At 74.9% G+C, this 57104-nt stretch carries 54 protein-coding genes and 1 tRNA gene (2 of these 55 running past the window's edge); 21 read left to right on the plus strand and 34 right to left on the minus strand.

Annotated elements, in window-relative coordinates:
* Positions 1–412 carry the 5' portion of a redox-regulated ATPase YchF gene (ychF, locus tag WCD58_RS27540; RefSeq protein ID WP_337706305.1) on the minus strand. It extends 662 nt beyond the left edge of the window, so 412 of the gene's 1074 nt are visible here — the first part of the coding sequence; the start codon lies at positions 410–412; its stop codon lies off the left edge, out of view.
* 85 nt (positions 413–497) lie between these two features.
* Between ychF and WCD58_RS27545 the strand changes: the two genes are divergently transcribed.
* The 3 genes from WCD58_RS27545 to WCD58_RS27555 all read left to right on the plus strand — a co-directional run bounded on the left by WCD58_RS27545 (position 498) and on the right by WCD58_RS27555 (position 3241).
* Positions 498–1034, plus strand: coding sequence for a methylated-DNA--[protein]-cysteine S-methyltransferase (locus tag WCD58_RS27545; RefSeq protein WP_337706306.1), 537 nt, complete (start codon positions 498–500; stop codon positions 1032–1034).
* Between the two features lie 15 nt (positions 1035–1049).
* Complete coding sequence (locus tag WCD58_RS27550; RefSeq protein WP_337706307.1) at positions 1050–2231, plus strand: DNA recombination protein RmuC; 1182 nt, start codon at positions 1050–1052, stop codon at positions 2229–2231.
* 86 nt (positions 2232–2317) lie between these two features.
* Positions 2318–3241 carry a DUF6542 domain-containing protein gene (locus WCD58_RS27555; RefSeq protein ID WP_337706308.1) on the plus strand — a complete coding sequence of 308 codons (924 nt, stop codon included), beginning with the start codon at positions 2318–2320 and terminating at the stop codon, positions 3239–3241.
* Between the two features lie 104 nt (positions 3242–3345).
* Here the strand turns inward: WCD58_RS27555 and WCD58_RS27560 are convergent, their stop codons facing one another.
* The 4 genes from WCD58_RS27560 to WCD58_RS27575 form a co-directional block, all read right to left on the minus strand.
* Complete coding sequence (locus tag WCD58_RS27560; protein WP_337706309.1) at positions 3346–3738, minus strand: hypothetical protein; 393 nt, start codon at positions 3736–3738, stop codon at positions 3346–3348.
* 97 nt (positions 3739–3835) lie between these two features.
* Positions 3836–4525, minus strand: a complete 690-nt coding sequence (locus tag WCD58_RS27565) for a response regulator (RefSeq protein ID WP_337706310.1) — start codon at positions 4523–4525, stop codon at positions 3836–3838.
* On the minus strand, positions 4522–5607 hold the full coding sequence (locus WCD58_RS27570) for a sensor histidine kinase (protein ID WP_337706311.1): 1086 nt from the start codon (positions 5605–5607) through the stop codon (positions 4522–4524). The genes WCD58_RS27565 and WCD58_RS27570 overlap by 4 nt, the downstream gene beginning before the upstream one ends.
* 42 nt (positions 5608–5649) lie before the next feature.
* Positions 5650–6630 carry a 4-hydroxy-3-methylbut-2-enyl diphosphate reductase gene (locus WCD58_RS27575; RefSeq protein ID WP_337706312.1) on the minus strand — a complete coding sequence of 327 codons (981 nt, stop codon included), beginning with the start codon at positions 6628–6630 and terminating at the stop codon, positions 5650–5652.
* A gap of 98 nt (positions 6631–6728) precedes the next feature.
* On the opposite strand from WCD58_RS27575, the gene WCD58_RS27580 reads away from it, so the two are divergent.
* The 4 genes from WCD58_RS27580 to WCD58_RS27595 all read left to right on the plus strand — a co-directional run bounded on the left by WCD58_RS27580 (position 6729) and on the right by WCD58_RS27595 (position 9936).
* Positions 6729–7280, plus strand: a complete 552-nt coding sequence (locus tag WCD58_RS27580; protein ID WP_337706313.1) for a lipid droplet-associated protein — start codon at positions 6729–6731, stop codon at positions 7278–7280.
* Positions 7281–8522, plus strand: coding sequence for an exodeoxyribonuclease VII large subunit (gene xseA / locus WCD58_RS27585; RefSeq protein ID WP_337706314.1), 1242 nt, complete (start codon positions 7281–7283; stop codon positions 8520–8522).
* 82 nt (positions 8523–8604) lie between these two features.
* Positions 8605–8829, plus strand: a complete 225-nt coding sequence (locus tag WCD58_RS27590; protein WP_337706315.1) for an exodeoxyribonuclease VII small subunit — start codon at positions 8605–8607, stop codon at positions 8827–8829.
* Between the two features lie 54 nt (positions 8830–8883).
* The gene (locus tag WCD58_RS27595; RefSeq protein ID WP_337706316.1) at positions 8884–9936 is read left to right on the plus strand and encodes a chromosomal replication initiator protein DnaA; all 1053 of its coding nucleotides are present in this window, start codon (positions 8884–8886) and stop codon (positions 9934–9936) included.
* Positions 9937–9946: 10 nt separating this feature from the next.
* On the opposite strand, the gene WCD58_RS27600 is transcribed toward WCD58_RS27595, so the two are convergent.
* Entirely contained in the window at positions 9947–10537 is a 591-nt protein-coding gene (locus tag WCD58_RS27600) for a DUF4245 domain-containing protein (protein WP_337706317.1), read from the minus strand.
* Positions 10538–10680: 143 nt separating this feature from the next.
* Between WCD58_RS27600 and glpX the strand changes: the two genes are divergently transcribed.
* The 4 genes from glpX to WCD58_RS27620 all read left to right on the plus strand — a co-directional run bounded on the left by glpX (position 10681) and on the right by WCD58_RS27620 (position 15406).
* Complete coding sequence (gene glpX / locus WCD58_RS27605; protein WP_337706318.1) at positions 10681–11760, plus strand: class II fructose-bisphosphatase; 1080 nt, start codon at positions 10681–10683, stop codon at positions 11758–11760.
* A gap of 142 nt (positions 11761–11902) precedes the next feature.
* Positions 11903–12415 carry a L,D-transpeptidase family protein gene (locus tag WCD58_RS33840; protein WP_337706319.1) on the plus strand — a complete coding sequence of 171 codons (513 nt, stop codon included), beginning with the start codon at positions 11903–11905 and terminating at the stop codon, positions 12413–12415.
* A 5-nt stretch (positions 12416–12420) separates the two neighbouring features.
* A complete protein-coding gene (locus tag WCD58_RS27615; RefSeq protein ID WP_337706320.1) occupies positions 12421–13824 on the plus strand; it encodes a class II fumarate hydratase in 1404 nt (467 codons plus the stop codon).
* Positions 13825–13864: 40 nt separating this feature from the next.
* Entirely contained in the window at positions 13865–15406 is a 1542-nt protein-coding gene (locus WCD58_RS27620; RefSeq protein WP_337706321.1) for an ATP-dependent DNA ligase, read from the plus strand.
* Positions 15407–15428: 22 nt separating this feature from the next.
* Here WCD58_RS27620 and WCD58_RS27625 read toward each other — a convergent pair whose 3' ends face one another.
* A complete protein-coding gene (locus WCD58_RS27625) occupies positions 15429–15752 on the minus strand; it encodes a DUF3817 domain-containing protein (protein WP_337706322.1) in 324 nt (107 codons plus the stop codon).
* 72 nt (positions 15753–15824) lie between these two features.
* On the opposite strand from WCD58_RS27625, the gene guaB1 reads away from it, so the two are divergent.
* A complete protein-coding gene (guaB1, locus tag WCD58_RS27630; RefSeq protein ID WP_337706323.1) occupies positions 15825–17285 on the plus strand; it encodes a GMP reductase in 1461 nt (486 codons plus the stop codon).
* Between the two features lie 310 nt (positions 17286–17595).
* On the opposite strand, the gene phoH2 is transcribed toward guaB1, so the two are convergent.
* Both phoH2 and WCD58_RS27640 read right to left on the minus strand, forming a co-directional pair.
* Complete coding sequence (gene phoH2 / locus WCD58_RS27635) at positions 17596–18930, minus strand: RNA 5'-3' helicase PhoH2 (protein ID WP_337706379.1); 1335 nt, start codon at positions 18928–18930, stop codon at positions 17596–17598.
* A 399-nt stretch (positions 18931–19329) separates the two neighbouring features.
* Positions 19330–20658, minus strand: coding sequence for a DUF885 domain-containing protein (locus WCD58_RS27640; protein WP_337706324.1), 1329 nt, complete (start codon positions 20656–20658; stop codon positions 19330–19332).
* 331 nt (positions 20659–20989) lie between these two features.
* On the opposite strand from WCD58_RS27640, the gene WCD58_RS27645 reads away from it, so the two are divergent.
* Entirely contained in the window at positions 20990–21448 is a 459-nt protein-coding gene (locus WCD58_RS27645) for a hypothetical protein (RefSeq protein WP_337706325.1), read from the plus strand.
* A gap of 120 nt (positions 21449–21568) precedes the next feature.
* Here the strand turns inward: WCD58_RS27645 and WCD58_RS27650 are convergent, their stop codons facing one another.
* Entirely contained in the window at positions 21569–22348 is a 780-nt protein-coding gene (locus tag WCD58_RS27650) for an isoprenyl transferase (protein WP_373696297.1), read from the minus strand.
* A 179-nt stretch (positions 22349–22527) separates the two neighbouring features.
* Between WCD58_RS27650 and trhA the strand changes: the two genes are divergently transcribed.
* Complete coding sequence (trhA, locus tag WCD58_RS27655) at positions 22528–23157, plus strand: PAQR family membrane homeostasis protein TrhA (protein ID WP_337706381.1); 630 nt, start codon at positions 22528–22530, stop codon at positions 23155–23157.
* A gap of 77 nt (positions 23158–23234) precedes the next feature.
* Here trhA and abmR read toward each other — a convergent pair whose 3' ends face one another.
* The 4 genes from abmR to mca form a co-directional block, all read right to left on the minus strand.
* A complete protein-coding gene (gene abmR, locus WCD58_RS27660; protein WP_337706382.1) occupies positions 23235–23924 on the minus strand; it encodes an ATP-binding transcription factor AbmR in 690 nt (229 codons plus the stop codon).
* A 156-nt stretch (positions 23925–24080) separates the two neighbouring features.
* A complete protein-coding gene (locus WCD58_RS27665) occupies positions 24081–26108 on the minus strand; it encodes a thioredoxin domain-containing protein (protein ID WP_337706326.1) in 2028 nt (675 codons plus the stop codon).
* A gap of 29 nt (positions 26109–26137) precedes the next feature.
* Complete coding sequence (locus WCD58_RS27670; RefSeq protein ID WP_337706327.1) at positions 26138–26491, minus strand: hypothetical protein; 354 nt, start codon at positions 26489–26491, stop codon at positions 26138–26140.
* Positions 26488–27396, minus strand: coding sequence for a mycothiol conjugate amidase Mca (gene mca / locus WCD58_RS27675; protein ID WP_337706328.1), 909 nt, complete (start codon positions 27394–27396; stop codon positions 26488–26490). The genes WCD58_RS27670 and mca overlap by 4 nt, the downstream gene beginning before the upstream one ends.
* A 425-nt stretch (positions 27397–27821) precedes the next feature.
* Between mca and greA the strand changes: the two genes are divergently transcribed.
* Entirely contained in the window at positions 27822–28316 is a 495-nt protein-coding gene (gene greA / locus WCD58_RS27680) for a transcription elongation factor GreA (protein ID WP_337706329.1), read from the plus strand.
* Between the two features lie 6 nt (positions 28317–28322).
* On the opposite strand, the gene ilvA is transcribed toward greA, so the two are convergent.
* The gene (ilvA, locus tag WCD58_RS27685; protein ID WP_337706330.1) at positions 28323–29534 is read right to left on the minus strand and encodes a threonine ammonia-lyase; all 1212 of its coding nucleotides are present in this window, start codon (positions 29532–29534) and stop codon (positions 28323–28325) included.
* 269 nt (positions 29535–29803) lie between these two features.
* On the opposite strand from ilvA, the gene WCD58_RS27690 reads away from it, so the two are divergent.
* Together WCD58_RS27690 and WCD58_RS27695 are read left to right on the plus strand one after the other, a co-directional pair.
* Positions 29804–30049, plus strand: coding sequence for a hypothetical protein (locus WCD58_RS27690; RefSeq protein WP_337706331.1), 246 nt, complete (start codon positions 29804–29806; stop codon positions 30047–30049).
* A gap of 15 nt (positions 30050–30064) precedes the next feature.
* The gene (locus WCD58_RS27695; RefSeq protein WP_337706332.1) at positions 30065–30499 is read left to right on the plus strand and encodes a PPOX class F420-dependent oxidoreductase; all 435 of its coding nucleotides are present in this window, start codon (positions 30065–30067) and stop codon (positions 30497–30499) included.
* Positions 30500–30508: 9 nt separating this feature from the next.
* On the opposite strand, the gene WCD58_RS27700 is transcribed toward WCD58_RS27695, so the two are convergent.
* A complete protein-coding gene (locus tag WCD58_RS27700) occupies positions 30509–31672 on the minus strand; it encodes a cystathionine gamma-synthase (protein ID WP_337706333.1) in 1164 nt (387 codons plus the stop codon).
* A gap of 7 nt (positions 31673–31679) precedes the next feature.
* A complete protein-coding gene (locus WCD58_RS27705) occupies positions 31680–33083 on the minus strand; it encodes a cystathionine beta-synthase (protein ID WP_337706334.1) in 1404 nt (467 codons plus the stop codon).
* Positions 33084–33229: 146 nt separating this feature from the next.
* Here WCD58_RS27705 and WCD58_RS27710 point away from each other — a divergent pair, with 146 nt between their 5' ends.
* On the plus strand, positions 33230–34474 hold the full coding sequence (locus tag WCD58_RS27710) for an acetyl-CoA C-acetyltransferase (protein ID WP_337706335.1): 1245 nt from the start codon (positions 33230–33232) through the stop codon (positions 34472–34474).
* A gap of 124 nt (positions 34475–34598) precedes the next feature.
* Here WCD58_RS27710 and WCD58_RS27715 read toward each other — a convergent pair whose 3' ends face one another.
* The gene (locus WCD58_RS27715; RefSeq protein WP_337706336.1) at positions 34599–35420 is read right to left on the minus strand and encodes a Bax inhibitor-1/YccA family protein; all 822 of its coding nucleotides are present in this window, start codon (positions 35418–35420) and stop codon (positions 34599–34601) included.
* A 301-nt stretch (positions 35421–35721) separates the two neighbouring features.
* Between WCD58_RS27715 and WCD58_RS27720 the strand changes: the two genes are divergently transcribed.
* The gene (locus tag WCD58_RS27720; protein ID WP_337706337.1) at positions 35722–35952 is read left to right on the plus strand and encodes an antitoxin; all 231 of its coding nucleotides are present in this window, start codon (positions 35722–35724) and stop codon (positions 35950–35952) included.
* Between the two features lie 82 nt (positions 35953–36034).
* On the opposite strand, the gene WCD58_RS27725 is transcribed toward WCD58_RS27720, so the two are convergent.
* From WCD58_RS27725 to eno, 9 genes are all read right to left on the minus strand, one after another.
* Positions 36035–38311 (minus strand): SpoIIE family protein phosphatase, encoded by a 2277-nt coding sequence (locus WCD58_RS27725; RefSeq protein WP_337706338.1) that lies wholly within the window; start codon positions 38309–38311, stop codon positions 36035–36037.
* Positions 38312–38447: 136 nt separating this feature from the next.
* Positions 38448–39308: a PIG-L deacetylase family protein gene (locus WCD58_RS27730; RefSeq protein ID WP_337706339.1), complete on the minus strand. Its 861-nt coding sequence runs from the start codon at positions 39306–39308 to the stop codon at positions 38448–38450.
* Positions 39309–39586: 278 nt separating this feature from the next.
* Positions 39587–39660, minus strand: a tRNA-Leu gene (locus tag WCD58_RS27735).
* A 14-nt stretch (positions 39661–39674) separates the two neighbouring features.
* The gene (locus tag WCD58_RS27740) at positions 39675–40430 is read right to left on the minus strand and encodes a uracil-DNA glycosylase (protein WP_337706340.1); all 756 of its coding nucleotides are present in this window, start codon (positions 40428–40430) and stop codon (positions 39675–39677) included.
* Positions 40431–40434: 4 nt separating this feature from the next.
* Entirely contained in the window at positions 40435–41073 is a 639-nt protein-coding gene (locus WCD58_RS27745) for a hypothetical protein (RefSeq protein WP_337706341.1), read from the minus strand.
* Between the two features lie 17 nt (positions 41074–41090).
* On the minus strand, positions 41091–42065 hold the full coding sequence (locus WCD58_RS27750; protein WP_337706342.1) for a Ppx/GppA phosphatase family protein: 975 nt from the start codon (positions 42063–42065) through the stop codon (positions 41091–41093).
* 409 nt (positions 42066–42474) lie between these two features.
* Positions 42475–42984: a DUF501 domain-containing protein gene (locus WCD58_RS27755; RefSeq protein WP_337706343.1), complete on the minus strand. Its 510-nt coding sequence runs from the start codon at positions 42982–42984 to the stop codon at positions 42475–42477.
* Between the two features lie 24 nt (positions 42985–43008).
* On the minus strand, positions 43009–43668 hold the full coding sequence (locus tag WCD58_RS27760) for an FtsB family cell division protein (RefSeq protein WP_337706344.1): 660 nt from the start codon (positions 43666–43668) through the stop codon (positions 43009–43011).
* A 5-nt stretch (positions 43669–43673) separates the two neighbouring features.
* Positions 43674–44960: a phosphopyruvate hydratase gene (gene eno / locus WCD58_RS27765; protein ID WP_337706345.1), complete on the minus strand. Its 1287-nt coding sequence runs from the start codon at positions 44958–44960 to the stop codon at positions 43674–43676.
* 164 nt (positions 44961–45124) lie between these two features.
* On the opposite strand from eno, the gene WCD58_RS27770 reads away from it, so the two are divergent.
* A complete protein-coding gene (locus tag WCD58_RS27770; protein WP_337706346.1) occupies positions 45125–45550 on the plus strand; it encodes a tetratricopeptide repeat protein in 426 nt (141 codons plus the stop codon).
* Positions 45551–45625: 75 nt separating this feature from the next.
* Here WCD58_RS27770 and WCD58_RS27775 read toward each other — a convergent pair whose 3' ends face one another.
* The 7 genes from WCD58_RS27775 to mfd form a co-directional block, all read right to left on the minus strand.
* The gene (locus tag WCD58_RS27775; protein WP_337706347.1) at positions 45626–46543 is read right to left on the minus strand and encodes a lytic transglycosylase domain-containing protein; all 918 of its coding nucleotides are present in this window, start codon (positions 46541–46543) and stop codon (positions 45626–45628) included.
* A gap of 52 nt (positions 46544–46595) precedes the next feature.
* Positions 46596–47849, minus strand: a complete 1254-nt coding sequence (gene efeB, locus WCD58_RS27780; RefSeq protein WP_337706348.1) for an iron uptake transporter deferrochelatase/peroxidase subunit — start codon at positions 47847–47849, stop codon at positions 46596–46598.
* 13 nt (positions 47850–47862) lie between these two features.
* Entirely contained in the window at positions 47863–48987 is a 1125-nt protein-coding gene (gene efeO / locus WCD58_RS27785) for an iron uptake system protein EfeO (RefSeq protein WP_337706350.1), read from the minus strand.
* 110 nt (positions 48988–49097) lie between these two features.
* Positions 49098–49967, minus strand: a complete 870-nt coding sequence (gene efeU / locus WCD58_RS27790) for an iron uptake transporter permease EfeU (protein WP_337706351.1) — start codon at positions 49965–49967, stop codon at positions 49098–49100.
* 135 nt (positions 49968–50102) lie between these two features.
* Entirely contained in the window at positions 50103–51002 is a 900-nt protein-coding gene (locus WCD58_RS27795; protein WP_337706352.1) for a nucleoside triphosphate pyrophosphohydrolase, read from the minus strand.
* Positions 50999–51988: a hypothetical protein gene (locus tag WCD58_RS27800; RefSeq protein ID WP_337706353.1), complete on the minus strand. Its 990-nt coding sequence runs from the start codon at positions 51986–51988 to the stop codon at positions 50999–51001. Before WCD58_RS27800 ends, WCD58_RS27795 begins: the two co-directional genes overlap by 4 nt.
* A 227-nt stretch (positions 51989–52215) precedes the next feature.
* A complete protein-coding gene (mfd, locus tag WCD58_RS27805; protein WP_337706354.1) occupies positions 52216–55845 on the minus strand; it encodes a transcription-repair coupling factor in 3630 nt (1209 codons plus the stop codon).
* 484 nt (positions 55846–56329) lie between these two features.
* Between mfd and WCD58_RS27810 the strand changes: the two genes are divergently transcribed.
* A protein-coding gene (locus WCD58_RS27810) for a PQQ-dependent sugar dehydrogenase (RefSeq protein ID WP_337706355.1) crosses the window boundary here: on the plus strand, positions 56330–57104 show its 5' portion. 503 nt of this gene lie beyond the right edge of the window; the window shows 775 of its 1278 coding nt (coding positions 1–775); its start codon is at positions 56330–56332; its stop codon lies off the right edge, out of view.

Raw genomic sequence — 57104 nt, forward strand, 5'->3', positions numbered from 1 at the left:
GGAGATCGGCGAGGACGAGCTCGGTCGCGATCGTCTCGATGTCCGCGGCCGGGTCGACACGGCCGTCGACGTGCACGACGTCGTCGTCGGCGAACACCCGCACGACCTGGCAGATCGCGTCGGCCTCGCGGATGTTGGCGAGGAACTTGTTGCCCAGCCCCGCGCCCTCGCTGGCGCCCGCGACGATGCCGGCGATGTCGACGAACGACACCGTCGCCGGGACGATCTTCTCGGAGGAGAACATCTCGGCGAGCCGGTCGAGCCGGGGGTCGCGCAGCGGCACGACACCGACGTTGGGCTCGATGGTGGCGAACGGGTAGTTCGCGGCCAGGACGTCGTTGCGGGTCAGGGCGTTGAACATCGTCGACTTGCCCACGTTGGGCAGGCCGACGATGCCGAGGGTCAAGCTCACGGGATCCCAGTCTGCCAGCGATGGATCCGGACGGGCTCCGGCGGCGTCCAACCAGGGTGACGACCGTTCTCACCCGGAGGCCCCCGTGTCCGCTCTCGCCACGATCCCCACCTCGCTCGGCCCGTTCACCACCCTCGTCGACGACGAGGGCGTGGTGCTCGCGTCGGGGTGGACCGACGACCTCGACGGCCTCATCGCGCTCGTGCACCCCGACGCGCGGCCGGCCGAGCCCACGGTCCGGCGCGACCTGGGTGCCGTGACGGCCGCGGTCGTCGCGTTCCACGACGGCGACCCGGCGCCGGCCGCCGCGGTCCCGGTGCGCCAGATCAGCGGGCCGGCGACGACGGCGATCTGGGACAAGCTGCGCGAGGTGCCCGCCGGGCACCCGACGACGTACGGCGAGCTGGCGACGGCCGCGGGGCACCCGCGCGGCCACCGGCTGGCCGCCCGGGCGTGCGTGCGCAACGCCGCGACGCTGTTCGTGCCGTGCCACCGCGTGCTGCGCCGCGGCGGCGGGCTGGGCGGCTACCGGTGGGGGCTGGAGCTCAAGGACCGGCTGCTGATGATGGAGGCCTCGTGGTTGCCGGAGCGGCCTGCCGAAGGATCACTGTCGGGGGTGTGATCCATCCTCTCGGCCATGACCGTCGACGGGGTGCTGGCCGGGCTGCTCCTGGGGCTCGTGCTGGGCGCGGGCGCCGGGGCGTGGGTCGCGCTGCACCTGGCGGCCGCGCGGCGCGAGGCGGCGGTCGCCGAGGCCGTCCGGCGGGCCGGTGCCGAGGTGGCGGCCGCCCGCGCCGAGCTCCACGCCGAACGCCGCGGGGCGAGCGACCGGGAACGCGCGCTGGTCCCGGCCGCGGCGGCCGCCTCCACCGACGCGCTCGACCGCGTGCTCGAGCCGGTGTCCTCGGCGCTCGGGCGCATGGAGCGGCAGATGGCGGGGGCGGAGCGCGAGCGGGAGGCCGCGTTCGCCTCGCTGCGCGAGCAGGTCGGGGCGGTGGCCGCGAGCGCGCAGGGCGTGGCCGGCGAGACGCGCGCGCTCGTCGGCGCCCTGCGCGCCCCGCACGTGCGCGGGCGATGGGGGGAGCTGCAGCTCGAGCGGGTCGTCGACCTCGCGGGCATGGTCGAGCACTGCGACTTCACCCGCCAGGCCCACGCCCGCGGCGGGGACGACGACGGCGCCCAGCGTCCCGACCTGGTGGTCCACCTCGCGGGCGGCAAGCAGGTCGTCGTCGACGCCAAGGTCCCGTTCACCGCGTACCTCGAGTCCACCGAGGCGCGGGACGACACCGCGCGGCGCGAACGGGTCGCGGCGCACGCCAAGCAGGTCCGCGCGCACGTCGACACCCTGGGCGCGAAGGCCTACTGGCGCCGCTTCGACCCGACGCCGGAGTTCGTCGTGCTGTTCGTGCCGGGCGAGGTGTTCCTCTCCGCCGCGCTCGAGGCCGACCCCACGCTGCTGGAGCACGCGTTCGGCAGCGACGTCGTCATCGCCACCCCGACGACGCTGATGGCGCTGCTGCGCACCGTCGCGTACGCGTGGCGGCAGGAGGCGCTCGCGCGGAACGCGGCGGAGGTCCACGCGCTCGGGCGGGAGCTGCACGGGCGGATCGCGACGCTCTCGGGCCACCTCGCCCGCCTCGGCCGCTCCCTGGACGGCAGCGTGCGCTCGTTCAACGAGACGGTCAGCTCGCTGGAGTCCCGGGTGCTGGTCAGCGCACGCCGGTTCACCGACCTGTCGGTCACCACCGCGGACCTCGAGACCCCGGACCAGGTGGAGCGCCGGCCCCGGGCGCCCGCTCCCGAGAACGGGGACGCCTAGGTCGATCGGGTGGTGCACGTCACGGAGATCGCCGGGGCCGGTGGAGGCTGAACGGCCGACGATCAGCCGACCGCTAGCGTTGAGGGGTGACCAGTACACGGGAGGACGCCGCAGGTGTCGGGGCCGTCGGCCCCGGCGAGCGCTCCGTCGTGCGGTCACTGCGCGGGCTTCGGTGGTGGGGGGCGCTGCTGCTCGCGGCGGCCCTGACCGGCGCCGGCCTCGCCATCGACATGCTGGCCTCCGGCGAGCTGGGCGTCGTGTTCACCGCCTGCTTCGCGGGCGGCTGCATCCTCGCGACCGCCTGGGCCCGGCGTGACTCGCTGTTCGTCCCACTCGTCCAGCCGCCGCTGCTGCTGGCGATCGGCGTGCCCGTGGTCGTCGCGGCCACCGGGTCGCTGCCCCGCAACGGCGGTCTCGCGTCGACGCTGCTCGCCGTCGGCGGCCCGCTGGTCAACGCGTTCCCCACCCTCGCGGTCACCACGGCGATCTGCCTCGCGCTCGGGTTCATCCGCTCGCGCGTCGAGCCCTGGCGCAAGCCGGGCGACGACCTCGACCCCGATGGCCGCGCCGACCCGCGCGACCGGCCCGCGCGCCCACCCAAGGACCGGCCCGCGAAGGACCGGCCGCCGAAGGAGCGGGCGCCGAAGGACCGCCCGCCCAAGGACCGCGACCCCCGCGACCGGCCGGCGCGCGATCCCCGCGACCGCGACCCGCGCGACCGGGATCCCCGCGATCGTCCGCCGCGCGAGCGGGATCCGCGGGACCGTGACCCCCGCGATCGCGACCCTCGTGACCGCGACCTCCGTGACCGCGACCCCCGCGACCGCGACCCCCGGGAGAAGGAGCGGCCCCGTCGCGTCCCGGTCGAGGCCCGGCCCGCGCGGGACGAGCGTCGCCGCCCCGCCGACGACCGCCGCCGGCCCGTGCGTCCCGACGACCCCGACGACGAGTTCGGGCCCGGCGTCCGCCGCGTCCCCCGTCGCGTCGACGGTCCCGACGGCCCCCGCTGACCCCGCCCCGCCTCCCAGAGCGGTGATCAGGGGCGTCGTCATTCACCTCGCCGGCGGCGCGACGTGGATGGCGTCGCCCGTGATCTCCGCCCCTCCGCCGCGCCTCAGTGCGCGTACTCGTCGCGGCGCAGGAGCATCGCGGCGAGCATGGTCACGAACATCAGCACGTGGGCGCCGATCATGAGCGTCTCGCCGGAGATCACGCCGAGCCAGTAGGGCACGAGGCCGAGGACGAACGGCGCGCACATGGCCGCCGACATCTCCGTGATCTGCCGCGCCAAGTGCCGGCGAATCGCCATCCACAGGGCCATGCCGACGGTCATGTCCGCCGCCATGACGAGCGCGCCGACGTCCGGGCGGGCGGTCCAGGCGTCGGGCCACAGCGGGGCGAGCAGCATCATGCCGATGACCATCGCCGCGACCATCTCGAGGTAGTGGCCGACGAAGCGCAGCACACGGCGGCGCAGGGGACGGGGCTGGACGGTCAGGGCGGTCATGGCGGGTCCTCTCCGGGAACGGCTGGCGACGCGGACGAGCATCGCGAGCCCCGGCCCCGCGGAGAGGTGCCGAACGTCATGACCCCGGGTCATGACCTCACAGGAGGTCGAGCGCGCGGGCCCGCAGGGCGGCCTGCGTGCGGTCGCGGGCGCCGAGCTTGCCGAGCACGTTCGTGACGTGGTTCTTCACCGTGCCCTCGGCGAGGTGCAGAGTCCCGGCGATCTCGCGGTTGCTGCGCCCGTCGGCGAGCAGGCGCAGCACGTCGACCTCGCGCTCGGACAGCGGCACGACCAAGGGCTGGGCGCGCGGCGTCGGCGACTCGGCGGGCAGACGCGCCACGCGCGCGACCACCTTCGCCGCCACCGACGGATCGAGCACCGAGCCCCCGGCGGCCGCGGTGAGCACGGCCTCGACGAGCCGGGCCGACGGGACGTCCTTGAGCAGGTAGCCGACGGCGCCGGCGCGCAGGGCGGCGAAGACGTCCTCGTCGTCGTCGAAGGTGGTCAGCGCGATGACGCGCACCTCCGGGTGCTCGACGTGCAGCCGGCGGGTCGCCCCCACGCCGTCGAGCACGGGCATGCGCAGGTCCATGAGCACGACCTCGGGCGCGAGCTCGGCGACCCGCCGCAGCGCCTCCTCGCCGTCGCCGGCCTCGCCGACCACGACGACGTCGTCGCGCACCCCGAGCAGCGTCGCGAGCGCCTCGCGGAACAGGGCCTGGTCGTCGACGAGCAGGACCCGGACGGGAGACGCGGCGGAGCGGAGCTCGACGCGGGACGACGTCACGCCGGCACCTCCACGCGCAACGCGCAGCCGCCGTCGGCACCCGGACCGAGCGAGAGGCTCCCGCCCAGCTCCTCGGCACGCTCGCGCAGGCCGATCAGGCCCACACCGCTGCCGACCCCGGTGCCGTCGCCGTCCGGTCGTTGCCCCCGCCCGTCGTCCCGGACCTCCACCCGCACCGCCCCCGCCGCGTAGTCGAGGACGACCTCGGCGCGGCTGGCCCCGGCGTGCTTGCGTACGTTGGTCAGCCCCTCCTGGGCGGTGCGGAACAGCGCCTCGCGGGCGGCCGCGGACAGCGGGCGCTCGTCGCCGTCGACGGTCAGGCGGGTCGGCACCCCGGCCGCCGAGCTCTCCGCGGCGAGGTCCTGCAGCGCCGTGGCCAGCGGCGGGGCCTCGCGCGGCGCGCGCAGCGTGCGCACCGAGCGCCGCACCTCGGCGAGCGCCTCCTGCGACTGGTGCTGGGCCTTGGCGAGCACCTCGTCCGTGCCGCCGGACCCGTTCGCCAGCAGCGCCCGCGCCGCCCGGACCTGCATCGCGACGACGGTGAGCGAGTGCCCGAGCCCGTCGTGGATGTCGCGCGCGACGCGCAGGCGCTCCTCCTGGGCCGCCTGGTCGCGCAGCCGCGCGTGGGCCGCCGCGAGCTCGGTGCGCATCGCCTTCTCGCGGCGCAGCAGCTCGGTGACGACGGCCGCGAACACCACCGCCACCAGCGTCCCGAGGCCCTCGCGCAGGCCGTCGACCAGCGGCATGCCGGCGTGCACCATCGGCACCATCGCGATGACGACGATCGTGGCGGGCAGCGGCAGCAGCAGCACGCACTGGCTGACCAGCACGACGAGGAACAGCGTGCCGCCGACGCCGGGCGCGAACGCGAAGATCACCGACGCGAGCACGAGGCCGGCGACCACGTAGCCCGCCGACCACCAGCGTCGTCCCCGGCGCTCGACCCACCGGAACGCGAGCGTCGCGAGCAGCGCGAACGCGAGGCCGAGCGGCAGGACGACCACCGGGTCGCCGCCGCCCACCACCCCGAGCACCAGGGTGAGCAGCGCACCCCCGGTGAGCAGGGTCAGGGCCAGGAGCACGGGAACACTGTGCGGCCCCGGCGCCCCGAGGACAACGTCCCGCTAGCGCACGGCCTGCGGCTTCATGTCCCGCTTGAGCTCGCGGGGCAGCGAGAAGGTCAGCTTCTCGTTGGCGGTGGTGATCTCCTCGACGTCGGCCCAGCCGCGGTCGGCGAGCCAGTGCAGGACGTCGCCGACGAGGATCTCGGGCACCGACGCGCCGCTGGTGACGCCGACCGTCGTGACGCCCTCGAGCCACGCCTCGTCGATCTCGCCGCAGTGGTCCACGAGGTGCGCGTCGCGCGCCCCGGCCTGCAGCGCGACCTCGACGAGGCGCACCGAGTTCGAGGAGTTGCGCGAGCCGACGACCAGCACGAGGTCGCACTCGGGCGCCATCTGCTTCACCGCGACCTGGCGGTTCTGGGTGGCGTAGCAGATGTCGTCGGAGGGCGGGTCCGCGATCGCCGGGAACCGCTCGCGCAGCGCGGCGACCGTCTGCATCGTCTCGTCGACCGACAACGTCGTCTGGGAGAGCCAGATGACCTTCTCGGGATCGCGGACGGTGACGTGCTCCACGGCGGCGGGCCCGTCGACGAGCTGGACGTGCTCGGGGGCCTCGCCGGCGGTGCCCTCGACCTCCTCGTGGCCCTCGTGGCCGATGAGCAGGATGTCGTAGTCGTCGCGGGCGAAGCGCTTGGCCTCCTGGTGCACCTTCGTGACCAGCGGGCAGGTGGCGTCGACGGTGCGCAGCTCGCGCGCGGCGGCCTCGGCGTGCACCGCCGGGGAGACGCCGTGGGCGGAGAAGACGACGGTGGCGCCCTCGGGCACCTGGTCGGTCTCCTCGACGAACACCGCTCCGCGCTCGGCGAGGGTGTTCACGACGTGCCGGTTGTGCACGATCTCCTTGCGGACGTACACGGGTGCGCCGTACGTCTCGAGCGCCTTCTCGACGGCCACGACCGCACGGTCGACGCCGGCGCAGTAGCCACGGGGCTTCGCGAGCAGGACACGGGGGGCCTGCTCGCCGGAGTGCTCGGTGGACATACCGCCAGCCTACGGGCGACGAGCGTCACGGTCCGGGCGTGAGCCACCCGGCCGTGGCCGTCCACACATCACCCGCGTCCGGCTGGCACCCTGTCGCTATGAGTTCGCTCCCGTTCCCGGTGCGTGTCGCCGCCGGTCTGGTCGTCACCGCCGTGGAGGAGGCCCGGGACCTCCCCCGCACCGTCGCCGGTCTCCCCATCACCGCCGTCAGCCGTGTGCTGCAGCTCTCGATGCGGGCCCAACAGGTGGTCACCGAGCTGGCGATCAAGGGCGACAGCGCGCTCGACGGGGTGCGCCCGGTCGAGGAGGCGCCGTCGTGGGCGCGCTTCGACGACGACCTGCCCGAGGCGCTGCCGGGCACGTGGCCGCGACCCGACCTCGACGACACGTCGCTCGAGCACACCGACCTGGCGCCGACGCCGACGACGCCGCGTGTCAACGGTCACGCGCCGAAGCTCGGGGTGGTCGCGCAGACCCCCGACGCGCTGCCCGGGTACGAGTCGATGTCAATCGCCCAGCTCCGCGGCAAGCTGCGCTCGCTGTCGGTGGACGAGGTCGCCGAGCTCCTCGCCTTCGAGGAGTCCCACGCGAACCGCCCGCCGTTCGTCACGATGCTGTCCAACCGGATCGCGACGCTCAACGCCCAGTAGGTGAGCACCCCGCCGGCGGCCACCAGCGCCGAGGAGCCCTGGCCGGTCCGCACGGTCGCGCGCAAGATCCAGGCCTGGATCGACCGGCTCGGCGCGGTGTGGGTGGAGGGCCAGCTCACGCAGGTCACCGCCCGTCCCGGGTCGCAGACCGCGTTCCTCGTGCTGCGCGACCCCGCCGCCGACGTCTCGCTGCAGCTCACCGCGCCGACGTCGATGGTGCGCGGCACGGTCCCGCCGCTGGCCGAGGGCGCGCGGGTGGTCGTGCACGGCAAGCCGTCGTACTTCTTCGGGCGCGGGACGCTGTCGCTGCGCGTCGACGAGATCCGGCCGGTCGGGGTCGGCGAGCTGCTCGCGCGCATCGAGCGGCTGCGCCAGCTGCTGGGCGCCGAGGGCCTGTTCGACCCGGGGCGCAAGCGCCGCCCGCCCCGGCTGCCGCGCTGCGTCGGACTCATCACGTCGCGGGCCAGCGCCGCCGAGCACGACGTCATCACCGTCGCCACGTCCCGCTGGCCCGCGGTGCGGTTCCGGACCGTCAACACCCCGACGCAGGGCACCCAGGCCGTCCCGGAGATCCTCGACGCGCTCGGCGTGCTCGACCGCGACCCGGACGTCGACGTGATCGTGCTGGCGCGCGGCGGCGGCAGCGTCGAGGACCTGCTGCCGTTCTCCGACGAGACGCTGTGCCGGGGCGTGGCGGCGTGCCGGACGCCGGTCGTCTCCGCGATCGGGCACGAGCCCGACACCCCGCTGGTCGACCACGTCGCCGACGTCCGCGCGGCCACGCCCACCGACGCCGCCAAGCGGATCGTCCCCGACCTCGCCGAGGAGACCGCCCACCTCGCCCAGCTGCGCCGCCGCGCGCACCGCGCCCTGCACGCGTGGGTGGAGCGCGAGGACGCCCGGCTCGCGGCGCTGCGCCGGCGGCCGGTGCTCGCCGACCCGCTGGGGCCGGTCAGCGCGGGCGAGGACGCCGTCGCCCGGCTGCGCGCCCGGTCCCGCCAGGTGCTCGAGGCCGGGCTCGTCGCCCGCGAGGCCGACGTCCGCCACCTGCGCGCGTCCCTCACGGCCCTGGGACCGGCCGCGACGCTGGCCCGGGGCTACGCGATCGTGCAGCACGGCGACGCTGTCGACGCGCCGGTGCTCCGCTCGGCGGGGACGCCCTCGCCCGGCGACGCCCTGCGCGTGCGCCTCGCCGACGGTGCCGTGCACGCCGCCGTCACGGACCGCGACGACCCCGCCTGAGCGCCCGATCGAGCGCGTGGCGTTACGGACACTGGGTGTCAGCGACGCCACGTCGCTGACACGAGGGGGGAGGATGCGCGGCATGACGGAGAGCGACGAGCCGGGCTACGAGGAGGCGCGCGAGGAGCTCGAGAAGGTCGTCGGGCGTCTCGAGGCCGGCGGGCTGAGCCTCGAGGACTCGCTCGCGCTGTGGGAGCGGGGCGAGGCGCTCGCGCGGCTGTGCGAGCGCCACCTGGCCGGGGCACGCGAACGGGTCGAGACCGTCCTGCAGGAAGCGGAGGGTGGCGACGACCCGGCGCGCGGGTGACACCCCGGCGAGGGAGACCCGACGCCGGGACGTCATGCACCACACTCGGCGGGCATGAGCAGCCCGCACGGCGCAGGGGACGTCGACCGCGCGGTGACCGGCGCCCACGCCGACTACCACCGCGAGATCCAGCAGCACGTCGAGCCGGACGGGCTGGTCGACGACGTCGTCACCTACCGCATGCTGGCGCCGCACCTCATGCGCACGCTGCTGTTCCTCGTCACGCCGACCGTGCTGCTCCTGCTGAAGTTCGTCCTCGACTACCTCGCGTCGATGTCCACCCCGGACGACCTCACCGACATCGTCTCCACGCTGCTCGGGCTGCTCGTCGTCGTGCTCTACCTCGCCGGGATCGCGTCGTTCTTCGCGCCGGCCAAGGAGCCGATCGCCGAGCACTCCCGGCTCCTCGAGAACCGCGGCGACGTCGCGACGGCCGCGTTCGAGTACGTCCGCGCCGCCGCCGAGTCCCGGCAGAGCCCCGCCGAGGTGCAGCCGTCGACCGTGGCGGGCGTGCCGGTGCTGCTGTTCCGCCAGTACAGCGAGCGGGCGATGCTGCTCGTCCAGCCCTACGGCCGCGACCTCTACGTCGGCTGGACGATGTGGCGCTCGCGCTCCACCGCGACGCTGCTGGTGCACTTCCTGCGCGACACCTTCGGCCGCTTCGCCCCGGCCCCGCGCTTCTCCGCCGAGCTGCGCGCCGCCGCCACCCGCGCGCTGCGCGAGAGCGTGCACTCGCTCTCCCGCGAGGGGGTCGCCGCCGCGACGCACCTCCCCGCCGGGCCGCACACCGCCCCGCCACCGCGGGACGAGGCCCCGTTCGACGCTCCGTACACCCCGCACGACCGCGACGCCCACCGCCCGTCCCCGCCCGCCGACCCGCCCCGCACGTGGCACCCCGAGCCGCACCCCGACCAGCACGACCAGCACGACCAGCACGAGCGCCCGCCCCACCCGCCCGGCGCGCTCCCCACCTCGGGGCCCCCGCGCGGCACCGACACGGGCGGCTGGAGCACCCGCGGCGAGGAGCAGGAGCGGGTGAGCGTGCGCCGGGACCGTCCCCGCGAGACCGACGACGGCTGGGGCCCGCCGCCCCGCGACCGCTGGTGACCCCGGCGGCTCAGCGCACGAACGGCGCCGCCAGCGCGGCGCCGGCGAGCTGACCGAGGCGTTCCCCCGACGCGCTGCCCGTCACCAGCAGGCGCACGCCGTCGACGTCGGTCACCCAGATCGCCTCGCCGCGGCGGCCCGTGTGCGTCACCCAGGTCCGGCCGCCGGCCTCGACGGTGCCGGTGGCCGTGGGGTCGCCCGCCTCGGAGACGACGACGGCGGCCTCGTCGGCGTTCGTCTGCACGAGGCGCGCGAACTCGTCGTCCGGCGTCACCCACCCGACACGGACCGCGCGCAGCCCCGGCGTCCCGCCGAGCACGACGACGTCGGACGACTGCGCGATCCACTCCGGCGACAGCGACGGCCCGCGCAGCGGGAACGTCACGGTCGGCGCCACCCGCCGCAGCTCGGCAGCCGGGTCGACGCGGGGGATGGCCTCGCGGTCGACCTCCGGCGCGCCGGGCGCGAACGAGCAGGTCCGCAGCAGGCCCGCCAGCAGCAGGACGCCGACCCCGATCACCACGAAGGCGCGCAGGAGGGCCGCGGGGCCGCGCTGGGGCTCGGGGTCACGGGCGCCGGGACCGGGTGAGGGGGTGGCCACGGCGTCATCCTCGCAACGAACGCGGCGCCCGGCCCGCGAGGAGGTCGTGTGAGGCGGATCGGACCGGCGGCCCGGAGAGCCGGATTCTGCGAGGATGGGCGACCCGCCCGACAGGTCCGTCCTGCCCCATGGAGGTGCACCCGGTGAGCTCGCAGCCAACCGCGTCGACCAGCCGGAGCCCCGAGCGGCCCGACCGCAACCTCGCGCTCGAGCTCGTCCGGGTCACCGAAGCGGCCGCCATGGCCGCGGGCCGCTTCGTGGGACGCGGCGACAAGAACGGCGGGGACGGCGCCGCGGTCGACGCGATGCGCAAGCTCATCGGCTCGGTGTCGATGCGGGGCACGGTCGTCATCGGGGAGGGCGAGAAGGACGAGGCCCCGATGCTCTACAACGGCGAGGAGGTCGGCAACGGCGACGGCCCCGAGGTCGACGTCGCCGTCGACCCGGTGGACGGCACCACGCTGATGAGCAAGGGCATGCCCAACGCGCTCGCGGTGCTCGCCGTCGCCGAGCGCGGGGCGATGTTCGACCCGTCCGCCGTGTTCTACATGTCGAAGCTCGCCGTCGGCCCCGAGTGCGCCGACGTGGTCGACATCGACGCGCCCGTCCGCGACAACCTGCGCGCGGTCGCCCGCGCCAAGGGCATCAACGTCGCCGACGTGTCGGTGGTCGTCCTCGACCGCCCGCGCCACGACCAGCTCGTCCAGGACATCCGCGACGCCGGGGCGCGCATCCGCTTCATCTCCGACGGCGACGTCGCCGGCGCGATCGCCGCGGCCCGCCCGGAGAGCGGCGTCGACATCCTCCTGGGCGTCGGCGGCACCCCCGAGGGCATCATCACCGCCGCCGCGCTGGCCTGCATGGGCGGCGAGCTGCAGGCCAAGCTCTGGCCGAAGGACGACGCGGAGCGCGAGAAGGCGCTCGCGGCGGGCCACGACCTCGACCGCGTGCTGCGCACCGGCGACCTCGTGCGCGGCGAGAACATCTTCTTCTGCGCCACGGGCGTCACCAACGGCGATCTGCTGCGCGGCGTGCACTACCGCGCCGGCGGCGCGTCGACGCAGTCGCTCGTGATGCGCTCGAAGTCCGGCACCGTGCGCATGATCGACGCCTGGCACCGGCTGCGGAAGCTGCGCGAGTACTCCGCCATCGACCTCGGCGCGGACGACGACCACCTCGACCCCGACGGCCCGGCCTGGGTGCCCGACCACTCGGTGCTCTGAGCGGCGTGTCGCTCGGTCGGGCTAGCACACGCCTGGGATGATCCCGCGCCACTCGGGGTAATCCGATGTGACCAGATCTTCCTCGGAGGTTCTCGTGTCGTCGACCCACGCGCGTCGGTCCACCCCGTCGGCCCTCGTCACCGTGATCATCAGCGCGCTCGCCGCGCTGCTCGTCGGCGCCGGGAGCGCCGGCGCCGCCCCGGCCGCGGCGCCCGCTCCGGCACCCGCGGTCCCGGCACCCGCCGTCCCGGTCGCGGCCCCCGCCCCCGCCGTGGCGATGACGGCCGGGACGCCCTGCAAGGCGAGCGCCGACGCCTGCGTCGACCTCTCCTCGCAGCGTGCCTGGCTCACCGACGGCCAGGGCAACGTCACCTACGGGCCGGTCGGCGCGCTCGGCGGCACGCGGAAGTACCCGACGCCGACCGGCACGTTCTCGGTCGACTACAAGGACGCCGACCACGTCAGCAACCTCTACGACGCCGACATGCCGTTCTCGGGTGTTCTTCGCGCCGGCGATCGCGTTCCACACCGGCAGCCTCTCCGAGCGCTCGCACGGCTGCATCCACCTCGGCAAGACCGCGTCGAAGCGCTTCTTCGCCAACCTCTCGCCGGGCGACACCGTGCAGGTGGTCAGCTGAGTCCGGTGAAAGACTGAGCGGCATGACCGAGGAGCAGGAGTACCGGACCGAGCACGACACCATGGGCGAGGTCCGGGTGCCGGCCGCCGCGCTGTGGGCCGCGCAGACCCAGCGCGCCGTCGAGAACTTCCCGATCTCCGGCCGCCCGATCGAGCCCGCGCAGATCCGGGCCCTCGGTCTGGTCAAGGGCGCCTGCGCGCGGGTGAACAAGGACCTGGGTGTCCTCGACGCCGCGAACGCCGACGCGATCGCCGCCGCGGCCGACGAGGTCGCCTCCGGGGCGCACGACGCCGAGTTCCCCATCGACGTCTTCCAGACCGGCTCGGGCACCAGCTCGAACATGAACGCCAACGAGGTCATCGCGACCCTCGCCTCGCGCGCCTCGGGACAGAAGATCCACCCGAATGACCACGTCAACGCGTCGCAGAGCTCGAACGACGTCTTCCCGACGACCATCCACGTCGCGGCCGCCGAGGCCGTCGTGCGCGACACCGTGCCGGCGCTCGACCACCTCGGCGCGGTCCTGAACCGCAAGGCCCAGGAGTGGCGCCACGTCGTCAAGGCGGGCCGCACCCACCTCATGGACGCCGTGCCGATCACGCTCGGGCAGGAGGCCGGCGGCTGGGCGAGCCAGTGCGCGCACAGCACCGAGCGGCTGCGCGCGGTCCTCCCCCGCCTCGCCGAGCTGCCCATCGGCGGCACCGCGGTCGGCACCGGCATCAACACCCCGGAGGGCTTCGGCGGCAAGGTCGTCGAGCAGCTGCGCCAGGCCACCGGCATCCCCGAGCTCTCCGAGGCCCGCGACCACATCGAGGCCCAGGGCGCCCGCGACGGGCTCGTCGAGGCGTCGGGCGCGCTGCGCACGGTCGCCGTGAGCCTCTACAAGATCGCCAACGACGTCCGTTGGCTGTCGTCCGGCCCGTCGACCGGCCTCGCCGAGATCCGCATCCCGGACCTCCAGCCCGGCTCGTCGATCATGCCCGGCAAGGTCAACCCGGTGATCTGCGAGGCGACGATGATGGTCGCCGCCCAGGTCATGGGCAACGACGCGACCGTCGCGTTCTCCGGCAGCCAGGGCAACCTCGAGCTCAACGTCATGATGCCGGTCATGGGCTACAACGTCCTCGAGTCCTGCCGCCTGCTGGCCGCCGCGGCGCGCCTGCTGGCCGACCGCGTCCTCGAGAACACCGAGCCCGACGAGGAGGCCTGCCGCCGCTACGCCGAGTCGTCCTCGGCGATCGTCACCCCGCTCAACCGCCTCATCGGCTACGAGGAGGCGGCGAAGATCGCCAAGCAGGCGATGAAGGAGCGCAAGACGATCCGCGAGGTCATCGAGGCCGAGGGCTACGTGCAGGACGGGCGCCTCACCCAGGAGCAGCTCGACACCGCCCTCGACGTGCTCGCCATGACGCGCGTCGACAAGTAGGGAGACGAAGCGGAGCGAGAGCTCGACCCATGGACACCGCGTGACGCTGCTCGGGCAGGTCGTCGCCGCCTCCGGCGAGGTGGCGGCGACCCGCTCGCGCAAGGCCAAGACGGCGGCGCTCGCGACACTGCTGGCCGGCCTCGAGCCCGGCGAGATCCGGCCCGCCACGGCCTGGTTGGCCGGCGAGATGCTCCAGGGCCGCACCGGCATCGGCTGGCAGACGCTGCGGTCGGTGACGCCCACGCCCGCAGAGGCGTCGACCCTGACCGTCGGCGACGTCGACGCGTCCCTCGACCGGCTCGCCGCCATGGCCGGGTCGGGCACCGGGGTCGGCGCGCGCCGGGCCGCGGAGCTCGGCGCGCTGCTGGACGCCGCGACCGAGGACGAGGGCCGCTTCCTCGTGCGCCTGCTCGGCGGCGAGCTCCGCCAGGGCGCGCTCGAAGGGATCATGATCGAGGCGGTGGCGGCCGCCGCGACCCTGGCGAGCGAAGCGACGGGCAGTCGGGTGGAGGTGCCGGCCGACGCCGTGCGCCGGGCGTTCATGCTCTCGGGCCGCCTGCCGACCACCGCCGAGGTGGCCCTGACCGGCGGCGACCTGGGCGCGATCGGCCTCGAGGTCATGCGGCCCGTGCGCCCGATGCTCGCCTCCCCCGGCGACTCGCTCGAGGCGGCGCTCGCCGAGCTCGGTCCGCCCGACGGCGACCCGGGTGTCGTCGTGGAGCACAAGCTGGACGGCGCGCGGATCCAGGTGCACCGCCGCGGCGACGAGGTGCGCGTGTGGTCGCGGACGCTGAAGGAGATCACCGACGCCGTCCCCGAGATCCTCGCGCTGACGCGGTCGCTGCCCGTCGAGACCGTCGTGCTCGACGGCGAGACCCTCGCCGTCGCCGAGGACGGGCGGCCCCGCCCGTTCCAGGAGTCGATGCAGGGCCTGGGGTCCGGCGCGATGCAGCCGTGGTTCTTCGACTGCCTGCACCGCGACGGCGTCGACCTCGTCGACGAGCCCCTCAGCGTGCGGCGGGAGGTGCTCGCGGAGGTCGTCGGCGAGCGCCTGATCCCCGGCGTCGTGCGCCCCACCGCCGAGGAGGCGGAGACGGCCGTCGCCGACGCACTCGCCGCCGGGCAGGAGGGCTCGATGGTCAAGGCGCTCGACTCGACCTACTCCGCGGGGCGCCGGGGCCGCGCGTGGCAGAAGGTCAAGCCGTCGCACACGCTCGACCTCGTCGTCCTGGCCTGCGAGTGGGGCTCCGGGCGCCGGCGGGGGTGGCTGTCGAACATCCACCTCGGCGCGCGCGGCGAGGACGGCGACTTCGTCATGATCGGCAAGACCTTCAAGGGCATGACCGACGCGACGCTGACCTGGCAGACCGAGACGTTCCCGCGGTACGAGACCCACCGGGACCCCTACACGGTGTACCTGCGCCCGGAGATCGTCGTGGAGATCGAGCTCGACGGCGTCCAGACCTCCACGCGCTACCCGGGCGGCGTGGCCCTGCGCTTCGCCCGCGTCGTGCGCTACCGCGACGACAAGACCGCCGCCGAGGCCGACACCATCGACACGGTGCGGGCGCTCCGCCTCTGACCGAGGGCTCTGACCGAGGGCTCTAGCCGAGCTCGCCGCGGCGCACGGCGCGGCGCTCGAACCAGATCGTCGCGGCCGGCGGGATGCTGGCGAGCAGCGCGAGGACCGTCGTCACCGCGCTCCAGCGGAACACCCGCGCCGTGACGAGCGCGACCACGACGTAGGCGACGAACAGCGCCCCGTGGATCGGCCCGAACACGCGGACCCCGACGTCGTCGAACACGACGAGATACTTGAACGCCATCCCGATCAGCAGCCCGATCCAGGAGCACGCCTCGGCGATCGCGACGACGCGGAACACGCGGGCGAGGGCGGCGGCGCGGGGGCTCGTCAGGGCGGTCGACACGCCTCCACTCTGCCGGGGCGATCACGGGTCGAGGCGGCAGTGCGGCGATCGCCACGCGTAGTCTCGTGACACGTGCAGTTCCTCGCCGGCGAGCGCCCGCCCCACGACCTGACCTACGACGACGTCTTCCTCGTCCCGAGCCGGTCCGACGTGGCCTCCCGCTTCGACGTCGACCTCGGCGTCGCCGACCCGTCCGGCGCCACCATCCCGATCGTCGCGGCCAACATGACCGCGGTCAGCGGGCGCCGGATGGCCGAGACGCTCGCGCGGCGCGGCGGGCTCGCCGTGATCCCGCAGGACGTCGACGCCGACGCGGTCGCCGACATCGTCGCCGGCGTGAAGTCGCGGCACACCGTGTGGGACACGCCGGTCGTGCTGCACCCCGGCGATGCGGTGGCCGACGCGCTGAACCTGGTGAACAAGCGGGCGCACGGCGCGGTGGTGGTCGTCGACGAGGCCGGGCGCCCGATCGGCGTCGTCAACGAGTCGGCGTGCACCGGCGTCGACCGCTTCACCCGCCTCGCCGACGTCCTCTCCCCCGCCGTGGCGCTGCCGGTGACGACGGCACCCCGCGACGTGTTCGACGCGCTTGCCAGATCAGGGTCGGGCACCGCCCCGGCGCACACGGGTGACCCGGCGCTCGGGGTCGACGGCGACGGCCGGCTCGCGGGCGTGCTCACCCGCACCGGCGCCCTGCGCGCCGAGGTCTACCGGCCCGCCGTCGACGCCGACGGCCGGTTCCGGATCGCCGCCGCGCTGGGCGTCAACGGCGACGTGGCGACGCGGGTCAAGGAGCTGGGCGCCGCCGGGGTCGACGTGCTCGTCGTCGACACCGCCCACGGCCACCAGGAGAAGATGCTGACCGCGCTGGCCGCCGCCCGCGAGGCCGCGCCCGAGGCCGTGATCGTCGCCGGCAACGTGGTGACCGCGGAGGGGACGCGCGACCTCGTGGCGGCCGGCGCGGACGTCGTCAAGGTCGGCGTCGGGCCGGGCGCGATGTGCACGACGCGGATGGCGACCGGCGTCGGGCGCCCGCAGTTCTCGGCGGTCGCCGAGTGCGCGGCCGCGGCCCGCGCGGTCGGCGCGCACGTCTGGGCCGACGGCGGGGTGCGCCACCCGCGCGACGTCGCCCTCGCGCTCGCCGCCGGCGCGTCGGCGGTGATGGTCGGGTCGTGGTTCGCGGGCACCTACGAGTCGCCGGGCGACCTGCTGCGCGACGAGCACGGCGCGCCCTACAAGGAGTCGTTCGGCATGGCGTCCAAGCGCGCGGTCAGCGCTCGCACCCGCGGCGACGGCGCCTTCGACCGCGCACGCAAGGGCCTGTTCGAGGAGGGCATCTCCTCCTCGCGCATGCGCCTGGACCCGCAGCGGCCGGGCGTCGAGGACCTCCTCGACAGCATCTGCGCGGGCGTGCGGTCCGCCTGCACCTACGCCGGCGCCGCGACCCTCGAGGAGTTCCACGCCCGCGCCGTGCTGGGCGTGCAGTCGGCGTCGGGCTTCGCCGAGGGCCGCCCCCTGCCCGCCGGCTGGTGACGCCGGTGGGCCCGCGGTTTCCGACCGAAGGTCCCCTTCGCTCGCGTAGACCGGCGAGGGGTGCCCTCGGCCGGAACAGGGTTCGGCGCCGCCGCGGGCGAGAGGTCCGCCGCGCAGGCCCGCGATCCTGTTGATCATGGGTGACGTGCCGCTCGCCTCGCCGTGCCGGTGATCAGGAGCGCGCTGTCCACCTCTGGGAGCCGGTTCCGGTGCGTGACGACGCCCGTGATCTCTCCCCGGCGAGAAGCGAACGGCGCTCTCGCTGCTCCCGTAGCAGCGAGAGCGCCGTTCGTTCGTCACCAGGCGGGCGTCAGAGCCGCTCGCCCTCCAGCATCTCGGTGACCAGCGCGGCGATCGGCGAGCGCTCCGAGCGGGTCAGCGTGACGTGCGCGAACAGCGGGTGGCCCTTGAGCTTCTCGATCACGGCGGCGACGCCGTCGTGGCGCCCGACGCGCAGGTTGTCGCGCTGGGCCACGTCGTGGGTGAGCACGACGCGCGAGTTGGTGCCGAGGCGCGAGAGCACCGTGAGCAGCACGTTGCGCTCCAGCGACTGGGCCTCGTCGACGATGACGAACGCGTCGTGCAGCGAGCGCCCGCGGATGTGGGTCAGCGGCAGGACCTCGAGCATCCCGCGCTCGATGACCTCCTCGACCACGTTGGACGAGACCAGCGCGCCGAGGGTGTCGAACACCGCCTGCGCCCAGGGCGCCATCTTCTCGTTCTCGCCGCCGGGCAGGTAGCCGAGATCCTGCCCGCCGACCGCGTAGACGGGGCGGAACACGACGACCTTGCGGTGCTGCTGGCGCTCGAGCACCGCCTCGAGGCCGGCGCAGAGCGCGAGGGCCGACTTGCCCGTGCCGGCGCGCCCGCCGAGGGACACGATGCCGACGTCGGGGTCGGAGAGCAGGTCGATCGCGATGCGCTGCTCGGCGGAGCGGCCGTGCAGCCCGAAGACGTCGCGGTCGCCGCGCACGAGGCGGACCTGCTTGTCGGGCGTGACGCGCCCGAGCGCCGAGGAGCCCCCGCCGAGCAGGCGCAGCCCGGTGTGGCAGGGCAGCTCGCGGGCCTCCTCGACGTCGGCGAGCCCGTCGGCGAACAGCGCGGACACCTCGTCCGGGGTGGCGGCGACCTCCGCGGTACCCGTCCAGCCCGTGGTCGTGACGTCCTGGCCGTGGTACTCGTCGGCGGGCAGGCCGACCGACGCCGCCTTGACGCGCAGCGGCATGTCCTTGGTGACGAGGGTGACGAGATGGCCCTCGGCGGCCAGGTTCAGCGCGCACGCGAGGATGCGGCTGTCGTTCTCCGCCGTGCGGAAGCCCGCGGGCAGCACCGACGGGTCGGAGTGGTTCAGCTCGACGCGCAGCGTCCCGCCCTCGGGGGTCATCGGGAGCGGCGCGTCGAGGCGGCCGTGGCGGATACGGAGGTCGTCGAGCAGACGCAGCGCCTCACGCGCGAACCACCCCAGCTCGGAGTGGTGGCGCTTGCCCTCGAGCTCGGAGATCACGACGAGCGGGAGGACGACCTCGTGCTCGGCGAACCGCGTGGGGGCCCACGGGTCCGACAGGAGCACGGAGGTGTCGAGGACATAACACCGCGCGCCGTCGGCGGCCCCGGAGGGACCGGCGGCGGCCGGGGTGCTGTCGATGCTCACGGAAGCGGGACGCTCGGCTGGTGCTGCGCTCACGACTACTCCCTCGAGCGGCCACGGCACCCGCGACCACCTTGTTCCTCGGAGGAACGGGTCGGCTAGTCCGGCGGCTCGACGGCGCGGTGGCGCGGCCCGGGGGCCGTCCTGCGCCATCGCGGGGCAGAACCGGGTGCCGGCCCTCCCCCGGGACCGGACCAGGGCGGTCGCGTCGCGCCGGCCGCGGTGCGCGGCGCCGTGGCGCCTGCTCCGCGAGCGGTGGACGTCCCCGTCCCGCTCCGATCTGCCACTACCGGCCTCCCCGGACGCCCCGCATCCGGTGCGGGTCCGTCGGCGCGGACGCTACCGCCGGTAGCCGGTCGTTGTCGCGCGCCGAGCGTGACGACTTGGTGACGTGGCTCACCGATTTCCGGGAGACGCCCGGTCGACACCGACCGTTCGTCGCAGCCACGGCGTCCGGACGGCTCGGGCGGGTACCGGGCGCGGCGTCGCGGTGGGCGGACCGACGCCGAGCGCGGCGGGCGTCGGCGGGTCGTCGAGCACGCGGCGGAGACGCGCCGTGACCACCTCGCGCGGCGGCGCGTCGTCCTCGGCGCCCAGCAGCCACGGCCGCAGCAGGCGGGCGCCCTCCACGTAGGTCGTGGTGTGCGTGCGCCAGCGCGGGTGGGCCAGGAACTCCAGCATCCGCCGGGCCCGGGCCTCGTCGACCAGCAGCCACCGCCGCAGGTGCGCGACGACCTCGTCGGCGTCGCGGTGCTCGTCGTGCAGCATCAGCGCCGCGTCCTGGCGCACCGGGGCGAGGCGGGCCATCACCGTCTCGACGGCCTCGCCCAGGGCGCCCCGCTCCGGGTCGGCGGGGACGCCGGCGGCGGCGAGCACCTCGGCGTTCCACCGCCCCCAGCCCGGCCCCACGACGGCCTCGAGCCCGAGCTCGGCGGCGCCCTCGGCGACCAGGCTCTGCGGTGTGCGCGCCAGGAACACCCGGCGCTCGGGCCGGGCGCGCAGCCCGTCGGGGTCGGCGGCGAGGCGGCAGTGCTCGGTGTGGTGGCCCGGGTAGGCCTCGTGGGCCACCAGCAGCGGCAGGTGGGTCACGCGGTGCCCGATGCCGGCGTTGACGGTCACCGCCGAGTGCCGCGGCCCGATCCAGCGACTGAACCCGCTCCACGGCGCGGCGTCGACGACCTCGAGCGACACGTCCTCCCCGGGCGGCAGGCCGACCGTCGCGGCGGTGCGCTCCCGCAGCGCCGCGACCGCCGCACGCAGGCCGGGAGCGAGGTGCTCGGGCGCGAGGCGGTCGCCGTCACGGAAGGCGGCGAGGCGGCCGGGCAGGTCGCCGCCTCCCCCGAGCAGCCCGTCGAGCGCGCGGTGGGCCTCGCGGTAGCGGTCGGGGTCGTCGCGGGTGATGCGCACGCCGAAGCACCGCTCCACCTCGTCGACGAACCCCACCTGGCGGCCCGCGGCGCGCTCCGCGAGGACCCGGCAGGCCCGCAGCTGGGCGTCGAGGAACGCGACGCGGGCGGTGTCGCCCTCCCCCGGGAGCCCGGCCCGCAGCCGGTCGGCCTCGCGCGCGAGGTCGCCGGGGTCCGGGGTCGGCTCGTCCGCGATGCGCGCGACCTCGGCCGCGTCGCCGAGGTGGGCGTCGAGCACCCCGGGCAGCACGCGGTCGAGGCGCAGCGCGAGCCCGACGTAGGCCCGCGCGAGCCCGTCGAGGCCCGGGTCCGCAAGCACCGGCCGAGGCTACGCCGAGTGGCCCCGGACGGCCTCGTCCCGCGGCGACCGACCCTGAATACGACACCCGGGTGTCGAGGTCCGCGACGGACGGCCACTGAATACGCCGCCGGTCGTGCGATCCGGGCTCCGAACGCCCCGTGGATCACCCGGATATCCCACTACAGTTGCAGTCGGAATTGTCAATCACTCGATGGGGGTTCCGAGCTGGAAATGCCTGCTCGGCGGCGGCTAGCTTTTAGCCCATCAGCCGCACCGTCCGTGGGGCTGGAGCCGATCGGCGGGAACCCCGAATTCCCTCCGAGACCACGAACGAAACTGGAGTTTCTGGATGCTGAAGAAGGCGGGAATGGTCGTCCTCGGGGCGACGGCGGGCATGCTCTCCCTCGCGCCGCTGGCCAGCGCCGGCGAGGCCCCCCAGCACGGCGGGGGCGACCACCACGGTCACCACGCGGGCCACGACCACGACGGCCACCGCGGTCACGGCGGCGACTGCAGCAAGTTCGCCGGCTCGAACGGGGACCGGCTCATCAGCCTCGACAACGTGGCGTCCAACGCCACGATCTCCGACGTCGACGTCCTCTCGCGTGACCGCGACCGCGGCGGCGACTGCGACGGCGACCGTGGCAACGGCCGTCACGGCCACGGTCACGACCGCGGCGACCGCGACGACCGCGACGGCGGCGACCGCAAGGTCGCGTTCTCCAACGGCGACCGGCTGATCAGCGCCGACAACCTGCTGGCGAACGCCGACATCCGCGACATCAACGTCCTCAGCTCGGACGACTGAGACCCGGCCCGACCGGGCGTCCGTGTTTATCGGGGGATAGCACGGCCGCCCGGTGGTGCCGGGCGCAACACGGGTGAGCAACGGCCCCGGGAGCATGCGCTCCCGGGGCCGTTCGCGCGCCTATTGCCCGAGGCGTCGATTTCGTCGCGAATAGTCGCGCAGGGCACGCAGGAAATCGATGTGCCGGAATTGCGGCCACAATGCCTCGGTGAAATAGAACTCCGAGTACACGGACTGCCACATGAGGAAGCCCGACAGCCGCTGCTCGCCCGACGTGCGGATCACGAGGTCCGGGTCGGGCTGCCCGGACGTGTAGAGGTGCTCGGCGATGTGGTCGACGTCGAGCACCTCGGCGAGCTCCTCGATCGACGTGCCCGCCTCGGCGTGACGCAGCAGCAGCTTGCGCACCGCGTCGGCGATCTCCTGGCGCCCGCCGTAGCCGATCGCGACGTTGACCTGCATACCGTCCCGGCCGGCCGTGCTCCCCGCGGCGGCCTCGATCCGCTCGGCGATCGGGCGCGGGAGGGCGTCCGGGTTGCCGACGACCCGCAGCCGCCAGCGCCGGTCCGGGGCCGCGAGCCCCTCCACCGCCGCGGCGATGATCTCGAGGAGCTGGTCGAGCTCCGCGGCCGGCCGGTCGAGGTTGTCGGTCGAGAGCAGGAACAGCGTGACCAGCTCGACGCCGGCGTCCTGGCTCCAGTCGAGCAGGTCGACGATCTTCGCCGCGCCGGCCCGGTGCCCCTCGCTGGGATCGGCGAGCCCGGCCTCCCGCGCCCAGCGCCGGTTGCCGTCGAGGATGACCCCGATGTGCCGGGGCGGCTCGACCGTCGCTCCACGACGCTGGAGCCGCCGCTCGTAGAGCGAGTAGGCGACCCGGCGCAGATCGTCCCGGAGTGTCACGGGCCACCACGCTAGCCGGTGCCTCTCGGGGCCGGGATCCCCGTGACGGGGCAGTGACGGGCCCGGGTCGGGGCCGGGAACCTCGCCACAGGGGACGGGGTACGCACAGGTCGGCCACCTACCCTGGCACCGTGACCCTCATCGACCCCCTCGCCGAACCGGCGGCGGTCAAGCCGCGGATGCGGGGCTGGTTGCACCTGTGGTCGTTCGTGGTCGCCGTGGCGGCCGGGATCACGCTGGTGTCGCTGGCCGGTGCGACCGTCTCGGCGGAGGCGGCGTTCGCGGTCGCCGTGTACTCGGTGACGGTCTGCGGCGTCTTCGGCATCAGCGCGCTATACCACCGGCGGACGTGGGTCACCCCGCGCGGCCGGACGCTGATGAAGCGCCTCGACCACGCGATGATCTTCGTCTTCATCGCCGGCACCTACACGCCGTTCGCGGTGCTCGCGCTGCCGGAACGGACCGGCCTGATCGTGCTCGCGATCGTCTGGGCGGGCGCGCTCGGCGGCGTGGCGCTGAAGATGGCGTGGCCGCACGCGCCCCGGTGGGTCGGCGTGCCGTTCTACCTGGCCCTCGGGTGGGTCGCGGTGTTCGTCATCCCCGACCTGCTCCACCGCGGCGGGGTCGCGGCCCTGGTCCTGCTCATCGTGGGCGGGGTGTTCTACAGCATCGGCGCCGCGTTCTACGCGCTGCGCCGGCCGGTCGGCTGGCCCGCCACCTTCGGCTACCACGAGTTCTTCCACGCCGCGACGGTCGTGGCCGCCGCCTGCCACCACGTCGCGATCTGGCTGGTGCTCTACGCCGGCTGACCGGCCCCGGCCCACGCAGCGAGGGACGCCCCCGCTGCGTCGTGCGCAGCGAGGGCGTCCCTCGGTCACCGGTGTCGTCAGCCCTGGGGCGGGACCGGGTCGCCGCCGCCCCCGTCACCGGGATCGGGGCGGTCGTCCACGCCGCCGGCGTCGCCCGGGCCGTCCGGGTCGTCGTCGAGGATCGGGCCCTTCGACCGCAGCTCGTCGACCGCGCTCATCGCGCCGCGCAGGTCCTCGAGCCACGTGCCCGCGTGCTCGCCGACGAGCGCCACGGCCCACGCCAGCGCGTCGGACCGCGACCGCGCGACGCCCGCGTCCACGAGCGTGTCGAGCACGAGGCGCTCGTTCTGGCGCAGCCGCGTCATCACCGGCACCGACAGGGTCGTGAACAGCTCCTCGACCTCGCCGATGCGCGCGCCCCAGGCGACCTTGCGCCCGTAGCGGTGCTCGGCCTGGCGCGCGACCTCCATCCGCTCGCCGCGGGTCTCCTCGCGGAAGCGCTCGATCCGGCCCCGCGCGGCCGCGCTCCGGGCGGCCTCGTCGGCGCCCTCCTCGAGCGTCGGGGCCGGCAGGTCGCCGACCACGAGGATCTCCTCCCGGTCGACGGTCACCGCCGGCGCGCCCGTGAACCATCCGTCGGGCAGCCGGCCCGCGAGCCAGCCGGTGAGGTCGTCGGTGCCGGGCAGGTCGGTCGGGACCCGTCCGCCGCCCCGGCGCCCCGGACCGCCTCGCCCGGGCCGACCCCGGTGTCCACCGCGTCCCACCATCATCGCGCTCTCCCTCCGTACTGTGCTTACAGCATTACACAGCAACGGGGTCATCGGTGTTCGCTGCCCGCGAAGGGCCGCACCGAGTGACCAACGGGCAGCGAGCGACCTGCTGAGCACGCCGATGGGGCGTTCGATGCAACGGACCGCGACGGGTCAGCGGGCCAGAGCGGCGGCGAGGTCGTCGGTGGCGGTGCGGGGGCGGTCGCAGACGAACCCCCGGCACACGTACGCCGCGGGGGCGCCGTCGACGAGCGGGCGGTCGGCGAGCAACGGCACGCCGGCGGCGTCGGGCTCCCCGGCGACGACGACCGAGCCGCCGGGGGCGTGGCGGCGGGCGGTGTCGGCGAGGCGGTCGCGCCCGGTCGTGTCGTCCACGGCCACCACGGCGACCTGCAGCGGGCCCTGCGCGGCGGCCTCGGCGACGCCCAGCCAGCCGCCGGCGAAGCGGGCGTGCCGGGCGAGCAGCCCGCCGACCGCGGCGACCGCGGCGTCGGCGAGCTCGCGGTAGCGCGACGACGCCTCGGGCTCGACGAGCACCGACGCGGTGAGCAGGGCCCCGGCCAGCAGCGACGACCCGCAGGGCGAGGCGCCGTCGGTGACCTCGCGGGGCCGGGTCACCAGCGACTCGGCGTCGTCGGCGGTGTCCCAGAACCGGCCGGTGAACGCCCCGTCCTCGCCGATCTCGGCGAAGTGGTCGAGCGTGGTGTCGAGCAGCGTGCGGGCCTCGGCGAGCCAGCGGGCCTCGCCGGTGGCCTGGTGCAGGGCGAGCAGGCCGTCGACGAGCGCGGCGTGGTCCTCGAGCACCGCGGGGGCGTCGCCGACCTCGCCGTCGCGCGACGTGCGGCGCAGGCGGCCGTCGACGACGTGCACGCGCAGCAGCAGCGCCACCGCGCGCCGGGCCGCCGCCAGCCACTCGCTGCGCCCCAGCGCGGCGGAGGCCTCGACCAGCGCCGTGGCCGCGAGCCCGTTCCACGCGGCCACGACCTTGTCGTCGCGCTCGGGCTGCGGGCGCCGCGCCCGGGCGGCGAGCAGCGCCTTGCGCACGGCCTGCCAGCGGCCCGGATCGTCCGGGTCGGCCTGCATCTGGAGGGTCGAGCGGCCGTGCTCGAAGGTGCCCTCCGCGGTCACCCCGAGCAGCCCGGCGGCCCAGGCACCGTCGTCGGCACCCAGCACCTCGACGAGCTCGGCCGGGCTCCACACGTACGTCGAGCCCTCCTCGCCCGCGGCGTCGGCGTCGAGCGCGGACGCGAACCCGCCCTCGGGGGTGCGCAGGTCGCGCAGGAGGAACGAGGCGGTCATGTCGGTGATGCGCGCCGCGGTCTCGGAGCCGGTGAGCCGGGCGAGGTGGGCGTAGACCCGCAGCAGCTGCGCGTTGTCGTAGAGCATCTTCTCGAAGTGCGGGACGGTCCACGCCGCGTCGACGGAGTACCGCGCGAACCCGCCCGCGAGCTGGTCGAACAGCCCGCCGCGGGCCATCGCCTCGGCGGTGATCTCGGTCATCGCCAGCGCGTCGGAGCTGCCGGTGCGCTCGTGGTGGCGCAGCAGGAACTCCAGCACCGCCGACGGCGGGAACTTCGGCGCGCCCCCGAAGCCGCCGCGGTGCTCGTCGAAGTCCTCGGTGAGCGCGGCGACGGCCCCCGCGAGCGTCTCCTGGTCCACGGAGTCGGCCGGCAGCGACCGCGACACCGACGCGAGCCGCTCGGTGATCGAGCGGGCGGCCGAGCGCACCCGCTCGCCGTCCTCGGTCCACGCCGTCACGACCGCGCCGAGCAGCTGGGTGAACGACGGCATCCCGCCGTACGGGCGCGCGGGGTAGTACGTCCCGCAGTGGAACGGGTCGCCGTCGGCGGTGAGGAAGCAGGTCATCGGCCAGCCGCCCTGGCCGGTCATGGCCTGCGTGGCCTCCATGTAGACCGCGTCGACGTCCGGGCGCTCCTCGCGGTCGACCTTGATCGCCACGAAGTGCTCGTTGACCAGGGCGGCGACGTCCGGATCGGAGAACGACTCGTGCGCCATGACGTGGCACCAGTGGCAGGCCGCGTACCCGACCGACAGCAGCACCGGGACCTCACGCCGCCGCGCCTCCGCGAACGCCTCGCCCGACCAGGGCTGCCAGTCGATCGGGTTGTCGGCGTGCTGGCGCAGATACGGGCTGGTGGAGCCGGCGAGCCGGTTGGGCATGACGGGAGATGGTCGCACCCGGGTCGGGCTCAGGGCGAGCCAGGAGAGCCGTCGCCCGGCGGTCGCGCGGACCGGTCCGTCCCGTTCCCGGCACCGTTCGGAGCAGGCGCCGGGCGATCGTCGCCGTCCGGAGCATCGTCGGCCTCCGAACGCCCGGACCCGTCGTCGTCCGCGGGGTCGAACGACGTCGGCACCTTGCGGAGGTGCTTGGTCATCGAACGGATGAGCAGGGCCGTCGCCACCCCGAGCAGCAGGATGACCACCAGCGCGATCGGCGAGGTCTTGCCGAACTCCTCGCCGCGCTCGGTGCCGGGCGCACCCCCCGGCGGCGGCGCGGGCACCGACACCGGGAGCAGCGTCCACCAGACGGCCAGGCGGGTCATGCGCCGACCCGCTCCCGCACACCCGCGAAGAGGTCGTCACCGGGGTGCTCGTTGCTCTCCTCGGTGTCGACCAGGGAGCGGGCGAGCTCGTAGTCCTCGGTCGGCCACACGCGCTGCTGCATCTCCATCGGCATCTGGAACCAGCGGCCGTTGGGGTCGATCTGCGTGGCGTGGGCCCGCAGCGCGTCGTCGCGGACGGGGAAGTACTCCGCGCAGGTGATGCGCGTGGTGATGCGCGCGCCCGGGTCCTGCCGCGAGTCGTCCCACTTCTCCAGCCACTCCGCCCAGGGCGACTCCATGCCCGCCTCGAGCAGCGCCTCGTGGAAGGCCTGGATCCGGGCCTTCGAGAAGCCGTGGGAGTAGTAGAGCTTCAGCGGCTGCCACGGCTCGCCGGCCAGCGGGAACCGGTCCGGGTCGCCCGCCGCGTCGAACGCCGCCATCGACACCTCGTGGGTGCGGATGTGGTCCGGGTGCGGGTAGCCGCCGTTCTCGTCGTAGGTGACGACCACGTGCGGGCGGAACTCGCGCACCAGCCGGACCAGCGCCTCGGTGGGCACCTCGAGCGGCTCCAGGGCGAAGCAGCCCGGCGGCAGCGGGGGCTTCGGGTCGCCCTCGGGCAGCCCCGAGTCGACGAACCCGAGCCAGCGGTGCTGCACCCCGAGGATCGCCGCCGCCTTGTCCATCTCGGCGCGGCGCGTGCCGACCATGTCGGCCCGGACCTCGGGGGTGTCCATCGCGGGGTTGAGGATGCTGCCGGCCTCGCCGCCGGTGCACGTCACGACCATGACCTCGACGCCGTCCGCGACGTAGCGCGCGCAGGAGGCGGCGCCCTTGCTGGACTCGTCGTCGGGGTGGGCGTGGACCGACAGCAGCCGCAGGGGCTGATCGGGAGGGAGTGCGCTCATCGTCTGTCCGGAGCCGTCCTCGTGCGTCGAACTGGTGACCACCGGGGAACAACGCCCCCGCGTCCCTCCATCATCCCGGGCACCCCCGACACCCCGCCGACAGCCCCGCCGCGACCATGGACGGCCGCGTCCGCCGAGATCTCCACCGGGGCTCTGCGGCGGGACGCGATCCAGAGAAAGTGCAGGTAGTCAAGGCCCTTCACGCCCACCCGATCCCCTCGGCGCCACCCTCGAACGGGTTTCGCACGGGCTCGGGCGTGTTACCGTGGGCCGACACGGCCCGCATGCCGCGGGCCGTGTTTTTCCGTCTGTGGCCCCCGGGCCGCCGGCACCGTGCAACCCGGCACGGTGTCGGTAGGACCCGTGTGGAGAACAGGCCGCCGACCCGCGCAGCGCGGGAACGGACCTCCGAGGAGTTGATCGACGTGACCGAGACGCAGACGCAGGTGACCTGGCTGACCCAGGATGCGCACGACCGGCTGAAGGCCGAGCTCGACGACCTCGTCGCGCAGCGTCCCGTGATCGCGCAGAAGATCAACGCGGCCCGCGAGGAGGGCGACCTCAAGGAGAACGGCGGCTACCACGCCGCCCGCGAGGAGCAGGGCGTCATGGAGGCCCGGATCCGCCACCTCCAGGAGCTGCTGCACACCGCCAAGGTCGGCGAGACGCCCACCGAGAGCGGCACCGCCGTCCCCGGCACGGTGCTCACCGTGCGCTTCGAGGGCGACGACGACACCGAGACTTTCCTGCTCGGCTCCCGCGAGGAGGGCGCCCACGGCGACCTCGAGGTCTACTCGCCGAACTCCCCGCTCGGCTCGGCGCTGCTCGGCGCCAAGGCCGGCGACACCGTGAGCTACGACCTGCCCGACGGCGGGTCGATGGAGGTCACGCTGGTGTCGGCGGAGCCGTACAGCGCCTGAGGCCTCTCACTCCGCGGCGACGTCGTACCCCGCTCCGGCGAGGTCGGCGAGGATCGCCGCGCGGTGGTCGTGGCCCCGCGCCTCGAGCGTGAGGGCCACGTCCACGGTGCCCGGCGCTGTCGCCGCATCCGGGCCGGACCCGGTCAGCCGGCGGTGCTCGACGTCCACGACGTTGCCGCCCGCCTGCCCCACGCGGCGCAGCACGTCCGCGAGGTAGCCCGGGCGGTCGGTGAGGCGCACGCGCAGCGCCGCGTAGCGCCCGGCGGCCACGAGGCCCCGGCGGACGATGTCGACCAGCAGCATCGGGTCGACGTTGCCGCCGGAGAGCACCGCGACCACGGGCCCCGGCCAGCGCCGCGGGTACTCGGCGACCGCCGCCACGGCCGCCGCGCCCGCCGGCTCGACGAGCAGCTTCTCGCGTTCGAGACAGCGCAGCACCCCGCGGGCGATGGCCTCCTCGTCGACGGTGACGATCTCGTCGACGAGCGCCTGCACGTGCGCGAACGTCACCTCGCCCGGGCGCGAGACCGCGATGCCGTCGGCGATGGTCGCGCCGGCCACGCCGGTCGGGGCGCCCGCCCGCAGCGACGGGGGCCAGGCGGCGAGCCCTGCGGCCTGGGCGCCGACGACCCGGACGCCGGCGGGCGCGCACGCCGCGGCGATGCCGGAGAGCAGCCCGCCCCCGCCCGTGCAGACCACGATCGTCGCGACGTCGGGCACCTGCTCGAGGATCTCCAGCCCGACCGTGCCCTGCCCGGCGACGATGTCGGGGTGGTCGAAGGGGTGGATCAGCACCGCCCCGGTCCGGTCGGCGAAGTCGGCCGCCGCCGTGAACGTCTCGTCCAGCGTGTCGACGAGCTCGACGTCGGCCCCGTACTCGCGGGTGGCCTCGATCTTGGGCAGCGGCGCCCCGGCCGGCATGAACACCGTCGCCCGGGTGCCGAGCATCTGCGCGGCGAGCGCCACGCCCTGCGCGTGGTTGCCGGCGCTGGCGGCCACCACGCCGGCGGCACGCCCGCCGGGCGCGAGCCGCTGGATGCGCCGGTAGGCACCACGGATCTTGAAGCTGCCGGTCCGCTGCAGGTTCTCGCACTTGAGGAGCACGGGGCCCTCGGCGACCCCCTCGAGTGCCCTCGACGGCGTCACCGGCGTCTCGCGGACCACCCCGGCCAGCGCCTCCCGCGCCGCCAGGACGTCGGCAGGTGCGACGAGCTCCACGGCGCCGATCCTGGCAGCAGGCCGTCGCCCGGCACGCGCTCGGGGCCCGCTCAGGCCGTCCTCAGGTCCTGCTCAGGACGAGCGGCCGACGAGCGGTGAGGACCGTGTGAGGCCCGCCGGGCGGTTCCGTGCGCCGACCGGTCGTCGCGCTGCCGTCGACGCCGGACGCCCGATCGTGCGCGTGGGGCCCGCACTCGCGAAGCGTCGGTAGCCTTGTGGTATCGGCGTGAGGATCCGCCGTCACGAGGGGTCGGAGGGGGGTGGGAACGATGGGCACGATCTCGCCTCCCGACGCGCGCGTCACGCGCCTCGCGCGGGCCCTCCCGCTGCTCCTCGCCGCGCTGCTCGCCCTCGCCGCGGTGGGCACGGTCGGCTCCGCGGGCTGCGACGACCCGGCGCGCTACGTCAGCACCCCCGACGGCATCTCGCTCGAGGGCGGCTGTCTCAAGCCCAGCCAGATCGACCCGCTGGTCGGCGACCCGAGCGAGCACGACGCCTGGTCGCGCCGCGGGTAGGCGCATCATCGGGGTGTGACCTCGACCGCGTTCGACCCCCGCGCCCTGCTCGCCGAGAGCCGCCTCGGCGTCCTCGCCACCGTCAAGGCGAACGGCCTGCCGCAGCTCTCCCCCGTCATGCCCTTCTACGACCCGTCCGCGGGCACGCTGTCGGTCTCGATGACCGAGGGCCGGGCGAAGACCGCGAACCTGCGCCGCGACCCGCGGGCGGCGCTCGAGGTCACCGCCGCCGACGGGTGGGCGTGGGCGACCGCCGAGGGCCCGGTGACGCTCACCGGCCCGGGCGCCGACCCGCACTCCGCCGAGGTCGAGGCACTCGTCGAGTACTACCGCCGCGCCGCGGGTGAGCACCCCGACTGGGACGACTACCGCGCGACCATGGTCGCCGACCGCCGCGTGCTCATGGTCATGACCGTCGAGCGCGTCTACGGGGAGCGCATCCGGGGTTAGGCCAGGAGGTCAGCCCAGCGTCTCGAGGGCCTGGCGCAGGTCGTCGACGAGGTCGTCGGCGTCCTCCAGGCCCACCGACAGGCGCACCAGGTCGGCGGGCACCTCGAGCAGCGAACCGGCCGTCGACGCATGGGTCATGGCGCCCGGGTGCTCGATGAGCGACTCCACCCCGCCCAGCGACTCCGCGAGCGTGAACACCCGCGTGGCCGCGCAGAGGTCCCGGGCGGCCTGCTCGCCGCCGGCGACGCGCACCGACACCATCCCGCCGAAGCGGCGCATCTGCTTCGCGGCGACCTCGTGGCCCGGGTGGTCGGCGCGCCCCGGGTAGAGCACCGAGGTGATCGCGGGGTGGGCGGCGAGGACGTCGGCGACCCGCTCGGCGTTGTCGCTGTGGCGCTCCATGCGCACCGCGAGGGTCTTGAGCCCGCGCTGGGTGAGGAAGCAGTCGAACGGCGAGGGCACCGCGCCCATCCCGTTCTGCATCTTCCCGAGGACCTCGTGCAGCGCGTCGTCGTCGGTGACCACCGCGCCGCCGACGACGTCGGAGTGCCCGCCCAGGTACTTCGTCGTCGAGTGCACGACGGCGTGCGCGCCGAGGGCGATCGGGGTCTGCAGGTACGGCGACGCGAACGTGTTGTCGACGACCAGCATGAGGTCGTGCTCGCGCGCCAGCGCCGCCAGGGCCGCGATGTCGGCGATGCCGAGCAGCGGGTTGGTCGGCGTCTCGCACCACAGCACCTTGGTGTTCGGCCGGATCGCCGCCCGCACCGCGTCGAGGTCGGCGGTGTCGACCGCGGTGTACTCGACGCCCCAGTCGGCGTAGACCGTGGAGATCAGCCGGTAGGTGCCGCCGTAGGCGTCGAGCGGGATGAGCACGTGGTCGCCGGGGCGCAGGACGCCGCGCAGCAGCGCGTCCTCGGCGGCCATGCCCGACGCGAACCCGCGGGCGTGGCGCGCGCCCTCCAACGAGGCGAGCGTGGCCTCCAGCGAGGTCCGCGACGGGTTGCCGGTGCGGGCGTACTCGTAGCCCGAGCGCAGGCCGCCGACGCCGTCCTGGGCGAACGTGGACGTCGCGAAGATCGGGACGACCACCGAGCCCGTCGTCGGGTCCGGCTCCTGGCCGACGTGCAGGGCGCGGGTGGAGAAACCGTTCACCCCGTCCACCCTAGGCATGGCGTGGTCACGCCGGTCCACCCATGTCGTACCGGCTGCCGGTGGCCAGGAAGGCGAGGATGTCGGCGCGCGTCACGATGCCCGCCGGGCGCCCGTCGACGACCACCATGGCGCCGTCGCCGCCGCGCAGCGCCTCCACCGCCTTCGAGATCGGCTCGCTGCTCCCGAGGCTCGGCAGCGGGCGCGAGAGGTGGCGCTCGACGGGGTCGGTGAGCGAGGCCTGCCCGTTGAACACACGGTCGAGCAGGTCGCGGACGGTCACCGCGCCCCGCACCTCGGCGGCCATGACCGGCGGCTCGGCCTTGACGATCGGCATCTGCGAGACGCCGAACTCGCGCATGATCGAGACGGCGTCGGCGACGGTCTCGTTGGGGTGGCCGTGCACGAGGTCGGGCACCGAGCCGTCCTTGCGGCGCAGGACGTCGCCGACGGTCCACTCGGTCGTGTCGGGCGCGAGGAAGCCGTACGACGACATCCACTGGTCGTTGAAGACCGTGGACAGGTAGCCCCGGCCGCCGTCGGGCAGCAGCACGACGATGACGTCGTCGGGGCCGGCCTCGGCCGCCACCTTCGCGGCCGCGCACACCGCCATGCCGCACGAGCCGCCGACCAGCAGCGCCTCCTCGCGGGCCAGGCGCCGCGTCATGGCGAACGAGTCGCCGTCGGGCACGGCGACGATCTCGTCGCAGATGTCGCGGTCGTAGGTCGTCGGCCAGAAGTCCTCGCCGACGCCCTCGACGAGGTACGGGCGCCCGTCGCCGCCGGAGTAGACCGAGCCGACGGGGTCGGCGCCCACGATCCGGACCCGGCCATGCGAGGTCTCCTTGAGGAAGTGACCGGTGCCGGAGATGGTGCCGCCGGTGCCGACGCCCGCGACGAAGTGGGTGATCCGCCCCTCGGTCTGCTCCCAGATCTCGGGGCCGGTGGTGGCGACGTGCGAGGCGGGGTTCGCGGGGTTCGAGTACTGGTTGGGCTTCCAGCCGCCCTCGGTCTCGCGGGCGAGCCGGTCGGACACCGAGTAGTAGGACTCGGGGCTCTCGGGGTCCACCGCCGCGGGGCACACGACGACCTCGGCGCCGTAGGCGCGCAGCGCGTCCTGCTTGGCGACGCTGACCTTGTCGGGCACCACGAAGATGCAGTGGTAGCCGCGCTGCTGGGCGATGATCGCCAGCCCGATCCCCGTGTTGCCCGACGTCGGCTCCACGATCGTCCCGCCGGGCTTGAGCTCCCCCGACGCCTCGGCCGCGTCGATCATCTTCTCGGCGATGCGGTCCTTCACGCTGCCGCCGGGGTTGAAGTACTCGACCTTGGCGAGCACCAGCGGCGCGTCCGGGCCGGTCGGCACCACGTGGTTGAGACGGACCAGCGGGGTGTTCCCGACGAGGTCGGCGACGTGCTCGACGTAGCGCATGGGGTCAATCTTGCTGGTTCGCCGCGCCCCGCGCCGCTCTCCCCCACGGTCGTGCCGGGCGTCACGCTCGTGTCAGCGACGTGGCGTCGCTGTCATCCAGTGTCCGTATCGCCACGCGCTCGCCTCACGGTCGTAGGGTCGGCGGCATGGTCGCCCCTGGCCGCGAGGCCGTCATCGTGTCCGCCGTCCGCTCGCCCATCGGCCGCGCCCGCAAGGGCTCGCTCGCCGGGACGCGCCCGGACGACCTCACCGCGCAGGTGGTGCGCGCCGCGCTCGACGCAGTCCCGGCGCTCGACCCGACCGAGGTCGAGGACCTCCTGCTCGGCTGCGGCCTGCCCGGCGGCGAGCAGGGGCACAACCTCGCGCGCATCGTCGCCGTCGAGCTCGGCCTCGACCGGCTGCCCGGGGCGACGATCACCCGCTACTGCTCGTCGTCGCTGCAGACCGCGCGCATGGCCGCCCACGCCATCCGCGCCGGCGAGGGCGACGTCTTCCTCGCCGCCGGCGTCGAGACGGTGTCGCGGTTCGACAAGGGCAACTCCGACTCGCTGCCCGACACCCACAACCCGCTGTTCGCCGACGCCGAGCAGCGCACCGCCGACGTCGCCGCGGCCGGCGCGACCGAGTGGCACGACCCCCGCGCCGACGGCCTGTACCCCGACCCCTACATCGCGATGGGGCAGACCGCCGAGAACGTCGCGCTCGCCGAGGGCGTCACCCGCGAGGAGATGGACCGCTTCGCCCTGCGCAGCCAGCAGAACGCGGCGCGGGCGCAGTCGTCGGGGTTCTGGGCCCGCGAGATCACGCCGGTGCGCCTGCCCGACGGCTCGGTCATGGAGCACGACGACAGCCCCCGCCCCAGCACGACGTACGAGGCGCTCGCCGACCTCAAGCCGGTCTTCCGCCCCGACGGCCGCATCACCGCCGGCAACGCCTGCCCGCTCAACGACGGCGCCGCGGCGCTGCTGGTCATGTCCGCGGAGCGCGCCGACGCCCTCGGGATCACCCCGCTCGCGCGGATCGTGTCGACGGCCGTCAGCGCCCTGTCGCCGGAGATCATGGGGCTCGGGCCGATCGAGGCCTCGGCACGCGCCCTGGCCCGCGCCGGCCTGACCGTCGCCGACGTCGACCTCGTCGAGATCAACGAGGCCTTCGCCGCCCAGGTGATCCCGTCCGCCCGCGGGCTCGGGATGAGCGACGACGACATGGAGGCCAAGCTCAACGTGCACGGCGGCTCCATCGCCGTCGGGCACCCGTTCGGCATGACGGGCGCGCGCATCGCCACGACGCTGATCAACGGCCTGCGCACCCGCGACGCGACCCTGGGCCTCGAGACCATGTGCGTCGGCGGCGGGCAGGGCATGGCGATGGTGCTCGAGCGCCTGAACTGAGCGGGCGGATTTCCTGACGTTGAACGTCAGCGTGGCCGCCAGGCTGGAAGACCCCGCCGGCCCCGGAACGTGCGACGGCCCCTCCCTGCGAGTGCAGGAAGGGGCCGTCGTCTCGGGGAGGTGCTTACTCGCGGAAGTAACTGAGCAGGCGCAGGATCTCGATGTAGAGCCAGACCAGCGTGGTCATGAAGCCGAAGGCGAGGTACCACGCGAAGCGCGCGGGGACGCCGGCCTTGACCGCCTGGTCGGCCTGGTCGAAGTCGAGCATCAGCATGAACGCGCCGATGGCGATGCAGACCAGGCTGAAGATGATCGCCAGGGCGCCGCCGTCGCGCAGGCCCATGCCGCCGGGGACGAAGAAGCCCGCGACGAGGTTGGCCAGCATCAGCACGACCACGCCGATGGCCGCACCGATGACCATCTTGGTCAGGCGCGGCGTCACGCGGATGGCGCCGGTCTTGTAGACGACGAGCATGCCGATGAAGATGCCGAGCGTGCCCAGGATCGCCTGGACGCCGATGCCGGCGAAGCTCGAGCCGTTGGGCGAGGTCGCGAGGTTCTGGAACACCCCGGTGATCGCGCCGAGCGCCATGCCCTCGGCCGCCGAGTAGCCGAGCACCAGGAACTTGTTGGTGCTCTGCTTGAAGATGATGACGAGCGCCAGGACCAGGCCGACCACGAAGCCGAGCAGGCCCAGCACGTAGAGGCCGCTCCACGCGGTGGCGACGCCGACCGCGAGGGCGAGGACCACGTTGATCGCGGTCTTCTGGACCACGTCGTCCACGGTGAGCGGACGGTCGTCGGCCGCCGCCGTCGGCATCGGGCTGCCGCCCCCGCCGAACATGCCGCCCGCTCCGGCCATGCCGGCCGGGGCGTCGCCGAACCGCGCATACCCACCCGGTGAGGTGGGCAGGTTGCGGAACGCCGGGTTGCTGCTGGTGCGCACCTCTCGTCCTCCTCCTACGCGAAGCCGGCTCCGGTGGCGGGATGCCACCGACCGGTTCGACCGCGGACTGTCGTCCACCTGGTCCAACGACGGGCCGGGTGGATCGGTTCCCGCCTCGGTAAAAAGAACTTTACCGGATCGGCGATGAACACAGCGTGTCCGCTTCGCCCCGGGATGGGGCCCGGAGCGAAGTCTATCCGCCCGTTCGGAGGTACTGAGGGGGGTCGGAGGTGTCGGCCCGCGACGGGACGGGGCATGCTCCGGTGTCAGGACCTCGCAACCAGGGACGAGGAGGGTGTCGATGGTGGACTTCGGCAAGATGGTGGACAAGGCCAAGGACTGGGCCGGCGAGAACCCGGAGAAGGCCGACGGCTACGTGGACAAGGGCGCCGACGCCGTCGGGCAGCGCTTCGGCCACGAGGAGCAGGTCGACCAGGCCGGGGACAAGGCGAAGGAGTGGCTGCACGGCGGTCAGCAGGAGGGCCAGGCGCCCCCGCCTCCGCCGCCGGGCGAGGAGCCCCCGCGGCCCTGAGCCCGCCCGAGTCGAGCCCAGCAGAGACGACCACGGCCCGGTCCCGCACACGCGGGGCCGGGCCGTGGTCGGTCCTGGGGGGTCAGTTCCGGGTGACCGCCGCCGGCCCGTCCTCACCCTCGAGGCGGATCGCGAGCAGCACCGCGTCGTCACGCAGCCCGTCGACGCCCAGCATGCCGAGCAGCCGGTCGCACATCTCCTCGACGGGCATGTCGGACGGCTGCGCGGCCAGGGTGTCGGCGATGAGCTGGGTGCGGTCGTCCGGGTCGGCGCCGGGCGCCTCGATGAGTCCGTCGGTGTGCAGGACGAGCAGGTCACCCTTGCCGCAGTGCACCGAGGTCTCCTCGCGCGTGATCGCGCGGGTCGCCCCAATCAGCGGCGAGAGGTTGCCCGTGAGCAGCTCCACCGTGCCGTCGGCGCGGCGCAGCAGCGGGGGCGGGTGCCCGGCGTTGGAGTAGCGCAGCAGCCAGCCGCCGTCCTTCCCGTCCTGCGAGTCGCGCTCGAACCGCGCGTAGACGGCGGTGGCCATCGCGGCCATGCCCAGGCCCTGGACGACGTCGTCGCACCGGTCGACGACGTCCGCGGGCCCCAGGCCCTCCCACGCGTAGGAGCGCAGCACCCCGCGCAGCTCGCCCATGGCGGCGGCGGCGCGCAGGTCGTGGCCGACGACGTCGCCGACGGCGAGGCCCACGGCGCCGTCGGGCAGGCCGAGCATGTCGTACCAGTCGCCGCCGACCTGGGCGCCGTCGGTGGCGGCGAGGTACCGCGACGCGATCGACATGCCGGGCATGGCGGGCACCGCGGGCAGCAGGCTGCGCTGCAGCGTCTCGGCCGCCCCGTGCTCACGGGCGTAGAGCCGGGCGTTGTCCAGGGCGAGCCCGGCGCGGGCGGCGAGGTCGGCCGCGAGGTAGAGGTCGCGCTGCGAGTAGCGCCGGCCGTAGGGCAGCTCGGTGCCCAGCGTCAGCGACCCGAGCACCTGCCCGCGGGCGCGCAGCGGGACGACGATCGCCGAGCGCGGCCGCAGCGCCTCGTAGCGGCGCAGCAGCTCGGGCTGGTCGGCGATGCCCGCGGGGCGCACCGGCAGCTCCGCGAGCAGCGCGGGCGTGCCGGACGCGAGGGCCTCGCCGATGGGGTCGGTGCCGTCCTCGGTGGGGCTGACCCAGCGGCCGAGCCCGTTCACCTCGTCGACCTTGGACTCGTCGCGGTGGTTCGCCGCCGCGCGGCGCACCGTGGAGTTGCCGTCGGCGTCCTCGAGGAGGTCGACGCAGCAGAAGTCGGCCATCGCGGGCACGACGATGCCGGCGAGGGCCTCCGCCACACCCGTGGTGTCCAGGCTCGCCGACATCGCCGACGTCGACTCGGTGAGCAGGCGCAGCTGCTCCCGGGTCTCCTCGGCGGCCGCGAGCGCGGCGCGACGCTCGTTCTCGACCATCACGCGCTCGGTGACGTCGGCCTGGACGCCGACGAAGTTGACGACGCGGCCGCTGCCGTCGAGCACCGGCGTGATCGACACCTGGTTCCAGAAGGCGGTGCCGTCGCGGCGGTAGTTGAGGAGCACCTCGGTGATGGCGCGCTCCTCGGCCAGCGCCGTGCGGATGCGCGAGATCGAGGCCGGGTCGGTGTTCGGGCCCTGCAGGAAGCGGCAGTTGCGCCCCATGACCTCGTCGAGCTCGTAGCCCGTCAGCCGCGTGAACGCCGGGTTGACCCACACCAGCGGGTTCTGCTCGCGCGCCGGGTCGGAGATCGTGAACGACAGCTCGGTGGCCACCACCGCGCGGTCGCGCACCATCTCGAGGTGGCGCTGCGCGCCGGCGCCCGAGAGCTGCAGGAACACGACGAGCGCGAGGCGGCGCTGGTCCGCGTTCACCGCCTCCGAGAGCGGGAAGCCGGTGACCCACAGCAGGCGCCCCTCGGCCTCCTCGCGCTCCTCCTCGGTGGCGTCCGAGCCCCGCCGGGCGGCCTCGGCGACGGCGACGGGCTCGCCGGAGACCGGGATGCCCTGGGCGACCCGGGACAGGGGCGACGCCGTGTCGCGCATGGGGCGCCCGGACAGGTCGGTGAGTCCCGCCGCCTCGCTCCACGCGTCGATGTCGATCGGGAGGGTGGCCCGGCCGCCGGTCAGGCCGGCCGCCGAGTCGTTGGCGTAGGTGACCAGGCCCTGGCCCAGGTCGATGAGCGCGACCGCCGCCGGCGCGGTGTGCAGGACCGACGGGAGATCCGACTGGGCGAGCCCGTTCGTCGGGGCGACGCTGTCGCGGACGCGCTGGGCCTCGGCGGCGTAGTCGGCGCCCAGGTCGGGTGCCGGCTCGGGGATCTCGGTCGCCACCTCGCCGTGGTCGCCGTTCGTCCAGCCCGTCACCTGACGGAGCCTATCGGCCCCGTGCGGTCACCGGCCGGGGTGTGACACCCACGGGCGCGCGCGACGACGCGACGCGCCGACCGGTCGGGCGAAACAGAGGGTGTCGGGACACCCGGACGGGCGACGGGGGACGTGCTCACACCAGGAAGACCTCGCGGGGACCGGGGGCCGAGCCGTCGGGCAGTTCGCGGTCGCGTCCGGGACGGCCACCGAACGCTGCGCTGGCGGCCAGTTTACGAGCTTGCACCGTCTCCGACAGCGCGAGCTGGCGGGCCCGTCGCCACGGCACCTCCGCCGACTCCGGTCCGGCCCAGCTCCAGGCCTGGTCGAGCCAACGGACGAGGCGCACGCGGTAGGCGGCGCACACGATCTCCGCGGCGCGCCCGGCGGCCTCGTGGTCGTCGTCGCCGTCGCCGGACCAGGGCGCGAGCACGCACAGGCCGTGGGGGTCCTCGGCGAAGCCGACGATCTCGCTCAGGGCGGCGACGACGTCGGCCTCACGTCCGGCGAGGCCGGCGTCCGGGAGCCCGAGGCGGTGCCGGCGGACCTCCGCGACGCCCAGCGCCTCGTACGCCTCCTCGAGTTCGGCCTCGTCCGGGTCCACCGACGACTCGCCGGCCGGGTCGTCGTCCGCCGCGTCGTCCAGCCGCGCGAGCACCGAGGCCAGCGTGTCGGGGTCCGCGAGGTCGTCGGGGCGCACCACGAGGTCGCCGAGCGGCCGCTCCGGCTCGCGGGGTACCGCCAGCCCCTCGGGCGGGGTGCAGGTGCGGCCCGGGCCGTCGGTGAGCGCGAGGACGTCGACCGACGCGTGCCGCGCGGCGAGGCGGCGCAGCAGACCGCCGGCCGCGCGGATCTCGTCGCGCGGGTGGGGCGCGACGACGACGAGCCGCCGGCACGCGCGCAACGTCAGCGGGCGCAGCCCTTCGAGCTCGCGCCACGGCGGGCGTGCGCCCCCGGGCGCGGGGATCCGTCCCGACAGGTCCCCTTGGTCAGCCACGACGCTCACCTCCTCGCGCCGAGTCTCGCCGATCTTCTCGCCCGTTCGGAGCAGCTCCGGGGGGTCGGCGTCGAGCGGTCCGTCCGGGGCGTCCGAGCGGTCACGCACCATCCGACACGGCGACGCACCGACCGCTCTTCGCGCAGCGCTGCGACGGGCGGGTGACGGGACGGCGACCCGAGGAGGTGCCGTCGGTGACGCCCCGGCGTCCCGCACGCGGACAAGGGGCCAACAGGGGTGAGACTCCGGGGCAGCGGGGGGACAGCGGAGGGACACCGTGCCCCCGGTGGGACTCGAACCCACACTGCGGCGATTTTAAGTCGCCTGCCTCTGCCGATTGGGCTACGGGGGCCAGGAGTCGACACCCTAGCCGGAGGGCCGCCGCGGAGAGGCCGGTTCCAGGCCGGCGGCCAGCGCGGCGTCGGCGAGGACGTCCTCGAGCATCGCCGGGGTCAGCCGTCCGGTGAAGGTGTTCTGCTGGCTGACGTGGTAGCTGCCGAACAGCTCGAGCGGGGCCGCCTCGGATGAGGCCGCCGCCAGCGTCACGCGCGCCGCGTGCCCGAACGCCGGACGCGGCTTCGGGACGATCCAGCCGGGGTGCCCGCCCGCGGGATCCGGGGTCGCGAGCACCGGCAGCAGGGCCTGCCACCCGAAGCCCCCGAGCACGACGACGGCGCGCACGGTGTCGCGGAGCAGGGCGAGCTCCCGCGCGAGCCAGGGGCGGCAGCGGTCGCGCTCGGCGGGGGTCGGCTTGTTCTCGGGCGGGGCGCAGCGCACCGGGGCGGTGATGCGGGTGCCGAACAGTTCGAGGCCGTCGCCGATCGCCACCGACGTCGGCTGGGACGCGAGCCCGACGGCGTGCAGCGCGGCGTAGAGGACGTCACCGCTGCGGTCGCCGGTGAACATGCGCCCGGTCCGGTTGGCGCCGTGCGCGGCCGGCGCCAGGCCAACGATCAGCAGCCGCGCGTCGGTCGCCCCGAAGCCGGGGACCGGCCGGCCCCAGTAGGTCTCGTCGCGGAAAGCGGCGCGCTTGGTGGCCGCGACCTCCTCGCGCCACGCGACGAGCCGCGGGCAGGCGCGGCACTCGGCGACGGCGGCGTCGAGCGCGGCCAGATCGGCCACCGTGTCAGCGGTTCCAGGCACCCCAGGCCTCCCGTGCGGCGAGCACGGCCACCACCGCGGACACCGCGGGCGCGGCCACCGAGGGGGCGACGGCGGTGCTCGCGAGCAGGTCGACCCCGGAGGCCGCGACGAGCACCGCGGACAGCGCGACCACGAGCACCGGCGGGGCGGCGGGCCCCACCCGCGGGTCGCGGTCGGCGCCCTCGCGCCGGGACGCCCGCGCGTCGAGGGCGACCAGCACCGGCAGCGCCACGGCCGCGGCGAGGCCGAGCAGGCCGCCGACCAGGGTCTCCCCCGGGCGCGCCGGGGCCAGCGCGTCGAGGACGGCGTCGACCGCGCTGTACACGGCGAGGATCACGAACGACACGGTCATCGCGCGGACGGCGCGGTGCTCGCGGAGCGCGGGGTCGCCCGCGAACTGCCAGCGCACGGGCAGGGCGGCGCCCAGCGAGATCGCGAGGTGCGCGGCGAACGCCGCCACGCTCGGCAGCGTCGGCCCGTTGCCCAGCAGCCACGCGGCGACCGCGAGCACCGTGGTGTGCACGACCGTCACGGCCACCAGGGCCCGCACCCGCCGGGCCAGCACCAGCGCCGCCAGCGGCAGCACGCCCGCGCCGCGCGGGTCCGCGGGTCGCGCCGTCACCGTTGCGTCACCGGGTCTCACCAGCGGGCGGCGAGCGCCCGCGCGATCCCGTCGAGGATGTCGTGCTCGGAGATCACCAGCTCGGTGACGCCGGCGCGCTCGGCCAGCTCGTCGGCGAGCACGCGCATCACCAGCGACCCGCCGCCGATGACGTCGACGCGGCCCGGGTGCATCGGGCCCAGCGCGGCCCGCTGCTCGCGCGGCATCCCTTCGAGGCGCCGGGCGGTGGCGCGCACGTCGTCGAGCCCCAGCCGCGAGAGGTGGATGCGCTCGGGGTCATAGGTGCGCAGGTCCATGGCCACGGCCGCGAGCGTGGTCGCCGTGCCCGCGACCGCCACCCAGGTCTGGACGTCCTCGACGGCCACCGCGGCGAACGCCGGCGCGAGCGTGGCGCGCGTGAACTCCTCGGCCTCGGCGGTCTGCTCGGCGCTCGGCGGGTCGTCGTGCAGGAACTTCTCGGTCAGCCGCACACAGCCGACGTCGGTCGAGCGGGCGCCCGTGACCTCCGCCGCCACGGCGTCCCAGGTGCCGGTGACGAGCTCGGTGGACCCGCCGCCGACGTCGGCGACGACGAACGGGCCCTCGTCGGGGTCGAGGTCGGCGACGGCGCCGGCGAACGACAGCCGTGCCTCCTCGTCGCCGGTGATGATGTCGGCGTCGACGCCGATGACCTCGCGGACCGCGCCGAAGAACTCCTCGCGGTTCTCCGCGTCGCGCGTCGCCGAGGTGGCGCACACGCGGACGGTGTCCGGGCCGACCGCGACGCCGTGGCGGCGGAGCATCTCGGCGTACGCCCCGAGGGCCTCGCGCGTGCGGGCCAGCGACTCGGGCGCCAGGCGGCCGGTGGCGTCGACGCCCTGGCCGAGGCGGTTGATGCGCATCTCCCGGTGGACGTCGCGCAGCCACGCCGACCCGTCCTCGCGGACCGTCACGTCGGCCACCAGCAGGCGGATCGAGTTGGTCCCGCAGTCGACGGCCGCGACCCGTGGCATGGGCGCTCCCTGCACCAGACGTGTCCCGGGGGACCGGGCTGGGGACGACGCTAGCGAGGTCTCCCCCGCCGTGCCCGGCGCGGGGGCGTGATGTGGCCGGACCGGTCGCCGGACGCCCCCGGCGGGAGGGGCCGTCCGGCGACCGGTCCGCGGGCGCGGGCCCGTCGGGCCGCCACGACAGGGCGCCATACGGCGGGTCGCCACCCGGTGCGCGGCGGGCCGTCCGCACCGTCGCGCTGTGCCGGTCGGGGGAACCGGCTCCACCATCCTGGGGTGCGAGGGGCCGGACGATCAATCTGGGAGCGGGGTCGTGACCGGGCCAGGGGTCAGGTCCACCGTTCCGTGGCGGACAGGCCACGGTGCGTGCGTCCCGCTCGGGTGCTGCCGTCGCCGTGTGGGGCTGGTGGTGTCAGCCCGAGGGGTCGCGGTGTGCCGTCCCGACGCAGGGCCCGGCGTGCCACCAGTCGTCCAGACGGTCGAGCGTCTCGTCCCCGGCGGGGTTCACGCCCCGCCCGCGGGCCAGCGTGTGGGCGACGTGGACGTGCAGGCACTTCACCCGCTCGGGCATGCCGCCGGCGCTGACGTCGGTGCCGAGCGACTCGATCGCGTTCCGCTCGGCGAGGTAGTCGGCGTGCGCGGTCGCGTACCGGGCGGCGAAGTCGGGGTCGGTGGCGAGCCGGTCGGTCTGCTCGCGCATGAGCCCGTCGGCCTCGAGCGTGCCGACCCGCGAGGTCAGCCGCGGGCAGGTCGCGTACCAGAGCGTCGGGAACGGCGTGCCGTCCTCGAGGCGCGGGGCGGTCTCGACGACGTCGGGCAGCCCGCACGGGCAGCGGTGCGCCACGCGCCGCAGCCCGCGGGGACGCCGGCCGATCTGGGCGGCGACCGCGGCGCGGTCGTCCTCGGTGGGGGTGTCGCTCACGGGGTGTCGCTCACAGGGCGGTGCTCACGGGGTGGTGCCCAGCGTCGTCCGCGCCACCCGGGAGTACCAGGGCAGCTCCGCCTCCTCGGGCGGCAGGCCGGCGCGCGGGTCGGTGTCGCGGGCGTCGCGCGGGTTGCCGGCGTCGCCCGGGAGCTGCACGCGGTAGGGAACCTCGCCGGGGCGCGCGTAGCCGAGGCGCTCGCGGGCCAGGGCCTCGACGTGCGCGGGGTCGCGCAGGGCCGCGCGCTCGTCGGTCAGCGAGCGGACGTCGCCGGCGAGGCGCTCCTGCTCGGCGGCGACGGCGGCGAGCTCGTGGCGCTGGGTGACGTAGTTGCGCAGCGGCACCGCCACGGTCAGCGCCACCGCGCACACGACCACGGCGAGCACCGCCGCGCGCCGCGCGGTCGAGAGCCCGAGGGCGCCGCCGGTGGCCTGGGCGGCGCGGCGGGCGCGCGCGGCGGCGGCCGCGGTGCCGGTGGGGACGCGCAGCGGGCGCCGGCGCACGACCCGCTGCGGGTCGCGGCGGGGTCCCTGACGCGCGCGGGTGCGGGCGGGCGACGACTTGGTCGTCCCGGACCGCTCGCTCCCGCGACCACCCCGCCGCCCGCGCCCGCGCCCCACGCCGGACCGCCCCGTCGAGCGGTCGGCGGGGCCGTCGGAGGTGTCGCGGTCGGCGGGGGGCACGGGGCTCAGGCGTCCGGGTCGAAGCGCGGGAAGGCCAGGTCGCCGGCGTAGCGCGCGGCGTCGCCGAGGGCCTCCTCGATGCGCAGGAGCTGGTTGTACTTCGCGACGCGCTCGGAGCGTGCCGTGGCGCCGGTCTTGATCTGCCCGCAGTTCGTGGCGACGGCGAGGTCGGCGATCGTCGTGTCCTCGGTCTCGCCGGAGCGGTGGCTCATCATGCAGCGGTAGCCGTACTGCTGGGCGAGGCTGACCGCGTCGAGCGTCTCCGAGAGCGTCCCGATCTGGTTGACCTTCACGAGCAGGGCGTTGGCGGCGCGCCGCTCGATGCCCTCCTCGAGGCGCTCGATGTTGGTGACGAACAGGTCGTCGCCGACGATCTGGATGCGGTCGCCGATGTCGCCGGTGAGCTTCGTCCAGCCCTCCCAGTCGTCCTCGGAGAGCGGGTCCTCGATGCTGACCAGCGGGTACGCGTCGAGCAGCTCGCCGTAGTACGAGCTCATCTGGGCGGCGCTGCGGGTCTCGCCCTCGAAGGTGTAGACGCCGTTGGAGAAGAACTCGCTCGCCGCCACGTCCAGGGCCAGCACGATGTCGCGGCCGGGCGTGTACCCGGCGTCGCGGATCGCGGCCATGATCAGGTCGAGCGCCTCGCGGTTGTTGGGCAGCGACGGCGCGAAGCCGCCCTCGTCGCCCAGGCCCGTCGAGAGACCCTGCTTCTTGAGCACCTTCTTCAGCGCCTGGTAGACCTCCGCGCCCCAGCGCAGGGCCTCGCGGAAGGACTCGGCGCCGATCGGCGCGATCATGAACTCCTGCACGTCGACGCCCGAGTCGGCGTGGGCGCCGCCGTTGAGGATGTTCATCATCGGCACCGGGAGCACGTGGGCGTTCGGGCCGCCGATGTAGCGGAAGAGGTCGAGCTCGGCGGACTCCGCGGCGGCGCGGGCCACGGCGAGGCTCACGCCCAGCAGGGCGTTCGCGCCGAGCCGCGACTTGTCCGGCGTGCCGTCGAGGTCGATGAGCTTCTGGTCGACGACGCGCTGCTCGGCGGCGTCGATGCCGACGAGGCCGGGACCGATCTCGTCGAGGACGCCCGCGACCGCCCGCTCCACGCCCTTGCCGAGGTAGCGGGAGTCGTCGCCGTCGCGCAGCTCCACCGCCTCGTGCTCACCCGTGGACGCCCCGGAGGGCACCGCGGCGCGGGTCAGCGTGCCGTCGTCGAGCGCCACCTCGACCTCGACCGTGGGCGTGCCCCGCGAGTCGAGGATCTCCCGTGCGCCGACCTGCTCGATGACCGCCACGGACCATGCCTCCGAATGCTGGATCGCTTCACCGCGCCCCGGGGCACGGCACGTCGCCCGCATCGTAGACGTCGCCGCAGACCCGATCGGGCGCGCCACGCACGGGAGCGGTCCGCGCCCGGGAACCCTCGCGCCGTTCCGTGACGCGGCCTACGGTGGCAGGGATGTCCGCCGCGCAGCCCGAACCCGCCGAACCGGACCCTCGGGCCTCCGCGGTGGACGAGTTCCGCCGGGCCGAGGACCTCCTCGAGCGCCGGCGCCCGCTCGACGCCCTCAAGCTCCTCGCCCCGCTGCTGGAGACCGAGCACGCCGCCGCGTCGGTGCACCTGCTCGCCGCGCGCGCCTTCCTCGCGTCCGCACAGTTCCGGCGCGCCGAGGAGGGATTCCTGCGCGTGCTGGAGCTCGACCCGTCGGACCACTACGCGCGCTTCGCGCTCGGGCGCACGCTGCAGCGTCAGAGCCGGCTCGCCGAGGCGCGCACGCAGCTGCGGATGGCGGCGGCGATGGACCCGCGCCCGGAGTACCAGGAGGCCCTGGGCGAGGTCAGCGCCACGATCGCCCTGCGCTCGGACCGCGCCGGCGGGGCGTGATCGACGGAAGATTTCGGACGTTCAGTGTCAGCATCCTGTTGAGCACGCCGATAGGGCCACGTCGCTGACACGGAGCTAGCCCTGGCTGGCGCGGGCGTACTGGTCGGCGGCGGCGTAGACGCGGCGGCCGTACTCGTCGGAGTTGTTGTACGACAGCACCGCCGAGCGCCAGCCCGGGCCGGTCGCGAGGTCGCGGTCGTTGGCGCAGAGGTAGCGCCCGGCGGCGAGGGCGGCGTCGTCGATGTTGTTCGGGTCCGCGACGCCGTCGCCGTTGCCGTCGGAACGCCACTTCGCCCACGTCGACGGGATGAACTGCAGCGGGCCGACGGCGCGGTCGAGGGCCGCGTCACCGTCGAGGACGCCGCCGTCGGTGTCGCCGATCGTCCGGTTGCCGCCGGTGCCGTCGAGCGGGACGCCGATGATCCGCGGGGTCACGTCGCCGTTGTCGGCGATCGCCGCGCCCCGGTAGCGCCCGTGGTTGGACTCGATGCGCGCGAGGCCGGCGATGGTGACCCACGACAGGTTGCAGTCGGGCTGCTCGCGTTTCACGGCCTGGTCGGCGACGCCGTAGGCCTGCAGCGCGCGGGCGGGGACGTCGACGCGGCTCGCGATGCCCTCCGACCAGCTCGCCAGCGACGTCTGCTGCCCGCCGCCCCCGGCCGACGGGATCGGGGCGAGCGCGTCGGGCTGGGCGACCGTGCCGAGCTGCACCGGCGCGGGCGCGACCTCGAGCGCCGGGATCTCCTCGGCGCCCGCGTCCTCGCGCCCGAACTCGCCCTGGCGGTTGACCAGCAGGACGGTCGCGGCCACCGCCAGGAGCAGGACGACCACGAGGCCCAGCCGCCCGAGGACCGCGAGCCGGCGCCGCGGCGGCGCCGGGGTCTCGTCGGCGCCCCCGTCGGCACCCTCGGTCGCGCCGCTGCGCACCGTCGAGCGGCGCGGCGCGGGCTGGCGATCGCGGGAACCCGGGGTGCGATCGGTCGGCGCGCTCATCCTGCGGGAGATTACGCGGCGGTAGACAGCGCTCTCGGCTCACCCGGGCGGCTCAGCCCTCCAGGACCGTTCGGCCCCAGTAGTCGCCGTCGCCGAGCCCCGCGGGCACCGCGAAGACCGCCGACCCGGTGTGGTCGATGTACTCCATCATCTTGTCGAAGCGGGCCAGCTGGCTCTGCATCGGCACGAACTGACGGTGCGGGTCGCGCATGAACGCGACGAAGAACAGGCCGGCGTTGAGGTGCCCGAGCCCGTCCGAGCCGTCGACGAAGTTGTAGCCGCGCCGCAGGATCCGCGCGCCGCCGTTGTTCTGCGCCGACGCCAGGCGGATGTGCGCGTCGGTCCCGATCGGCGAGTCCGGCGCCAGGTTCGGGACGTCGAACTCCTGCGCCTGCCCGATCGGCGCGCCCACGCCCTTGGTGCGCCCCGTCAGCGACTCCTGCTCGGACAGCGACGTACGGTCCCAGGTCTCGACGTGCATCGAGATCCGGCGCGCGACGAGGTAGGTGCCGCCCGCCATCCACGGCGGACCCTGCTGCGGCGGCACCCACACGTGCTCGTCGAGCAGCGCGCCCTCCTCGGCCTTGAGGTTGTTGGTGCCGTCCTTGAAGCCGAAGAGGTTGCGGTGGGTCTGCTGGGCGGTCGACGTCGACGACGTCCGCCCGAACCCGAGCTGCGACCAGCGCACCGCCGTCGTCCCGAACCCCGTGCGCACGAGGTTGCGCACGGCGTGCACGGCGACCTGCGGGTCGTTGGCGCACGCCTGCAGGCACAGGTCGCCGCCGGAGAACGCCGGGTCGAGCTGGTCCTGCTGGAACGGCGGGAGGTCGGCGAGCTCGGGCGGGCGCGGGATGCCGAGCTTGTCGAGCAGGGTCCCGCCGATCCCGAACGTGATCGTCAGCGCGGCCGCGGGCAGGCCGAGCGCCTCGCCGGTGTCGCTCGGCGGGGCCTCCGGGTTGCGGTTCACGGCCCCGCCGGGCGCCGCCTCGGCCCCCGCGGTCATCCGCTCCGCCGCCGTCGTCCAGCGCTGCAGGAGGCTGATCACCGCCCGGCGGTCGGTCGTCGTCAGGTCCAGGGCGACGAAGTGCAGCCGGTCCTGGGCCGGGGTGACGATCCCCGCCTGGTGCGGGCCGCGGAACGGGACGACGCCGCCCGACGGGTCGGGCGGCGCCTCCTGGGCGGACTCGCCGGCCGCGAAGCCGGCGACCGCACCTGCTCCGGCCAGGGCGGCCCCGGCGCCGGTCCATCCGAGGAGCCGGCGCCGGGACACACCCCCTCCGATACCGCGGAGTCCCGAGCGGGTCATGCAGTCCTTTCCGTCACGTGGTCACCAGGCCGGCGACCTGGCTGACCGGCTCGCCGAGAGCGTCGACCGCCTGCGTCATCTGCTGCTTGTCCTGCTCGGTCAGCTGCGTGTAGAGCACGTACCCGTCACCGGAGCGGTACCGCTCGAGGAGCGCGTCGACGTCGGCGAAGCGCTGGTCGAGTGTCGGGCCGAGCGCCGGGTCGCGCTGGTCGATCGCCGGGCGCAGCGCGGCGACCGCCGCCTGCGAGCCGTCCACGTTGGCGCGGAAGTCCCACAGGTCGGTGTGCGAGTAGCGGTCCTCCTCGCCGGTGATCTTGCCGGTGGCGACCTCGTCGAGCAGCTCCTTGGCGCCGTTGGCCAGCTGCACCGGGGTGAGCTGCACGGTCGCGGCGCGGGTCTGCAGGTCGCGCAGGTCGGCCATCAGCTGGTCGCCCATCGCCGCCGAGTCCGGCTGCAGGCCGGTGACCCACAGGTCCTTCTCCAGGCGGTGGTAGCCGGTCCACGCCACGCCCGGGTCGCGCTCGTCGTCCTCGCGGCCGTCGACGCGCGGGTCGATGTCGCCGAACGACTCGGCCACGGGCTCGATGCGCTCCCAGTAGGTGCGCGAGACGGGGAAGAGCGCCTTGGCCTGCTCGACGTTGCCGGCCTTGATCGCGTCGACGAACTCCTGGGTGCGCGCGATGCCGGCCTCGATCTGCGAGTTCGTGTAGCGCTGGTAGCCCGCGACCGCCGAGGCGAGCAGCGCGTCCTGGCTGGTCGAGCCCGCGGTGTTGCCGGTGACCGTGAACGGCGCGCGGATGCCGTCGCCGACCATGCCGGGCTTGCAGGCCGTCGTGTACTGCCCGCCCTGCGGGACCTCGACGATCAGCTGGCGCGACAGCCCCGGCCCGATGTTCTCGACCTCGCCGATGATCCGGTCACCGGTGCCGTAGACGTAGAACTCGGTGATCTTCGTGCCGGTGTTCTGCACGGCGAACGAGATGTTGCCGGCGGGCGCCTCGGTCGCGGAGACCTCGCAGGCGGTGTCGGACGCGCGGACCGAGATGGGCCCGCCCTGTCCGCCCTGGCCCTGGGGCGGGGGCGCGGTGCTCGTGCACGCGGCGAGCGCGAGCATCGCGAGGGCCGCTCCGACCAGCATGGTCGAGCTCCGCTTCGCTCCGTCTCCGGAAGCGAGGATCCTGCGGGACATCGTTCTCCTCCAGGGGGCGCGCGGCGGTGCACGCCGGCTTCGTCCAGGGTTTCGGGGGGTCAGGCCGCCGTGTCGGCCGTGTCGGTGGAGCCGCCCGACGTCGCGGCGGGCCCGCTCGGGGCGTCGTCGCGGCGGCGGGGCCTGCGCACGAAGAGCGTCAGCACGATCGCGACGTAGAGCACCCACACCACGGCCTCGAGGACCGTGGTCTGCGGGGAGAAGTTGAAGACGCCCTTGAGCAGGACGCCGTACCAGGAGTCGGCCGGCACGGCGGCGCTGACGTCGAAGGCCAGGGTGTTCAGGCCGGGGAGGATGCCGGCCTCCTGCAGGTCGTGGACGCCGTAGGCGAGGATGCCCGCCGCGACGAACACGAGCAGCACGCCCGTGACCGTGAAGAACTTCCCGAGGTTGAGCTTCACCGCGCCGCGGTAGATCAGGTACGCGAGCGCGATGGCGATCGCGATGCCGATGAGGAACCCGATCAGCGGGCCGGTGGTCTCCCCCGCGGCCTGCGCCGCCGCGAAGAAGAAGACGGCCGTCTCGAGGCCCTCGCGCCCGACCGCCAGGGCCGCCATGAGGACGACCGCGACGGATCCCATCGCGATCGCCTTCTCCAGGCCGCCCTCGAGCTCCGCGGCGATCGTGCGGCCGACGCGGCGCATCCAGAAGATCATCCAGGTCACGAAGCCGACCGCGATGATCGACAGCGAGCCGCCGAGCGCCTCCTGGGCCTCGAACGTCAGCGCCTGCTGGGACAGGGTCAGCGCGAGGGTGACGCCGACGCTCACGGCGATCGCCACGCCGACGCCGAGCCAGACCTTCGGCAGCTCGCGCCGTCGGTCGGTCCGGACCAGGAACGCCACGAGGATGCTGACGACGAGGGAGGCCTCCAGCCCCTCGCGCAGCCCGATCAGGGCGTTCCCCAGCATGGCGTCCTCTCGGGCGTCGCTCAGGTGATCCTCACCTGCTGTGAGGTGAGGCTAGCCTGGCTACGCCGGACGACGGAAGAACGCGCGGTCGTGATCACAGAAAGTGACCGAAATGTCCGTTTCCTGACGCGGACCTCACGCCGGCCAGTGCCGGCGCCACCCCGCGTCGTCGAGCGCCGTCGGGTCCTCGCCCGCGGCACGGGCGGCCGCCTCGGCACCCCGCACGCGCCGCGCCAGCTCGGCGGCGGTCGCGCGGAGGTCTCCCTCGGGGTCGGCGTGGGCCGCGGCGGCGGTGTAGAGCGGGTCGTCCGAGGCGGCGGCGAGGAGGTCGTCGGGGACCCCGGCCCGACGGGACCGGGAGAGGTACTTCGCCACCAGCGCCGCCGCGGGCTGGGCCCGGGCGACGCCGTCGAGGGCCGAGTCGCGGCGCTTCTCGACGGCCTTGAGCTCCTCCCAGCGGACCTGCTGCTCGCCAGGAGTCATCACAGCCCCGGTGATCGTCTCGCCGTCGCCGAAGACGTGCGGGTGGCGGCTGACGAGCTTGGCGACGAGCTCGCCCGCGACGGCGTCGATCCCGAACGGGTCGGCCGCGTCCTCCTGCGCGATCCGAGCGTGGAAGAGCACCTGGAGCAGGACGTCGCCGAGCTCCTCGCGCACCGCGACGCGGTCGTCGTCGGAGACGGCGTCGTAGAGCTCGTAGGTCTCCTCGACGAGGTAGCGCAGCAGCGAGGCGGGGGTCTGCGCGGCGTCCCAGGGGCAGCCGCCGGGCGAGCGCAGGCGGTCCATGACCCGGACGGCCTCGAGGAGCTCGGCGCCGGGCGGTCCGTTCACCCCGGGCACGAGCTCGACGACGGTGCCCTTCTCGGGTATCTCCGGGCCGACCGCGCCCAGCTCGCGGGCGAAGGCGTCGGCGACGTCGGCGGGGAGGTCGGGGTGCAGCCGCACCTGGTCGGCGGCCGCGACCGTGCGCACCGCCGCGGCGGGCAGGACCGCGCCGAGCCGGGGGTCGACGGTGACGGTCTGCCGCCCGCTCACGGGGTGGCGGCGCTGACCGGGGTGACGACGCCGACCGCCCCCGGGTTGTCGACCACGTCGAGCTGCGTCGGGTCCCACGCGCCGTAGCGGGGGCTGACCGTCACGCCCTGCTCGAGCGCGAGCGGCTGGAGCTGGCGCAGCCCGAAGCCGAACATGGTGTCGTCGTCGACGGCGCTCGCGGGCGTGATGCCGGGTCCCGGCGGCGGCGCGTCGAGGGTGCGCTCGCGGACGTGGATCACCGACCACGGGCCCTGCGCCGGGTCCTGGCCGCGGGACTGCGAGGACCCGCCCGGCGTGATCGTCACCGTGCCGGCGGGCAGGCCGAACAGCAGCGACGACGCCGACGACCGGATGCCGCCGCCCTGGTCCTGGCCCGGGCGCAGCGTCAGCCCGTTGGCCCCGGCGCCCTGCTGGCCGAACAGCTGCGGCGCGCGCGACGGGTCGGCGGCCACCCGGCGCGCGAGGGCCTCGGCCGACGCGCGGTCGGGGGCGGTGGCGTAGTCGATGGTGACCGAGAGGCGGTCGAAGACCTCGCGGCCGATGTCGCCGGCGGCGAGCTGGTCGGCGACGAGCCCGCGGATCGTCGCCGGGTCGAACCCGCTGCCCTGCGCCGCCGCCTCGGCACCGCCGGCGCGTGCGAGCGCCGCGTCGACCCGCTGCGGCGCGACGACGATCCCGTCGCGGCGCGACTGCTCGGCGATCAGCTCGTGGAGCACCCGGACCGTGACCAGCCGCCGCGACTCCTGCGCGAGCAGCTGCGGCGGGATCGGCGCGCCGGGCGCGATGCCCTGCTGCGCGGCCTGCTGGTCGACGGCGATCCGCAGGTCCGGGACCGCCGTCCGCAGATTGCTCTGGATCTCGTCGATCGGGATCACGGTGTTCCCGACGATCGCGGCCGCGCCGGCGCGCTCGGGTCCGGTCCCGCACCCGGCGAGGACGAGGAGTGCCACGACGACCGAGGCGACCAGTGCAGACAGGCGACGCACGGGCGTCACCTTCTCACCCGCCCGGCCGCGGCCCGCACGCCGCCCGGCTGATCGGGGCCCGTGTGCTGCAGCCAACGTCCTATCGGCGTGCTCAACTGGACGTTCGCTGCTTCTCGGCGCTCGACGTCCGCGTTCGCCCGCCGCCTCCGGTGATCAAGGGCGACGCCATGCACGCCGTCGACGTCCCGAGGTGCATGAGGACGCCCGTGATCACCGGGGCGGGGCGGTCAGGTCGCCGCGGCCGCCGGCTCCGGGAAGAGCTGCCCGAACAGTTGCTCGCACCACGCCAGCAGCGCCAGGTCGCGCAGCGGCGCCGCGCCCATGCGCACCGGGCCCTTGCCGTCGGAACCCTCGACGGGCCGGGGCAGCGACAGCGTCCGCGAGGCCGCCTTGTACTGCGCGCGCGGGTGCAGGCGCCGCAGGCGCATCTGCATCGACTCGGGCAGGTCGACGGGCGCGAAGCGGATCTGGTTGCCCTGCCCCGCGACCTCGGTGATCCCGTGGCGCCGGCACGCCTGGCGGAACGCGGCGACGGCGAGCAGGTTGGTCACCGGCGTCGGCGGCTCGCCGTAGCGGTCGACGAGCTCCTCGCGCACCGCGTCGAGCGCGGCGGCGTCGCCCGCCTCGGCGATCTTGCGGTAGACGTCGAGGCGCAGGCGCTCGGTGTCGACGTAGTCGTGCGGCACGTGCGCGTCGATCGGGAGGTCGACGCGGACCTCGGCGAGCGGCTCGTCGCCGCCCCCGGCGTCGGTGTGCGCCTTGAACGCCTCGACGGCCTCGCCGACCAGGCGCACGTAGAGGTCGAAGCCGACGCCCGCGATGTGGCCGGACTGCTCGGCGCCGAGGATGTTGCCGGCACCCCGGATCTCGAGGTCCTTCATCGCGACCGCGGTGCCCGCCCCGAGCTCGGAGTGCTGGGCGACGGTGGCGAGGCGGTCGTGCGCGGTCTCGGTGAGCGGCTGGTCGGCCGGGTAGAGGAAGTACGCGTAGCCCCGCTCGCGCCCGCGGCCCACACGCCCGCGCAGCTGGTGGAGCTGGGAGAGCCCGAGGGTGTCGGCGCGCTCGGCGATCAGGGTGTTGGCGTTGGAGATGTCCAGGCCGTTCTCGACGATCGTCGTGCACACGAGCACGTCGTGCTCGCGCTCCCAGAACTCGTTGACGGTGCGCTCGAGCCGCTCCTCGGCCATCTGCCCGTGCGCGGTGGCGATGCGCGCCTCGGGCACGAGCCGGCGCAGGCGCGCGGCGGCGTCGTCGATCGAGCTGACGCGGTTGTGGATGTAGAAGACCTGCCCGTCGCGCAGCAGCTCACGCCGGATCGCCGCGGCGACCTGCTTCTCCTCGTAGGCGCCGACGTAGGTCAGCGTCGGGTGCCGCTCCTCGGGCGGGGTGAGGATCGTCGACATCTCGCGGATGCCGGCGAGGCTCATCTCGAGCGTGCGCGGGATCGGCGTCGCCGACATCGACAGCATGTCGACGTGCGCGCGCAGGCCGGTGATGTGCTCCTTGTGCTCGACGCCGAAGCGCTGCTCCTCGTCGATGATCACCAGCCCGAGGTCCTTCCACGCCACCCCGGTCTGCAGCAGACGGTGGGTGCCGACGACGACGTCGACGCTCCCGTCGGCGAGGCCGCGCAGGATGCCGTCGACCTCCTTGGCCGGGGTGAACCGCGAGAGCCCCTTCACCGTGATCGGGAAGTTGTGCATGCGGTCGGTGAACGTCTGCAGGTGCTGCTGGGCGAGCAGCGTCGTCGGCACCAGCACCGCGACCTGCTTGCCGTCCTGCACCGCCTTGAACGCCGCGCGCACCGCGATCTCGGTCTTGCCGTAGCCGACGTCGCCGGAGATGACGCGGTCCATCGGGACCGCCTTCTCCATGTCCGCCTTGACCTCGTCGATCGCCGACGCCTGGTCGGGCGTCTCCGTGAACGGGAACGCGTCCTCCATCTCCCGCTGCCACGGGGTGTCGGGCGCGAACGCGTGCCCCGGCGCGGACTGGCGCGCCGCGTAGAGCTGCACCAGCGACGCCGCGATGTCGCGGACGGCCTTGCGCGCCTTCGACTTGGTCTTCGACCAGTCCGAGCCGCCGAGCTTGTTCAGCGTCGGCAGCTCGCCGCCGACGTAGCGGCTGACCTGGTCGAGCTGGTCGGTGGGCACGAACAGCCGGTCGGAGGCCTGGCCGCGCTTGGAGCTCGCGTACTCCAGCACCAGGTACTCGCGGGTGGTGCGCGCGGGGCCGGTGCCGGTGGTGCGCTGGGTCATCTCGACGAACTTGCCGATGCCGTGCTGGGCGTGGACGACGTGGTCGCCGGGCTGCAGCGTCAGCGGGTCGACGGCGTTGCGGCGCTTGACCGGCGCGCGCTTGACCGTCCCCTCGGTGCCCGCGCGGGTGCCGGTGAGGTCGGACTCGGTGACGATGACCAGGGACGTCCCGCCCGCCGTGACGCCGTCGGCGAGCGACCCGCGCGTGATCGTCACGACGCCGGGCTCGGGCGCGGCGAGCAGGCCCTCGTCGGCGAGCTGCACCGGCACCTCGTGCTCGCGCAGCTGCTCGGCGGCGCGCTGGGCGGTGCCCGCGGCGGGCACGACGAGCACGCCGGTGCCCCCGGCCGCGGCCAGGGCGCGCAGGTCGGCGGCGGCGCGCGGGATGTCGCCGCGGTAGGCCTCGACCGCCGTGAACCCGGGCCGCAGCACCCGGGCGCCGTCGCGGGTGTGGGAGTCGTCCTCGACGTCGGGGTCGGTGGCGAGGCTCGAGAGCGTCCACCAGGGCCGGCCGGCCTTCGCCGCGACCGCGCGCACGTCGCCGAGGTCGCGGTACGCCGAGGCGCCCAGGTCGATCGGGGCGCGCCCGTCGGTGCCGTCGGCGGCGGCGAGCCAGGACGCCTCGAGGAACTCCTGGCCGGTGCGCACGAGGTCGGCGGCGCGGGTGAGCACGCGCTCCGGGTGGCAGACGAGCACGTGCCCGCCGGCCGGCAGCAGCTCGGGCAGCAGCGCGAGCTCGGGCGTCTCGCCGTCGCCGCCGAGCAGCGCCGGGATCAGCGACTCCATGCCCTCGGACGGGATGCCCTCGGCGACGCGGGTGAGCAGCTCGCCGAGCGCCTTGTCCTTGCTGTGCTCGGCGGCGAGCTCGGCGGCGCGGGCGCGCACCGTCCCGGTGAGCAGCAGCTCGCGGCACGGCGGCGCGACGACCTCGGCCGGGCGGGAGTCGGGGCCCTCGCCGGGCAGGGAGCGCTGGTCGGCGACGGAGAAGCAGCGCAGCTCCGACACCTCGTCGCCCCAGAACTCCACGCGCACCGGGGCCACGGCCGTCGGCGGGAAGAGGTCGACGATGCCGCCGCGCACCGCGAACTCGCCGCGCTTCTCGACCATCTCCACGCGCGCGTACGCGAGGTCGACCAGGCGGGCGGTGAGCGCCTCGAGCTCGTACTCGGTGCCCTCCGCGAGGCGCACCGGCTCGAGGTCGCCGAGCCCGGGCACGACCGGCTGGATGAGGCTGCGCGTCGCCGCGACCACCACGCGCAGCGGGACGTCCGGGGTGTCGTCGGCCTCGGGGTGGGCCAGGCGGCGGAAGACGGTGACGCGCCGGCCGACGGTGTCCGCCCGCGGGGAGAGGCGCTCGTGGGGCAGCGTCTCCCAGCTCGGCAGGTAGGCGACGGTGTCGGACCCGAGCAGCTCGCCGATCGCGCCGGCCAGCTCCTCCGCCTCGCGCTCGGTCGCGGTGACCACGAGCAGCGGGACGCCGGCGCCCCCCTCGGCGGCGAGCGCGGACGCCACGAAGGGGCGCAGGCCCGTGGGCCCCTCGACCGCCGCGTCACGCCCGGCGGCGGCGACGATCTCCTGCAGGCCGGGGTCGGCCAGCACGGGAGCCAGCAGGGGCGCGAGGAGCGCTGAAGGTGCGGTGGTGGGAGCGGGAGCGGCGAGCGACGCAGCGGGCGACAACGCGAAGGGACCCTTCGACGGACCGTCGGGGCGCGACCGTGGGCGGATCGCGCGGGGGGATGCCTCCAGGGTACGTGCGCACCCCGACGAGCACCCCGCGGCATTCGAGCGCGTGGTGTTACGGACACTGAACGTCTGCGACGCCACGTCGCTGACATCTCGACCAGGCGGGGGTCGGGAGCGCCGGCGGTCCGCCACCGGCGCCCCCGGTCCCCGCGACGTCCGTGCGTGCCCCCCGGTCGATCCGCACGGGCTCCCTCGGCGCCGCGGAAAAAGTACCGTGCGGTCCGTTCACCGACAACACCAGGTACCGGACCCGGACCGGCGGGCGAGAATCCCTGCACAACGGGCGATCACGACGAGGGCCCCACGGAGATCGGACAGGGCACGCGGCATCATCGTCGCCGTGACCCCGAGCCGATCACGCCCGGCGCGCGCGCACTCGACCCTGATCGGGGCCCTCTCCGCGCTGCTGGCCCTGGCCCTCGCCGCCTGTGGCGAGGGCACCGAGCAGACGTCCGCCGCACCGCCGAGCGGCGGCGGGGCGGGCGCCGCCGCTCCGTCCGTGCCGACCACCACCACGCCGTCCGGCACCGCACTGCGCGTCGAGACCGTCGCGGGCGACTTCGCGAACCCCTGGGACGTCGCGTTCGTCGGTGGCGACCGCCTGCTCGTGACCCAGCGGGACGGCTCGTTGTCGCTGGTCACGGGCCTCGGGCCGGGCGCGCGCGTCACGCCGGTGCAGGCCGACCTCCAGGACGTCTACGCCCGCGGCGAGGGCGGGCTCATGGGCATCGCGGCGGCCCCGGACGTCGCGACCTCCGGCACGTTCGTCACCTGCCAGACCCACCAGGAGGGCGGCCGGCCGGTCGACGTGCGCGTCGTGTCGTGGCGCCTGTCCCCCGACGGCGCGAGCGCCGAGCGGGTGCGCGACCCGCTGGTCGGCGGCCTGCCGATCAACCCCTCCGGGCGCCACTCCGGCTGCCGGCCCACCTACGCCCCCGACGGCATGCTGCTCGTCGGCACCGGCGACACGGCCCGCGCGACCATCCCGCAGGACCGCAACTCGCTCGGCGGCAAGGTGCTGCGCGTCGACCCGGCCACCGGCGGACCGGCCCCGGGCAACCCGTTCGCCGAGTCGGGCAGCGCCGCCGAGCGGCTGATCTCGGGCTACGGCCACC

Source organism: Actinomycetospora flava (genome assembly GCF_037400335.1).
GTDB classification, from domain to species: Bacteria; Actinomycetota; Actinomycetes; order Mycobacteriales; family Pseudonocardiaceae; genus Actinomycetospora; species Actinomycetospora flava.

Bases quoted from the DNA above. Each gene is read 5' to 3' on its own strand.
- WCD58_RS27615 (WP_337706320.1), top strand. From the start codon at position 12,421: ATGACCGAGGAGCAGGAGTACCGGACCGAGCACGACACCATGGGCGAG.
- WCD58_RS27670 (WP_337706327.1), bottom strand. From the start codon at position 26,491: ATGACCCGCCTGGCCGTCTGGTGGACGCTGCTCCCGGTGTCGGTGCCC.
- WCD58_RS27575 (WP_337706312.1), bottom strand. From the start codon at position 6,630: ATGTCCACCGAGCACTCCGGCGAGCAGGCCCCCCGTGTCCTGCTCGCG.
- WCD58_RS27775 (WP_337706347.1), bottom strand. From the start codon at position 46,543: ATGAGCGCGCCGACCGATCGCACCCCGGGTTCCCGCGATCGCCAGCCC.
- efeO (WP_337706350.1), bottom strand. From the start codon at position 48,987: ATGCTGGTCGGAGCGGCCCTCGCGATGCTCGCGCTCGCCGCGTGCACG.
- WCD58_RS27645 (WP_337706325.1), top strand. From the start codon at position 20,990: ATGCTGAAGAAGGCGGGAATGGTCGTCCTCGGGGCGACGGCGGGCATG.
- efeU (WP_337706351.1), bottom strand. From the start codon at position 49,967: ATGCTGGGGAACGCCCTGATCGGGCTGCGCGAGGGGCTGGAGGCCTCC.
- mca (WP_337706328.1), bottom strand. From the start codon at position 27,396: ATGAGCGCACTCCCTCCCGATCAGCCCCTGCGGCTGCTGTCGGTCCAC.
- abmR (WP_337706382.1), bottom strand. From the start codon at position 23,924: ATGGTGGGACGCGGTGGACACCGGGGTCGGCCCGGGCGAGGCGGTCCG.
- WCD58_RS27750 (WP_337706342.1), bottom strand. From the start codon at position 42,065: ATGCCACGGGTCGCGGCCGTCGACTGCGGGACCAACTCGATCCGCCTG.
- efeB (WP_337706348.1), bottom strand. From the start codon at position 47,849: ATGACCCGCTCGGGACTCCGCGGTATCGGAGGGGGTGTGTCCCGGCGC.
- WCD58_RS27560 (WP_337706309.1), bottom strand. From the start codon at position 3,738: ATGACCGCCCTGACCGTCCAGCCCCGTCCCCTGCGCCGCCGTGTGCTG.
- WCD58_RS27580 (WP_337706313.1), top strand. From the start codon at position 6,729: ATGAGTTCGCTCCCGTTCCCGGTGCGTGTCGCCGCCGGTCTGGTCGTC.
- WCD58_RS27710 (WP_337706335.1), top strand. From the start codon at position 33,230: ATGGTCGCCCCTGGCCGCGAGGCCGTCATCGTGTCCGCCGTCCGCTCG.
- trhA (WP_337706381.1), top strand. From the start codon at position 22,528: ATGCGGGGCTGGTTGCACCTGTGGTCGTTCGTGGTCGCCGTGGCGGCC.
- WCD58_RS27595 (WP_337706316.1), top strand. From the start codon at position 8,884: ATGAGCAGCCCGCACGGCGCAGGGGACGTCGACCGCGCGGTGACCGGC.
- WCD58_RS27770 (WP_337706346.1), top strand. From the start codon at position 45,125: ATGTCCGCCGCGCAGCCCGAACCCGCCGAACCGGACCCTCGGGCCTCC.
- WCD58_RS27720 (WP_337706337.1), top strand. From the start codon at position 35,722: ATGGTGGACTTCGGCAAGATGGTGGACAAGGCCAAGGACTGGGCCGGC.
- WCD58_RS27690 (WP_337706331.1), top strand. From the start codon at position 29,804: ATGGGCACGATCTCGCCTCCCGACGCGCGCGTCACGCGCCTCGCGCGG.
- WCD58_RS27700 (WP_337706333.1), bottom strand. From the start codon at position 31,672: ATGCCTAGGGTGGACGGGGTGAACGGTTTCTCCACCCGCGCCCTGCAC.
- WCD58_RS27550 (WP_337706307.1), top strand. From the start codon at position 1,050: ATGACCGTCGACGGGGTGCTGGCCGGGCTGCTCCTGGGGCTCGTGCTG.
- WCD58_RS27590 (WP_337706315.1), top strand. From the start codon at position 8,605: ATGACGGAGAGCGACGAGCCGGGCTACGAGGAGGCGCGCGAGGAGCTC.
- WCD58_RS27705 (WP_337706334.1), bottom strand. From the start codon at position 33,083: ATGCGCTACGTCGAGCACGTCGCCGACCTCGTCGGGAACACCCCGCTG.
- WCD58_RS27665 (WP_337706326.1), bottom strand. From the start codon at position 26,108: ATGCCCAACCGGCTCGCCGGCTCCACCAGCCCGTATCTGCGCCAGCAC.